The sequence below is a fragment of the Dictyobacter arantiisoli genome (genome assembly GCF_008326305.1).
Lineage (GTDB): Bacteria > Chloroflexota > Ktedonobacteria > Ktedonobacterales > Ktedonobacteraceae > Dictyobacter > Dictyobacter arantiisoli.
This window is the reverse complement of record NZ_BIXY01000007.1, coordinates 1-57671: the sequence shown is the minus strand read 5'-3', so window position 1 is coordinate 57671 and position 57671 is coordinate 1. Positions and strand designations below refer to the sequence as shown.

The window sequence follows — 57671 nt, the reverse complement described above, 5'->3', positions numbered from 1 at the left end:
CGCGACTCGAACATCCTAATATTTTGTCAGTATATGAGTATGGGCGCTATAATGGCATGGCTTATTTTGCAATGCCCTATCTCTCACATGGCTCGTTACGAAACTATTTGAAATCCCCACAGATGCTTCCTCCTCGCGATGCGCTATCCTTATTGTCTCCTATTTTACGGGCTCTCCAATATGCGCATGATCGTGGCCTGATCCATCGCGACATTAAGCCCGATAATATGTTATTTAAGGCGGATCATTCGCTGGCCCTCTCGGATTTTGGTCTGGTGAAGGTGCTGGCCGATGAGAATGGAGCACCGCCGCAGTCGAGTTATGTGACACATACGACCAGTATTCTGGGTACCCCACAATATATGTCACCAGAGCAGATCCAGGGGCGGGCCGTACCGGCCAGCGATATCTATAGCATGGGTGTGGTGCTCTACGAACTGCTGGCTGGCAGCCCTCCATTTGTCGCGGATACAGCGATACGCGTCCTGACCATGCATCTCTATGAGCGCCCCCCGGCGCTGAGCGAGCGGAATCCAGCGGTTTCTCTGGCCCTGGAGGATGTGGTGATGCGAGCTCTGGAGAAGGATGTCGAGCGGCGCTATCAGCGTCCACTCGATTTTTTGTATGCTTTAATGAACGTTGTTTGTGAACAGAATACAGAGCTTCCTGCGTTACCGTATCCTGTCAGCGCGGTGGCACTGGCCCAACCGGTCGCGCAGCGAGCCGCGCAGAGCTTGCTCTATAGTTCAGGGAGCAGTCTCGCTGCACTCAGAAAATCCCTGGGGGAAGATGTCCTTCTGGAAGAAGGACCATCGGCCCCGTTGCATAAACAGACGCAGTTGAGCACAGCCGTCCTGCCCGCCACCATGGCTCGCTATGCAACACAACAGCAACCATCCAGTAAGAAGACATCCTCGCGTTTCGCAGCGATCGTCTTTCTGGTGCTGCTGCTCGTATTAGTGCCACTGGTAATCTTCTGGAGCCTGCCCATCTGGTCCAGACATACTGTGCCACCAACGCCCACCCCCACTCCGATCAATGCCATAAATTATCCCCAGAGCGATGGGGAGATAATGCTCTCCCCATTGATTGTGTTGGACGGTCAGGCTTTAGTTTGAGCTTTGGAGCGTTGCTGCTGCCACATACGCCAGTAGAGTCCTTCTTTTTGGAGCAGCGCGGTATGGGTGCCTCGCTCGGCGATGTGCCCTGCCTGCAATACCAGGATTTCATCGGCGATGTCCATCTCGACCAGCCGATGAGTGACCAGGAAGGTGGTGCGGCTCTGGCGCAGGGCTTTGATGGCATCTAGTACCGCTCGTTCGGTGATGGCATCCAGGTTGACCGTTGGCTCATCCAGGATCAGGATGGGGGTGTCTTTGAGGAAGGCGCGGGCAATAGCGACGCGCTGTCGTTCACCACCGCTCAGGCGCAAGCCTTGCTCTCCAACCTGCGTGTCATAGCCAGCTGGCAATGTCTGTACAAAATCGTGGAGCTGAGCCTGTTTGGCTGCCGCGATCATCTCTTCCTCGGTCGCTCCCTTGCGTGCGATGAGCAGGTTTTCACGGATGGTTGTGTTGAAGAGATGGGTGTCCTGTTCTACAACACTGACCAGGGAATAGAGATCATCCTGCTGATAATCGTGTAAAGGATGTTCACCCAGGCTGATTTGTCCTTCTTGATAGTCCCAGAAACGCAGCAGCAGATGAGCCAGGGTGGATTTGCCGGAACCACTGGGTCCGACGATGGCGATACATTTGCCCTGCGGCAGGGTGAAGTTGATGTCTTGCAAGACATGGGATTCAGCGGGAGCGTAGCGGAAATTGAGATGCTGCGCCTCGATGGTATGGTTAGCAGGTGTTGGCGATGGGATGGAAGGATTCTGAACCGCTGGTTTGGCGTCCACAACCTCAAAGAGGCGGCGTGCTGCCTCCAGGCTTCCACCTAACTGCTGAAAGGCTCCAGCCAGCGGTAGCACGCTCTCAAAGCTAGCCAGAGCACCCAGTACCAGTACAGCCAGCAGGATACCATCGAGCTGTCCCCGCATGACATAAGGGATGGCAACGATCAACATCGTCCAGGCCGATAGATTCATTATCAGATTGGTGAGTGTGCCCTGCATGCCACTGACATATGAATTGGTGGTCTGTAAGCGCCGCATCTTTTTATTCAAGAGCTGGATCTGTTGTTCCTGGCGTTCTTCCTGCCCAAAGGCGACCAGATCCGCAATCCCCTGTACACTATCGACCAGCTGGGCTTCCAGTTCTGCCTGCGTACTTACTGTCTCGCGGTTGACGCGCTGTCCTAGCAGATGCGAGAGCCAGGGAATGACCACTGCAGAGATCAGATAGAAGGCAATAAAGATCAAGCCGAAGACCGCTCCAAAGAATCCAAAGAAGATCCACATTACGATCCCGATAATCACGGCAACCAGCGGAGGAGCCAGCACACGGATATAAAAGTTTTGCAATGTATCGATATCGGAGACGGCACGGCGTAAGATGTCACCACTGCGAAGCTCGCGCTGCTGCCCATCCTGCTGTTCCAGCAAGCGAGCGGGTATCAAGGGTTCCAGGGCTGAATAGAACCAGACACGCAGCCTGGACAGCAACCGAAAGGTCGCTCGATGGGATACCAGCCGTTCCAGATAGCGGAAAACACCCCGCGAGATGCCGAAGAAGCGCACACCTACAATCGCCACCTGCAAGACAGCCACCGAAGGATGCAAAGCCGCGCCTGAAATCAGATATGCAGAGGTCGTCAGCAAGCCGATGCCACTGAGAACCGTAAGACTTCCCAGCAAGGCCGCCAGCAGCATCCAGTTTCTGATCGGCAGAGCCAGACTGATCAGACGTCGTAAGGTCGTCGTTGTATTCATAGTATGCGTGCTATTCCCACTACTCATGCTATCGCCTCCTCTTCTTCGTATGCCTTGACCAGTTCTTGATAGAGTGGCGATGTCGCCAGTAGTTCATGATGCGTTCCGCTATCCACGATCCGTCCTTCATCCAGCACCAGAATGCGATGCGCGCTCTGAATAGTATGCAGGCGATGCGCGATAACCAGCACAAAATGATCTTGAGCAACCTGATCAATTGTCTGTAAGATGTGATGCTCACTTTCAGCATCCAGGGTTGAGGTCGCTTCGTCAAGCAGGAGCAATGGACTCTGCTTGATCAAGGCGCGTGCCAGACTTAAACGCTGGAGTTGCCCACCGCTCAAACGCGTGCCCCGCTCACCAATCCTGGTCTCATAGCCCTGGGGTAGCTCTTGAACGACCGTATCAAACTGAGCCAGTCGGGCGGCCGCAATAACCTCTTCCATGCTGGCCTCTGGTCGTCCCAGCCGGATATTATCAGCAACTGTCGTATTGAAGAGATAGGGCCGTTGCGGCTGCCAGGCAACCAGTTTGCGCCAGTCGCGTGCATCACAGGTTCTGATATCCTGTCCATCGGCCAGCAACGCGCCCTGAGCAGGATCAATAAAGCGTAGTAGCAGGCTGGCGATGGTACTCTTGCCCGCGCCGCTCTTGCCCACCAGCGCGACCTTCTGACCGTGGTGGATCTCAAATGAGATGCCCTTGAGTGCCTCCTGCTCTAGCGCTGCTTCGGCATTCGATGGATAGGTGTAATGGACATCTCGCAAGGTCAGTGTTTGTGTCAATGTCGGGATAGCGGTCGAGGTGCCTGTGGCGAGTGTGCTTGCCTCAACAGGCAAGCTCTGTTCGGTTGCTGGCGTCTCCAAAATATCAAAGATACGCTGTGCCCCTGCCGCGCTATTCATGCTGGCGTGGAACTGTGTGCCCAGATTGCGCAATGGCTGGTAAAACTCTGGCGTTAGTAAGAGGACAAAGAAGGCTTGTTCGAAAGGAATATTGCCATACAGCAGCCGCAGACCGATCTCTACGGCGATGATCGCGTTGCTAATGGTCGAGCCCATCTCCATGACAAAGGATGAGAGGAAAGCGACGCGTAAGACGCTCATAGTGGTATCGCCATAGCGATCACTCATACGGCGAATTGTCTCTTGCTGGAGCTTATTGCGTCCAAAGAGCTTAAGGGTCGTCATGCCTTGTAACACATCCAGAAAGTGCGCGCTCAGATGGCTCATCTGTTGCCAGCGTTTCTCGGTCATGGCATTTGCCTGTAAGCCAATCAGGATCATAAAGACAGGCAGGACAGGCCATGTGACCAGCAGCACCACGCCTGAGAGAGCGTCGGTCGAGAAGACCATGATCAGAATGACGACTGGAATGATCACAGTAGCGCAGACCTGGGGAAAGAAGAGATTGAAATAGGCATCCAGCGCCTCGACGGCCTCGGTGGTTGTATTGGCGATCTCACCGCTCCGTTCGCCTTTTACATACATGGGTCCCAATTTAAGGATATGGCGAAACAGGCGCAGGCGCAAATTGCCCTTTACTGTACCTGAAACCATATTTGTTGCAACATCATTGCTTCCGATCACGACGGCGCGGCCCACCAGTACGCAGAGTAATATGATCAGTGGAGTGAGCAGTTGCGCCACATTTTGTTTATTTAAAAATGCCTGATTGATGATGTGGGCGATATAGTGCGATTGTAGAACAATGAAAATGGCAGTGAGGAAGCTAAGTAGTGCCACGATGACCACATAGATGCGCATCGTTTTGACGTATTGTAGTAGACGTTTATTGATATTCATAAGCACCGCTCCTGATCGTATCGATATCCTCTGGCGGTTTGCATAGCAGTCTGGTGTCCTTGATCTCTTTCAGTAATCATGGGCGGAATGCTATTGGAATAAACTAAATGAGACAGAGCAGACAACAAAGCACCCGACAGACATTGCTGGTACTGTGCGGGCGCTCGTTGTTAGAAGGACCTGCTGTACCCCTGATACAATCAACGTTCGGTGGCGTATCAGAGATACAGAGGATCGTGGTCCTAGTAGTGTCCGGCATGATTTGGTTTGAGGCGCTGCCTGAACACATAGTAGTTCCAACCTTGATAAATCAGTACAATCGGAACGATGGTCAGACCAATCCAGGACATCACTGTGAGCGTATAGGGGCTCGAGGATGCATTCTGAACCGTCAGGTTCCAGGCTGGATTGAGCGTGGAGACCATGATGTTTGGAAAGCCTCCCAGGCCAATGATGATAGCTGACAACACAACCGTCAGCGATGTCATCGCAAATGCCCAACCATTATGTCCTCTCCTGAGCAGGAAAGGGATCGAGATCAGCACTGCCAGCAAGAGATAACCAAATGGCATCACTTTAACATCCGTGATCACATGATGGAAGACCGTTGTCTGGCTATAGCCAAGCGCGATGAGTGCCAGGAAGAGTATGACAACCGGCATCCAGAGGCGTTTCGCAGCCATCTCGGCACGTTTCAACAGATCACCACCTGCGAGGCGAATGCTCAAGAAGATAGCTCCATGCAAGGCAAAGAGCACCACTACCGCGAGACCGCACAGGATGGCGAATGGGGTGAACGGTGTCAGGATCGTGCCCGCATAGTTCATCTTCGCATCAATCGGCACACCGTGCAGCAGGTTTGCCACGATCACGCCCCAGAGGAAGCCCGGTAACAGGCTACCGACGAAGAACAGAGTATCCCAGAGCTTGCGCCAGTTCTTGCCATCCTGCAAGCTGCGGAACTCGATTGAGGCACCGCGCAGGATCAGGGCAAACAGGACTAAAAACATTTCCAGGTAAAAGCCACTAAACATCGTGGCATACCAGTCTGGGAAAGCGGCGAAGATCGCTCCGCCAGCCGCAATCAACCAGACTTCATTGCCATCCCAGAAAGGACCAATCGCATTCAGGATCAAGCGGCGCTCGCTATCACTCTTCCCCAGGAAAGGGGAGAGGATACCAACACCATAGTCAAAACCTTCCAGTACGAAGAAACCCGCGAAGAGGATGACAATCAGGGTAATCCAGAGTATTTGTAGGTTCATAATTTTCCTCTTCTTAGTATGCTGTAACCAGTTCTTCTTCTTTGCTCTCAACATGGGCTTCACTTGCGGCGGCACCCAGACGAGCGTACTTGAAGAGCAGGAAACCATCGGCGACAGCCAGGACGCCGTACAGCAGGATGAAGGTGATCAGTGAGAACAGGATTGTTCCAGCGCTAACCGATGTTGATACACCATCTGAAGTCTTCATCAATCCATTGACAATCCAGGGTTGACGGCCAATCTCTGCCAGGACCCAGCCAAAGGTATTACCGATATACGGAAAGAATAGGGAAGCTACCAGTACCCAGAGGAACCATTTCATATCTTCCAGGCGCTTCTTATACAGCAAGAAGAGTCCTGCCAGTGAGATCAGGGCCAGCACCATGCCTACACCTACCATGAAGCGGAAGCTCCAGTAGAGCACAAAGACTGGTGGGATATAATTGCCAGGGCCATATTCTTTCACTGCTTTTGCCTGCAGGTCATTAATACCTTCAACCTTGCTGGTGAAGCTATTGCTATCCATGAAGCTGAGCAGGTAAGGTACCTTAATTTCAAAAGAGTTCTTATAATCGTTTGGATTGCCAATCGCGAAAACTGAGAGGCCAGCCGAACTACCAGAGTTCCAGTTATTCTCAGCGGCGGCCATTTTCATCGGCTGTGTGGCAACCACATGTTGACCACCCAGGTGGCCTGAAAGCGTAACAGCGATACAACCAATCAGGGCGACAATCAATCCAATGCGCATGGAGCGCTGGAAGAAGTCGTGCTCTTTCGATTTCTTAATCAAGTGATAGGCACTGATGCCAACGACGAAGAAGGCGCCGGTAGCGATTGCCCCAAAGAAGACGTGTGGGAACTGCTCCCAGAGGGTAGGATTACCGAGCAGCGCAAAGAAATTGGTCATCTCGGCGCGGCCATTGCGGATCGTATAACCGACAGGATTTTGCATGAAAGCATTGGCGACAAGAATCCAGAAGGCCGACAGATTGGCGGCGATCACAACCAGCCAGATAGTTGCCAGGTGAACCTTCTTGGAGAGCTTGTCCCAACCGAATATCCAGATGCCTAAGAATGTGGATTCCAGGAAGAAGGCGAGCAGTGCTTCAACCGCGAGCGGAGCGCCAAAGACGTCTCCAATGAAGCGCGAGTAAGCTGACCAGTTCATGCCAAATTGAAATTCTTGCACAATGCCGGTCACAACGCCCAGCGAAAAGTTGATCAGGAACAGTTTGCCCCAGAATTGGGCCATACGCTTGTAGGTCTCGTTCCCGCTGCGTACGTATGCTGATTCCATAATGGCGATCATGAGGCCAAGTCCCATTGTCAGGGGAACAAAGAGGAAGTGGTAGATGATGGTGCTACCGAATTGTATGCGAGAAAGTGTTAATGCATCCACAGATGCGCTCCTTAATGTTTATTACGACAGTTCTTAGAGGGGTCTCTATCTTTAAAGAGCCGAAGTGCTTCATTGCTTTTCTCTTTTCTTACAATGATAGTATGCCATCACCGGGTTGCCTGGGACATCAGCAATTCACCCGATTCGCGACCTGATTATATGTTCCATCTGAGACTGGTATTTATCCCATGAGCGGTTTTAGTTCTTATTTGAGGTCAGCCTTTTGCTTACCCCTGGGCTTTTTGGGAGGGTGATATGAGAGGTGATTCAAGCATAGGCAGGTGTGAGGAGATTTTTATTGCCTGTCTGTGCCTGGTTTTATCCGTTTGCCAGGCTGATCGCTATCACCTTAGTGTTATAAATACAATAACCTGAGACCATTCTGTCGCTGAGGTTATTTTGTAAGGTGTACAGTAGGGGAACAACGCTAGCAGGCAGTGTTTATTCTATACTTAACTATAGAGGTGGGTTTTCTACCTGTTTATCTCCAAGCTCATCCCCTAAGGTGATAGACGGTGGGGTAACGCTCGCAAAGTGTGCCTCGGTCAGACGCACCAGATCATCCACCTTTAATTGCAAATCCACGCCACGTTGTCCCGCGCTAACCGCAATCTCAGCAAAATGTTGGGCGCTGTTATCAATATAGCTATCAAAGGGTCGATTGAGCAAGGTCAGGGCCGAAATCCCGCCGACCTTCAAGCCTGTCAGCTTCTCCGCCTGATCATGACTCGCCATATGGACCGCTTTTACACCGATCTCCTGTGCGAAGTAGCGCAGATCAAGCTCCTGAGTCGCCGGAACCATCACCAGTAGAGGATGGGCATTGAGCGCATCCGCCCGCAACACCACCAACGTCTTAAAAACCTGCGCGGGCGGCAAGCCAATCTGTTCCGCTACCTCGCCCGCGTTGTGGATCGTATCAGGGAACTGATGAACCGTATACGGAACCTTATGAGCATCTAATATCCGCATCGCCTGTGTACGTATTCTTTTTGCCATCCAGATACCACTTCCTATTTCAAACTCCTACAATCCAGCTACCTATCCACCAATACCATACATAGTATATCTCATGCATCAGGCTGCTAACTTTCAAGCAGGAGACCCTGGCGCTGGGCGAGCGCAATAGCTTCGGCGCGCGATTGAACTCCCAGCTTTCCGTACAGACTGGTGAGATGGGTTTCGATAGTTTTGACCGAGACCATCAGACGTTTGCTAATTTCGGTATTGCGTAGTCCCTGGATCACCAGTCGCAACACCTCGATTTCTCGGCTGGTCAGCGGTTCAGTGGGTGTGGAGCTATCGATGCCTTCGTCAGCCAGTAATTGATGTATTTCAGGTGCAAGGCTGCGTTTGCCTTGCGCGATATCATGGATCGCCTGTCGAATATCTCTTCCGCTGGCACTTTTGAGCCAGTAGCCTTTGACTCCAAATTTAAGCATCGTTTGGACATACGCAATCTGATCATAGGCGGTCAGGACGAGTATGGATGGTGGTTGGGAGGATTGAGTGAGGAGTGCCTGCGCCGCGCTAAAGCCATTCATCCTTTTCATTGAAATATCCAGAATGACGACATCGGGTCGGGTTTGCTGACAGAATGTGAGCACTTCCTCACCGTCCTGCGCCTCGCCGATAACTTTTAGCCTTGGATCTTCTTCGAGCAATTTGCGAGTGCCTTCACGCATCATGGCATGATCATCAGCCAACAATATTGTTACAATGGTCACAGGGTTGCTTGTTTTCAATGGGTAAGTTCCTCCTGTTGAGCGTGTTGATACTGCCTTGTCTGGCTACGCATTGGGATTGAGATGCCGGTGGATTGGTAGCTGGCGCGAATAACTGCTCCACGTCCGGGTGCTGTTCGCACAGAGATCGTGCCGCCAATACTGCTCATACGTTCATGCATGCCGATGATACCCAGGCTTTCATGATGAGGATCTCCCAGGCGGAAGCCCTGTCCATTATCGGCAATGATCAATGAAATGCCTGTTGTGGGTCCATAGCGCAGGCGCATAATCACCCGGCTGGCCTGAGCATGTTTAAGAACGTTTGCCAGCGCCTCCTGAGCCACCCGATAGAATGCCAGCTCTACGCCATCCACAGGCGTACCGTGGTGTGTTTCATCATAACCAATACAATAGGCAATTACCTGTAGCTTGCCATTCTCCATTTGCTCCGTCTGGCGGGCCAGCCAGCGCAATGCCTCGGCCAATCCCAGATCTTCCAGTAGAGAAGGGCGCAACGCCAGGCAAGTGCGGCGTAAATTGGTAACCACCGAGCGTGCCAGTGGTAGCGTATCCGCCACATCCACGATATTGTCTACATCCGAGAGCTGGCGTACGAGCAGCATAGCTTCTTGCAACACATCGTCATGCAGATCGAGTGCCAGATGGCGGCGCTCCTCCTCCTGGGCTGAAATAACGCGATGATTCAAAGCCGTTACCTTCTGAGCATCGGCCCGTGCCTGCGTTAAATAGCGATTATTGACTTCAAGAATCGATAGTTGCGCTACCAGGGAGGACAAAAAGCTTTTATCCTGGCGGCTATAGGGTTCATAGTTTTGCTTGGAACCCAGGCAAAGTAGTCCCGTGATCAGATCGCCATCGTAGAGGGAGAGCAAGAGCACATCGTCCAACAGTAATGGTTCAAACGAGCGCTGACAAAAATGCATCAGGGCCAGATCCGCAATCCTTCTGAGATGATCATCAGAATAGGCTGCTTGTTCCATGCTATAGCGGTACAGATGCCATTGCCTGGTATCCTGGCTCTGATTGCTCATATACTGCATTTCATCCTGTGAGGTGGCGCGGATAAACAGGGCCACCTCATTGGCATTCAGTAATTGTTCCAGGCGAGGCAGGATAAAGGCACTGATCTGATCCAGATTGCGCAATCCAGTCAGGGCGGTACTGAGTTGACGTAGCTCCTCATTATATTGATAGAAATCGTGGTAGAGTACATGATCTCCAACATCGCGTACTTTATTCCAGACAAAGGGAAAGAGCCAGAAGCTCAGAGCCATCAGAGCTGCATAGAGATAGTCGCGCCACTCCAAGCGGATAGTATTATCGTTGCCGGTGACGGCTCGCAACAGGATAATGGCGGGTAAGATAAAGAGGCAGGCCAGCAGGGTCCATAAAAATACCCGCATCACAGTACGGCTTAATAGACTGCTTTTGCCCAGGAGTTGATGGCGGAAGAGCATATAATCGCAAATAATCGGCAGAATGACCAGCGGTATCGGTACCAGATGCAGGATACTGCCATGGAAAAAGGGCATTGGCGGAATGATGCCCAGACTCAAGCTGGAGATGGTCAAAAGGAAGATTACTCCGATCATCACCATGCGTGCCAGTGGCTGTTCGTTGCGCCTGACATTGCGTAGTCCCCAGATTAACGTTCCAATAATAATCAAGACACATACTATGTTATAGAGGAACGTTGCGATAGGGAAGAATTGAGCGTGCTGAGTTACGTGTGTGAGCGCCAGAGAATTGAGCACAACCAGCCCGATGCCAACCAGCAATGGCAGATAGGCAGAGCGACGTGACCATGTTCCTGGCAGTGACTGCGTTGTATTGGGATAAGAAAACAGGCATACAAAGGTGGTAGAGAGTCCACTGATCATGATTTGCAGATTGAGTATCAGCAGATTGTTCCATTGAATATTGAAGCTCATGGTGCCAAACAGGCTGGACAGCATGGAGACGCAATAGAAGAGGGCATAGGTCACGCGCGCAGTCGGCCGCTGTTGCGCACGAAAGAAAATAGCAATGCCCGCAAGCTCAAAGATCAGCGCCAGCAGACCTGCCAGGAGAATATCTTGCGTACTGATAGGTGGTCCGCTGGCGTGTAGCTTGAAGGGCGTGCCATTGGGAGTCGTGGCAACATCGACATCGCGGTTCAATTGACAATCCGCCAGCGGTGGCTGCTGACCCGCATCTGGATGCGTTGGATAGATTACCGTGCCTGTGTGGATCGCATTGCGCCAGGCTTCGCTGAAAGGCGCGACGTTTGTTATACGACAGATATCGGGTTGCCCGGGAACCGGAACCAGGGTGACATCAGGATGGTTCGTATGGATAGACGTAATCATCAGTATGCCAATGATCACAACCTGCACCAGCAGTGCTACGACTACCACACACCAGCGTCTGAGCATCGTGCGATTCTTGTGCTTTTTTTGTAGAAAGAGTCTCTCTTTCATAAGCGTCTTCCTTTTGTTCTCTTCCTACTCTATGACAATTACTGTTCCTGAATATGTGCATATTGTAGTTCATCGTGAGCTGAAATCACATCAGGGGTTTCCCTGAAGACAATTATGACGCAGCACGGTACACTTTGGATAGTTTAACTGTTATTGTACACCTTATTACTCACATGAATCCGACCCTGGCACAAATTACTGGGCTTATGAGAAGAATCTTTCCTGCCTATATGTGTACATAGAATCGGAAGTGTAATCGAGGATATATTGAATGAAGACTGAAGATGTTCCGTTGTCCGTCATAGGTTCTGTCGGACCCGAACTGCTTGACGCGCATCCCATTTCAGGGGAGCAACCTACGCAGCGCTGGCATCGCATTGCGCTGGGCCTCATTGTAGCTTTTTCCGCCTTCCTGAATTTTTTCTTGATCCAGGAAAATGGCTATGGCAATGAATTTTATGCTGCCACGGTAAGAAGTATGCTGGAAAGCTGGCACAACTTTTTCTTTGCATCCTTTGATCCCAGTGGCTTTGTGACGGTAGATAAGCCCGCTTTGGGATTATGGATACAGACGCTGAGCGCGAAGATCGCTGAGTTGTTAGGATTTGGTTTTTCGAGTGTCAGCTTATTGGTACCACAGGCGATTGCGGGTACGTTGTCCGTATTCATAATCTATCGGCTGGTACGACACTCTTTCGGCCCCATTCCCGGCCTGATTGCGGCTCTTGCACTATCAATCACCCCGATCACGGTCACCATGAATCGAGATAATAATCTTGATCCTTTGCTGATTCTGACGCTCTTGCTGGCGGTCTGGTGTGTGTTACTGGCAGTGAGCACCGGGCGCTTACGCTGGCTGGTATTGTGTGCTGTGCTGGTAGGTCTCGGTTTCAATATCAAAACGCTGGAGGCGTATCTGGTATTGCCTGCGATTGGCCTGTATTATTTGCTGAGTGCTCCGCATAGCTGGAAGAAGCGTATCGGCTATCTGGCAGTGGCGCTGGTGGTACTGCTGGTTGTCTCTTTTTCCTGGCTGATAGCGGTAGATTTGACGCCAGCTTCCGAGCGACCGTATGTTGGTTCCAGCCAGACCAACTCCGAGATTGAACTGGCGTTTGGCTATAATGGCTTACAACGTTTAACGGGTATGAACGCTGGCGGAGGGGCACGTGGAGGCGGAGGCACTGTAACGGCTTCTACAATGCCTCCAGCAAATGCCGGTTCCGGCAATGCAGCAGCTCCAACTGGTTCTTTTGGCGGTGGTGGCGGCGGCAACATCTTCAATGAAGGTGGCGCGCCCAGTGTCTTCCGTCTTTTTAAGCCAGAACTGGGTGGTCAGGTCAGCTGGCTGTTGCCATTAGCCTTATTGGGTATGCTGGCGATGGCATGGCAATCGCGTTTGCGCTGGCCCCTGCAACGCTGGCATCAAAATCTGCTTCTCTGGGGAGTCTGGTTGTTCACCTGTGGTGGCTTTTTTAGCGTCGCCGGTTTCTACCATTCCTACTATCTGGTGACAATCGCCCCGCCTATCTGTGGATTGGCAGCGATAGGGCTCGTGACCCTCTGGCATGAGTACCGTACACGTGCCCGTTCAGATTGGCGTGCCTGGATCTTACCCCTGGCAATTGTCCTGACGCTTGCGGAGCAGATCTATCTCCTCACCGCCTATGGTACTCCCTGGTCCACGATACTCATTCCTATCCTCGCCATTCTTGGAGCATTGGGTGTGCTTGCATTGATCCTGACCAAAGTACGCTGGCAATTCAAGCTCAGCGCATTGAAGATACAGCTTCCCGCCGTCATGGTCGGCATGGCAGTATTATTAGTAACACCTCTGGTCTGGTCATTGATAAGTGTCTCAGCTCCTGGCAATTCCACCCTCCCAACAAGTGGTCCGGCCCTGGCGAGTAGTGATAGAGGAGGATTTGGTGCGGGTATCCGTACGGGTGATAGAGGAGGATTTGGCGCGGGTATCCGTACGGGCGATACAGGCACGAAAAGTGGCTTCCCAGGTGCTACAGGTGGTTTTACTCCTCCGACAGGTGCTGGGCGTGCGGGTGGTCTCCCTGATGGTGGATCAACCGCGAATGTCAAGTTAGAGCAATTTATCCAGACGCATCAAGGCAGTGCGCGCTATGCGTTGGCCGTGACAAACGCCAGCGCAGCCGAAAGGATCATTATTGATACCGGGGCGCAATTGATGACGATGGGGGGCTTCTCTGGCAGTGATCCCATTTTGACGCAGCAAAAGCTGACACAACTGGTCAAGAGCGGACAGGTGCGTTACTTCCTCCTCTCTTCACAAGGCAATATCTCAGAGATATTGGATCAGTTACCTGCCGCAGCGCGTGAGGAAATCGAGTCTGCTACCGGCGGTCGTGGTTTTGGTGGTTTCGGTGGTTTCGGTGGACAAAGCCAGCTCACTTCCTGGGTGCAAAACAATTGTAAGATTGTCCCTACCAGCGAATGGAGTTCGTCTACCACAAGCAGCACGGGTGACTTTGGTTTTGGTGGTGGGCAAAACCAGCATCTCTATGATTGCTCAGCTTTGAAATAAGTCCATTTGCCTACTTTATTCACCTCAGCACTAGGCATTTGTGTAGCATCTCTGGTAAACTTCTTTGTGATGAATATGCTGGTTTTTCGCGCATAAAAGCACCATAGATAAGAGCAATATCGTCAACGTTTTTGTGCATCGAGTAAAAACGTTGAATACTATAAAGATGAGTAATTAATGTAGGTGATGGCTGCAGAAAAACCTGCAAGGAGAATATACGATGTCTGTAGAACAAGCTAGAGAGTTGGATAATATAGTACCGCCGATCTACTCTATTGTAGCTCCAATCTTTAACGAAGAGGAGACACTTCCTCATTTCTATGCCCGGGTCACACAGGTGATGGAAAAGGTCGGAGAGCCTTTTGAACTCATCCTGGTGAACGATGGTAGCCGCGATTCATCCTACCAGGTCATGCAAGACTTGCATGCCTCTGATCCACGTGTGCGCATCATCGATTTTTCACGCAACTTCGGACACCAGATTGCTATTTCTGCAGGGCTTGATTATGCGCAGGGTAAGGCGGTCGTCGTGATGGATTCCGATTTGCAAGATCCTCCTGAAGTTATACCCGAATTGATTGCACGCTGGAAAGAAGGCGTGGAGGTGGTCTATGCACAACGTGAGTCGCGCGTGGGTGAAACAAAGTTCAAGCTCATCACCGCTGATTTATTTTATCGTTTGATCGATCGGATTACCTCTATTTCTATCCCGCGCAACGTGGGTGATTTCCGATTAGTAGATCGTCAAGTGGTAGATTCATTAATTCAGATGCGTGAACATCATCGTTTTATGCGTGGACTCTCAGCCTGGGTGGGTTTCCGTCAGGAAGCTGTCCTTTATAAGCGTGAGGAACGCTACGCAGGTGAAACAAAGTATCCGCTAAATAAGATGATAAAATTTTCATTAGATGCTATTACGAGCTTTAGCCATCTTCCGCTGCAACTGGCAACTACCTTTGGTTTTATATTGGCGGTCATTAGCCTCTTAGGGATTGTAGTGGCCGCATTTTTGCGTCTGGTGACCGGTGCTATTACAGGCCAGGCCTCAACGTTGATTCTTGTACTATTCCTGGGCGGTATTCAATTAATCTTCCTGGGCATTATTGGTGAATATCTTGGTCGTATCTATGATGAAGTGCGTGCTCGTCCTCTCTACATTGTGCATCATGCTGTCGGATTTCCACCCAGAGATAATAGCATGAGTAGTAGTAAGTAAGCGCCGCATTATTCCAGGCCAGGGTTGACCGTTAGAGGGCAGGCATGTTATTTTGAGTACTTTGGGTGTGAAAACTCACGCGTGAAGAGAGCGGAAAACATGAAATAGTATGAAGCAGGAAATACCAGGAAATACAAAGAGGGCCCTACCACAAATGTGATAGGGCCCTCTTTGTATTTCCTGGTGCGAGGATAGTTTAGTGAATGCTGGCTACCTGACGATCGTAGTCATGTAAGTGTGGGCCACCTGTGAAGGCTACCAGCAGCGGCACGAACTTCGAGACGATTGGTGAGCCCCAACCTGTGGTGGCATCAGGAGCCACAACATGCGACCACTCGACATCCAGTGCGATCTCGCCAGCCCAATTGGTCTGCAGCGGATCAGTGGGGTCCCAGGGGGTGAGTGAGCCTTCTCCGGCAATGATATTGAGTTTGGGATCATTCAGACCAAATCTTTTATCAAAGGCATGCAAGTCAGAAGCAATACTCGGGGCACTATAGGCATCTAAGATAACAATGGTCTGGTTTTTACCAGTGACGCCCCGGTTGAGTAATGGCTGGATGCTATAGGCCTGACGGATCTGCTGTGGTCCATAACAGCGAATAGCCGCTGTATTTGACTGGCAGGAAAAAGTGCCCGTGTCAGTAATGGTTCCAGCAAAGATATGATGGGGATGAATTGTGACACTATGCGGATTGACATGGCTCAATGTTTGGGCCGCAGCCTTTTGCGCATAGGTCCCTTCTAATACTAGAGTTAATAGAATTGCGCAAGCAAAAGCAACATAAGATATACGATTAGATATCGTGCGTTCTTGCATTCAAAACTCCCTCGTACATAGAAAAATAACGATTTTATAGGGTTCATAGCAAAGAACCTAAGAATAATTATAGAAGATTAACGATCATTTTACTAGCTATTTATGCCTTTTTGTTGTTTAAATAGTTTGAAATTAAATAAAAGTGAAACTACTTTAGTTAAGAAATGGAATAGAAGGCTCTCCGTCCTTGCGGGTGAAAGCGGGGTACAGGGGCGGCAGCCCATAGGTGCGAACGTAAGGCTTTACAAGCGGGATTGCAAAGGGCGGCCAGCCCTTTGCCGGGGTTTGGGGTGTCCCCAAATACCCCTTTTTCTTCTTTTCTTCGCCGCCGCGCGCGGCGGCGAGAGGGAGGTGAGAGATCGGGGCACAGCCCCGAACCCCAGGTTAAGGGTTGCACCCTTAACAATCCCGCTTACGTTCGCACCTATGGGGGCGGCAGCCCATGACGGAGCGCGATGGCAGGCATGCCGGGGGCATGACAGTCCTCGCAAACTCCTCCTCTCAATCCCCCGAAAGGATAGAGAGCCATTTTGTCAAGCAGTAATGCTGGTTTTTGAGCTTAAAATTCTTCTGTAGGGCGCTATAGAGTCAGTTCAGGATACTGAAGCTATTTTATGATGTAATCAAATGGCATAGCCCAATTGGCCCTGGTGCTTCAGGGTGCTTCAGGGTGCTGGAAATTTTCCTGGACTGAACTGTGAATGTGGAGTTCATTGATCTTTGCTCTGTACAGGATGAATTAATATGCGATAATATGAAACTCATTAGTACAGTTTGCTGTATGCTATCTGCTATGATCGCAGAATATATCCATATGCAACATACGCACTAAAAGTAGTATGGAGTCATTCTATAAATACAGTGTTGCCTGTGTATGGATATTCTGAGCGTTGAAGCGCTATCTGTCATATCACTGACTGGCTCAGCAGTTTTGCATTGTTGCAATTCCGGCCCGTTATTTCAAAGCTGGCCTTTACTTACGTCATTTTTTCCTGGATTGTGAGAAACATGCGAACATTTCAATCTACCAAAATTGCACTTACCTGTGCCTTGATTTTTATATTGAGCCTGATGGGCGTATTATTGCAACCTTTGCAGGGTGTACATGCGGCTGCTAAAGCTGGTACTCCGGCTCCCACCACGCCCGCGCAGGCACGCGTTATTGGGCAGGGACGCAGCGATTTGCCAAAGATTGCACTGACCTTCGATGATGGTCCAAATCCGACCTATACTCCACAGGTACTTTCGATTCTGGCACAGCATCATGTCCATGCCACCTTCTTTGCGATTGGTAACCAGGTCCAGAGTAATCCCAATCTGGTCAAACAGGCGATAGGAGATGGCAACGTGGTTGAAGACCATACCTGGGATCATCCAGATCTGACAAAACTAACACCAGCCGCGATTTCTAAGGAAGTCACCAGTGCTGCTGATGCAGTGCAAAAGGCCACCGGTCAGCGTCCTGGCTTGTTACGTCCACCTTATGGTTCGGTCAACGCCACGGTGCGTGCTCAGGTAGCCGCGCTGAACATGACGATGGTAATCTGGAATGTTGATACTGTGGACTGGAGCCGCCCTGGCGTAGCATCAATCGAAAATACCGCTTTGAACAATGCCCATAATGGTTCCATTATTCTCATGCATGATGGCGGTGGTGATCGCAGCCAGACCGTAGCGGCCCTGCCTCACATTATTACAACATTGCAGCAGCGTGGTTATCAATTAGTGACGGTACCAGACCTGCTTCATGATATGAATATCCCGGCCTAGACAGCACCGGTTTGAGTTGAAATATGTATTCCTCTTGCTATTCTCAACCGTACTAAAAGTGGAACATATGTTATGAATAGAGCATAGATTCCTCAAGGATAGGAGGATGTATTCAATGGATACTCAACAGACTTTGATTGGGAATATGTGTGCCGTTACCGTTTCACGCGAATATGGCAGTGGTGGTGGCGAGATTGCACGACGTCTGGCAGAGAAGTTGCAATGGAAGCTAGTTGATCATGATTTCGTGGTGCGAGTCGCGCGAGAATTAGGTATCAGCGAAGGTGATGCGGCATCTCAAGATGAATATTCGCAGAATGCAATTGGACGCTTTTTGTCAAGCTTGCGCACAATGGATCCCGCTCTCGTAGTTGGTCCGCCAGATGTGAATGTGCCCATCCTGGGGGAGGAAGATTATCATCAGAACAGTAGTGATGCACATCTCTACGATCTGGTCATAAATACAGATGCGCTCGACCTCGATACTGCAGTTGCTCTTATCAAACTAGCTCTGGAACGGAAGGCCGCGTTGCTAAATCTTCCTGAGCAAGAGATCGGGGCACATGTCGGCTTCGCGCACTATCCCGGTCAGGTACGTGATCTCAACCTACCGCTCAACCAGCGGTAAGATGCGAAGGTCGCTGTTCGGGTTATGTAGGCATCGCACGGCGCCAGCGAAGGTCATCGTACAACCGCATCTACAATTATTCGATGGCGATGGTTTCGGAAAGAGCTGGTGTGGCTTCTTCAGATGTGGGTATGTGTTGCAGCAAGTCTTCCAGATCTTCCTCGATTTCCTGGAAGAGCGTGTGGGTGCGACGACTGGCCAGATAGAGCCAGATAGCACCGATGAGCATGTAGGCGATAAAGATGTAAGGAAAGAGATTGATGGGATAGGCCGGGACAGGATAGAGGCTCCCAATTGTAGGTACAAGTAAACAAATGATAGCCAGGATAGCCAGGATACTATGGATTGTTCTGAGCTCCTTGATGCGCCGTAGATAGAGTGGGGCCGCAATTGAGATAAGGAAGTAGGCAAGGAGAAAGCCAAACGCAGCCAGGGTTCCGGCATCATTGAAGGAAGTCAATGTGTCGGTGAAGAGCGAGAAGGCGATGGGGACAAGCACCATGATGATTGCATAGACCGTGACGGCAATGTGCGGTGTCTGGTTGGTGGTATGTGTTTTCCCAATACTGGCTGGAAAGACTGCATGGCGCGCCATGGGCAAGAGGATGCGCGCTCCGGCATTGAGACAGGAGAGCGAGAGTGAGAAGAAACTGATCATGGCACCGATTGATAGTGGTATCTTAAAGAAATTTACATTATAGAAATCCGCCAGCACATTGAGTGGAGCCGAAATCTGATCCAGCGTTGTTTTATAGCCCCGGACGCCTGCGACCTCAATATAGCTCATCAAAACAAAGAAGAGACCAGTCAGGATCAGGCTCCAGATGACGGCACGTGGAATGGAGCGCAGTGGATTTTGCGCCTCACCGCCTAGAGCTGTGGCGCTCTCAAAGCCTACCAGACTAAAGATACAGGCCACCACCGCCAGACTCATACCCGGCAATGAGATCCCTTTGAGCGAAATCTGCGCGCTATCGACCGAGAAACCATGTCCAAAGAGTACAAAGATCGCCAGCGCAAGAATACAGAGCACCGAAAGTCCCTCTAATATCAGGGTCAGCATCGCCGAGATACGGATATCTTTATAGGCAAGATACCAGCAGAGCAGACCGCTCAAGCCAAAGAAGAAAATGGGCGGAACATTTCCCGTGAAACCTAGCGCGGCCAATAGCTGAGTGCTGAAAATTGCAAAGCCATTCATTCCAGCGATCCCGATAAACAGATAGGCCCATAACAATGCCCAGCCGGAGAGAACTCCTCCACGTGCGCCCAGGCCGCGTCCGATATAGGCATACATCGATCCTGGTGAAGATGAACGGCGCGCAAACTGATTGAGATTGAAGACTACAAAGAGCAGCATAAGCGTTGCGAACAAATAGGCCAGCCAGGCACTCGGGCCTGCTGATGCAAAGGTCAGAGGAATAATCAGGACCGCCGTCATTGTAGGAGAGATCAACGCTATCGATTGGGCCAGGACCGCCGGATAAGCAAGTGCGTTCGTACGTAATCCAGTGATTTTGCCTTTAGATGCCAGAGGTATCTGCATACTGGGCTCCTTCTGATAGTGTGTCGCAAGTCTTCATGCTACCAATACTATGAGCAGGATGACCACACGACAGCCTATTGTGTCTGTTTAGAGACATTCCATAGTACAAGAGGAGATGGCATAACCGAGCATATCTGAGCGGCAGTGAATCAGGAATTCTAGCGCGGCAGTGCGAAAATAAGCGGGACAGACTGTATCTATCTTATTTTATATAACATATTTGTATAAATCTTACAAGCAAATCATTTGTTTTCTTCACCACACGCTACAAAGGGTGCAGGCACTGATGTGCCTGCCTACACAAATGACCTACGGAGGAGGAGATAAAATTGCTTCACCTCTGCCCCTATGCTATACTTTTCCTGAAATCATACGGATACTACAGCAAACTTGTGAAGAAGGGAAACGTAGACTATGTCCGAAGATACAACAAATTTGCAGAATCCCTTTGTGATAGGGGAACGCCTCTATTTACGACCTCTGGAGCCCTCTCAGGATAATCATCTCTATTCCACATGGATGAATGATGCTGAAATTCGCCGTTATTTTTCTGTCTATCCTACCAGCGATGCTCGCGGTAAGGAGCGATTAGAAAATCTTTATAAAGATACCCGCCATATTTTATTTGGGGTGGTGCAAAAGGAAGATAATCGCTTGATTGGCCTGGTGGGGTTGAAGGATATCAATACCCTGAATCAGAGTGCCGAGTTTTATGTGATTATCGGGGCACGTAACCTGCATGGCAAAGGCTATGGGACTGAGGCGACCCGCTTGATGCTTCAATATGGCTTTTTAGAGTTGAACTTGAATCGTATTCAGACACAGGATATGGAAGATAACATTGGTGGCTGGCGCGCTGATGAAAAGGCGGGTTTCAAGTACGAGGGAACTCTGCGTGAGATGATTCCACGCTTCGATAAGTTCCACAATGTTAAAGTCTATAGCCTGCTGAGACGCGAGTATTTAGAAACGTTGTAGACGTAGATGAGTATCAAGATCCAGGAAATTCATGATCGGGAGCAGTGGAATGCGTTTCTGCTGCGCCAACCGCATGGGCACTTTTTACAGTCCTATGAATGGGGAGAACTGAACCGCGAGCAGGGGGATCAAATCTATCGCCTGGGTGTGGTGGATGATGAACGCCTGATCGGGGCGCTATCCCTGACAGTTGCTGCTGTGCCTTTGCCGTTGCCCAAATTACTTCCTACCTGGTTGTATAGCGCTCGTGGACCAGTGTTGGAGCATCTGGATGTCTCTGTATTGACACAGTTGCTTCAACAGGTTGAAGGGGTCGCTCAGCAGGAGCGCGCCGTTGTGTTACGCGTGGAACCCAATGTTGCCGATGATGATCCTAACCTGGATACCTGGCTCGCTGTCTATCATAAAGCTGGCTTTCAGAGTAATCCCAATTCGGTGCATGGGCGTCGTTCCTGGGTGTTGGATCTGCAACCAGATCGGGATGCACTCTTACACGCTTTTACACCCGCTTGCCGGCAACGGATTTATCAGGCTGAACGGCAGGGCGTGACGATTCGCGAGGCATGTGGCGAACAGGATTTCCATCGCTATTATGAACTGTTGAAATCTTCTGCAGAACTGAATGACGTGTTTGTGCATAGCAAGGATTATCATCGGAACCTCTTGCAAGCCTTTTCTCGTCAGCATGGTGCGACTATTCTGCTAGCGCTACAGGATGGGAAGGCGGTTGCAGCCAAGTTGTTGCTTCGCTTTGGTAATTGGTGCTGGGATATGTTTAATGGTCATGTGGGTGAGGATTGGTTACAGCCAGCTACCTATCTTTTGCAATACCATGCTTTGCAATGGGCACAGGAACAGGGTTGTCGCTTCTTTGATTTTCGCTCGATCCCCGATGTGCTGGTCCCCGGCGAGGATTTGTGGGATGTCTATGAATATAAAAAAAGCTTTGGTGGCTTCTCGCGTCTGACGATGCCCACACAAGATTATATTTATCAACCCTTGATCTATAAGCCATGGCGCAAGTTGGTAGAGATTGGAAAGCAGCAACGGCATAAAGAGCGCCAGTATGTGGATGGCGAGCGGCAAGTGTTAGCCAGTATACCCGAAGCGGTGTCTGATGCCGATTAAGCAGCATAGAAGCATTGAGAAATGGATAAATAGTCTGTAGATCGTTTCAGCATTGCTACTGGGAAGAGGTGCTATGGAAGCTCGCATTATTAAAGATCGTCAACAATGGAATGATTTTGTACAATCATCCGTTTGTTGTACCGTCACACAGACCTATGAATGGGCAGAGTTTGGCTCGTATCTGGGAGCTGAAGAGACGTTGCGTATTGGCGTGGTGAACGAGGCTGATCAGCTTTGCGCGGCGATATTATTGATTGTGTCGCGCGCTCCTGTGCTCAAGCAACTCTATTTCTATGCTCCTCGCGGTCCAGTGATCGATGATCCCACCTCTCCAGCCCTGACCGTATTGCTCAATTATGTCAAAGTCGAGGCGCGCAGGCGGCATGCCTTTATGTTGAAGATCGAGCCGAGTGTTTTAGCTGATAACCATCTCTGGTTATCAGAGCTCAAACGGCGCGGCTTCCAGATCAATCCTCATCATGTTCATATCCGCAACGAATGGGTACTGGACATTCGTCCTGACGAGAAAAGCTTGCTGGCAGGAATGAAGGAGAAATGGCGCTATAATATCCGTCTGGCAGGCCGCAAAGGCGTAACTGTCCGCCAGGGGAGCACCCAGGCCGATATTGATGCCTTTTATCGCCTCTATGAGACTACCAGCGAGCGTGATAGATTCTTCATCAATGATAGATCCTTGTACGCTGACATCCTGCGCATTCTGGGTGAGCAGGAGCGAGCGGCCCTCTTCCTGGCGGAATATGAGGGTCAGGCAATCTCTGGTATTATCATGCTCCGCGCTGGCCCCTGGGCCTATTATATGTATGGTGCCTCCTCAAATGAGCATCGTGAGAAGATGCCCAATCATTTATTGCAATGGAATGGCATACAATGGGCCAAAGCGCATGGCTGCCAGTATTATAACTTTCGGGGTATTCCTGAGATCCTCGCCGAGGGCCAGGAAATGTGGGGTGTCTATCTCTTCAAGCGCGGCTTCGGAGGATATCCCATGCTCTCGTTGGACACCCATGATCTCGCTTATCGCCCATTCGTTTATCAAGCATATCGCCTGTTACTCGAACTCAAGAGCAAGCGTGACGCGCGCCGAGAGCTCTATCAGCCCGCGCAACCACCTGTTCAGCAGTCACAAAGCACCAACAAAGAAAGACCCGCCTCTCAGTCGTCTCAGACCCCGCTAGAGCCTGCCAGCAAATAAACATTGTGGCGAGTAGGTATGTCAGCACCCAAAATCTCTTTATAAGGGAGTGCAAAGATTTGGTGCCATAGCACCCAAAATCTCTTTATAAGGGAGTGCAAAGATTTGGTGCCATAGCACCCAAAATCTCTTTATAAGGGAGTGCAAAGATTTGGTGCCATAGCACCCAAAATCTCTTTATAAGGGAGTGCAAAGATTTGGTGCCATAGCACCCAAAATCTCTTTATAAGGGAGTGCAAAGATTTGGTGCCATAGCACCCAAAATCTCTTTATAAGGGAGTGCAAAGATTTGGTGCCATAGCACCCAAAATCTCTTTATAAGGGAGTGCAAAGATTTGGTGCCATAGCACCCAAAATCTCTTTATAAGAGGGTGCAAAGATTTGGTGCCATAGCACCCAAAATCTCTTTATAAGAAGGTGCAGAATTTGGTGCTAGCACCAAATTCTGCACCTTCTTATAAAGAGATTTTGAGCGCCAGCGGCGCGAACAGTCATAGAAAGACCATGGCCCAAAGAAAAGAGATAGCTCATCTACTATTGGATGAGCTATCTCTTTTCTTTGGGCTTTTAACCAAACATATAAACTTAGCGAGTGCGGAGTTCCTGGAGAGCCGCCAGGCGTTCGCGGGCAACCGAGCTACCAGCATTCACTTTAGCCAGGTTGCGATAAACGCGGCTGGCCTGTTCATATTCGCCGACTGATTGGTAGGTTTGTCCCAGCATGTCATAGGCATCAAAGTTGTTGCGGTCAATGGTAATCAGCTGTTGCAGGGCTGCGACCGCTTCTTTGACCTGTTGGGTTTCAAAGTAGTTACGCGCGATCATGGTCTGATAGCGTGCGGCATCCTGCTTGCGCCCCAATTGGAGGCAGAAGCCGACCACCTCGCGTAACAAATCCATCGACTCAGGATTGAGTTCAGCGGCTCGATACAGGCTGGTCAAAGCCTCTTCGATATCGCCCATTTCCGCGTAGATATTACCGACTCGTCTGACCGCTTCACCGGCCTGATCCAGTTTGCCCTGCCGTAGATAGATATCAGCTAATAAGCGCAACTCTGCCATACCTTCTTCCAGCAGACCGCGGCTCACATAGATATCAGCCAGCTCATCGTGGGCTCGCGTATCCTGTGGTGCCAGACGTACCATCTCATTAAGCACGTTGATGGCGTTGTCAATCTGCCGGTTATTGCGATAGTGGCGTACCAGATCGATATATTCCTGCAATGTGCTATCTATATCGCCGGGACGGACCGCGATATCCGCGATACTGGATGTGACCTCGTCCTGGTCCGGTTTGCCGCGCTTGATCTGCCGCAGAATCGCCTGCATCTGTTCCTGCTGGCCGGTACGCCCATAGGCTTTTGCCAGTTGCATGGAGATTTCAACCTCAGGTGCGCGATGTTCTTCACCTTCCTCGCGTGGGCGAGCCGCCCAGGTTGCGGGATCAATAGACAGTGGGGCGAGACGAACCATCTGTAGCGCCTGCTCCAATTGCTGGATTGCCGCTTCTGGTTTGCCCTGGAGCAATAATGCCTGAGCGGCACTGGCGCGGGCAAAAACCTCGACATGGCTATCGCGGGTTGATTGAGAATATTCTTCGACCGCGCGATCATAGTAACCGCACTGCTGATAGATCTGTCCCAGCGCATAATGCACATCCGCGTTATTGGGATAAATCTCCGCGCTCTGCGTATATTCGCGCACAACGGCACGGGCATGTTTCTGGCCTTCACCGCGCAGTTGCCAGCGAATGCGAGAGAGTGTCTCCAACGAGGTCGCACGCGCCGTTCCCATGGATGTGATCATTGAGATATGCCAGCGTACTAAGGCTGTGATATTGCGGGGATCAATTTGCAATACACGCTGATATTCCGCGACAGCCTGTTGTGAGCGCCCCAGCTTCTGCAAGGCCAGTGCATAGTTCAGGCGCGTTGGGACACTGGTTGGACTCTCCTGAAGCGCCTGCTCCAATTCGGTCATGGCGCGATCCATATAGCCCAGGCGCAGATAAGACTCGGCAGCCAGCGTGCGTTCGCGCAATAGATCTTCTTTATTGCCCTGCGTTGAGAGCAAGGTGATTAAGCGTGTGCGATAGGTAATATTATTTGGATCTAATTGCAGAATGCGTCGATAGGTAGCAATCGCATCATCGATACGGCCATTCACAATATAGGTATCCACAAGAATACCGTATTTGGTGATTGCTTGCTCAATCTTACCCTGGCGAACATAGATCTCGCAGAGGACCTGATGCACATCCAGATATTGAGGTGCGATATCGATCACGCGCAGGCATTCTTCCGTGGCCGGGGTCAGCAGGCCATGGTTGATATATTTCTGAATATCCTGCATCGAGCGCATCACCTGCATACGAATATTATCCGGCAGATACGCTGTACTTGCCAGGACCGCATCGGCAACCTGTCCCATTGCTCCATTTTGCGTACCCGCCATTTGATTGAGGAGATCCTCAAAGGCAGGTCTCTGCTCCTGGTTAGAGGGACGACTGGGCGTGCTGGGCACCATCAATTGTGGCTCATCAAACGCGGATGCACCCCAGGGTGATGGAGCTGTCTGTTGCTGGGGCGCAGGAGTATAAGATGCCTGTACAGGCGTAGGCGGGACAACTGGCGGTAATGGCTGCGATGGCGCCTGCTGTAATGGTCCTGACTGCGGCGTTGGAGCCACCAATGGTTGCGATTGTCTCATCTCTACCTGTGGTTGTGGGGTAGGAGATTGTACCTGCGGCGTCGGCTGCTGCTGTACTTGTTGTGGTGGCGCGACAGGTGATTGCTGTACCGGTGGCTGTGGCGCGACCGGAGGTGTCTGTTGAGGCGCTGGCGTCAACGATTCTAATTCCTGGGATAGGACACGCGTCGAGTTTGGCCTGGCTTCATCGGTTAGCCAGGATGGAATTTCAGGCTGCGCAGCCTGTTGTTGTGGTGCCGTAGCTGGCTGATAGTCATTTCTCGGCTGATCGGTATTTGGTGCTGCCTGGGCCGCTGGCTGTGGTGGCGCCGCTTTTTGTGCGCTCTGCGGCTTGTCTGAGTCATTCAGGATACCTGTTAGCCACTCTGGCAATTCACCGGCCGAGCTTGCCTGTGCGGCTGGCGCGACGGTGGGGGGATTCTGGCCCGCGTTCGCAATACTATTGGCGTTAATTTCCATCGTCGGCGCGTCCAGCATCGGCGATGAAGGCATGCTGGATTGTGGTTGCGGAGGAGCTTGTGTAGCCCCTGCCGGTGGTGGAGTCGAGGTACGCACAGGGGCAGGGGCACCTTGCGCCTGCTGTAACATATATTCAACCTGCGCTACTTTGTCATTCCAGCCACGGCTACGTAAAAAGCCTAGCAGGGCGTTATAGACGGTCATAGCCTGCTCTTGCTCACCTAATAAACGGTGGGCCTCGGCTGCTTCCTGACAGAGTTGAACCAACTGGTCAGACTCTTCGGCCGTCAATGCATCGAGATTGACGCGGTCAACTGCTTCATCAAAATGGACCGTTGCTGTGCGCAGATCGCCGCGTGCCCGGTAGCATTGACCTAATGCATAGTAGCAAGAAAGTGCGTAATCGGGATCATTGAGAAGATGCTGAAATTGCTGAATCGCCTCATCCCAACGCTGCTGTTCCTGGTAAAGCCAGCCCAAAAAATATCGCGCATCCGGACGATCAAAACCACTTTCCAGGATCTGCTCACAGAGGTCAATAGCATCATTGAAACGGCCCTGGTTTTGAAATGTTTGCGCCTGCTGCAATGCCCCTGTGACCTGGTTCGCAGTGATTCTATTGCGTGGGGCAGAATTCATCCCGTTCCCATTGGACATTGCCATTGGTGAACCGGGATTATTAACTCCACCAAAGTTGCCCGCGCTACCCATGTTACCCATGATGCCAGTATTCCCTCCGCTTGTATTTCCCGTTGTTTCTGATCCAGTAAAAGATTGTTCTGTGATGGACCCTTGATTCATTGCAGCGTCGCCATGCACAGGAGCGCTTTCACCAGTTTCCGAACGAATTGTTGAGTTGGTTGTTCCCGCCCCCTCCGCGGAGACATTCCCCCGCGTGAGGATGGACGAGAGCAATTGTTGTGCTTGAATGTTTGATCCATCGGCACGCAAAACCTCTTCACAATGCACGCGTGCCGGACCGAGTTCGTTGCGAAGAAGATACCCCTGGGCAGCTGCTAACCGCTCCTGCAACATCTGGGAGATGTCCTTCTTCTCAAAATAATAGCTTGCTAGCCGCTCATGGGGCTCTGGATTGCCCGGAGATAACTGGATCGCTTTTTGCCAGGCAGCTTCTGCTCGTGCTCCCTGACCTGCCTGTGAGTAAAGGTCGGCCAGATGGGAATAGGCCTGGTATGCATCTTCACGTCTGTTTAAGATGCCATAGAGTTCAGCGATCTTGCTCAGTGCAATCACATTGCTGGGATCACGCTGCAAAATATGCCCATATTCGTGCAACGCCTGTTGCCATTGCTTCATTTGCATATGGCAAAACCCTAGACCACTACGTGCCGTAGCATCTTCTGGGAACTCGTCGAGTGCTATTTGATATTCTTGCATGGCATCCGACCAGCGGCTATCCCATCGATGGCGGTCTGCTGCGTTGATCGCTGCACTATAGGTTGCTCTGTTCCCAGGCATGAACGGTCCACTTTCTTGAATGAGCACGCAATAAGCAACGATCTTGTGTTACTGCTCAAGGAATCGTGCCTATTGGTCTGATCAAAACTAGGGTACAACAATTCAGAGGCATGGGCACTTGTTTTGGTACTAAAGTACTTGCACGATGCTGTTGCTTGATGCATCATGGTGTCGCTTCTGTGCCCATGCCAGAGGACTAACTGCGATAGTTGATGAAATCCAACGGGATCGGATAGTCCTTTTGTTTCAGGACAGCAATAATGTCCTGTAACTCATCGCGACTCTTTGCCATCACACGCACGGCGTCACCCTGAATCTGAGTGCGCACTTTCGGATGGGCGTCGCGAATAATCTTACTGATTTCCTTCGCCTGTTCCTGGGTAATACCTTGTTGCAACTGTATCACCTGACGAATACGACTGCCAGCGGCATCCTCTTCTTTCCCTGGCTTAAAGATTTTCAGAGAAAGTTTACGGCGTATCGCCTTTGACTCAAGAATATCGCGGATATTCTTCAATGAAAGCGTGCTATCAGTCGTAATGGTAATAGAGTCCTTTGCCAAAGCAATCTCAGTTTTAGTATCTTTCAGATCGTAGCGAGTTTGTACATCACGTCTCGTTTGATCAATTGTATTGACGAGTTCTTGTTCGTCAAATTGCGATACTATATCGAATGAACAGTCACCTGCCATGAAAATCCTCTCTTTACCTCATAAAATGGTACAAAGTGGCTAGCAGAGGAATGCGCTACGTGTTTAGCTATCTGGCTTTGTCTATACCTTCTCTGCATTGTAGCGCATTTCGCCTCGTGTTTCCACTTTATCCCCCAAGTGGCACAGAATTGCAGCCAGCTGAGGGAATATAAATCTTGTATTAACTAAGTATAGTACACTGAAATGGGGCACAACAACAACTGTCAGGAAACTTTTTCTGTTTTCTTTATCCCGCCTTCGGCGGCGGAGGTGAGAGGGAGGGAAGGAGTGAGGACACCTCACGCTCCGGCAGGGGGACTGCCGTCGCCCCTGCATCCCCGGCAAAGAGAGGGAGGGAAGGAGTGAGGAACCCGATCGCGAGGGATCGGGTTTTTGGGATCGAATGTGTTGGACCTGGTGGGTAAGGTTAGTGGCGTCCTTCGCTTTCTTTGGTGCGGCGTTCGTCGCTGTCCTTAGAACGTGGGCGGAATTGTAAACGAACGGCGGTGCCATGGAAGCTGAAGGCTTCACGCAAGCGATTCTCCAGATAGCGTTCATAGGAGAAGTGTACGGCTTCAGTGTCGTTGACAAAGAAGATGAAGGTTGGTGGATTGACGCGCGCCTGGGTGGCATAGTAGATCTTCAATGGCTTGTGGCGAATGACTGTCGGACTATGGCGACGCGTGGCGTCCTGTACTATTTCGTTGAGTCTGGCCGTGGGGACACGCAAGTAGCGCATCTGGGCGATTTTAATGGCGGTTTCAAGGATGCTTTTGACGTGATAGCCGGTTTTGGCTGAGACAAATAAAATCGGCGCGTACGGAATGAATTTTAATCCTTCCGCCAGGATTTCACGATATTCTTCCGCGCTCTGGATCTCATCATCAGGATGGGCGAAGACGCCTTCTCGTTCGGCTTTACGCTGTTCCTGAGCCATGTCCCATTTGTTCACAACGACGATCACTCCTTTGGCGTTTTCATGGATCGCGCCAGCGATATGGGTATCCTGTGCGGCCAGACCTTCGGTCGCATCTAGCATGAGAATAGAGACATCACTGCGCTCTAGCGCACGCTCAGAACGCAGGACGCTATACTTTTCGACTCCGACACCAACACGACCACGACGGCGAATACCAGCGGTATCTACCAGGCGAATTTTATGGCCTTGAAATTCGATATTGGTATCGATCACGTCACGGGTGGTGCCCGGTACATTACTGACAATAGAGCGATTAGTGCCCGTGATGGCGTTCAGTAACGAGGATTTACCGACATTTGGACGTCCCACAATTGAGACACGAATCAGATTTTCATCTTCCTCTTCTTCCAGTTCGCTGGCCGGTGGTAGCTCTTCGACGATGCGATCCAGCAGATCGCCAGTTCCAACGCCCTGGATTGAGGAGATCACAATCGGCTCACCGAGACCCAGGTTATAAAATTCAACGGCATCCATGCGGCGATCTTTATTATCCGCTTTATTGGCGGCCACAATCACGGGTTTTTTGGCAAGGCGCAATTCTCGCGCAACATCCTCATCGGCTGTGGTGATACCGGAGCGGGCATCGACCATAAATACAATCACATCGGCCTCTTCGATAGCCAGATGGGCCTGGGCCATCACATGGTCCATCAAATCGCCCGGCTGCCCATGCAATCCAACCTGACCCACAGGCACACCTGAACCTAATTCCAGGCCACCAGTATCGATCAGCGTAAAATCGCGACCATTCCAGTCAGTATCTCCATACAGGCGGTCGCGGGTGGTGCCCGGCATATCCTCAACAATGGCGATGCGTTCGCCGATCATACGATTAAAAAATGTGGATTTGCCGACGTTTGGCCGGCCCACGATAGCAACTAGCGGCTTCATAAAATGCCCCTCCACCCTTTCCTGGTGCTGAAAATGCTCAGTTGTACACACAATTGGTGGCTATTATAACATATACACTTACACTACAAAGCAGGAGATTTTCTCAACGCTGCTCTCAAGGTTCTCCTGCTAGACCTTGATGTTTCGGCTCGCGGGCACACAGCATGACCCGGCGATACAATGCATACAACCTGATGAAGTGGAGCCGCAGAGTTATGGAAACCGGTCGTTTTTGCTTGGTATCCGAAGAGACGATGCGTAATGCAGCCGTCAGACAACGTCCAGGACGTTCTTAGAACACTACCAGAATAACTCGGATACTGAACGACCATCGTGGATACGACTGATGGTCCCTGCGATCATTTCCGCAACAGAGAGTACAGTCAAATTGGGCAAGCGCTCTGGCTCAGGAGATGGGATAGAATCGGTTACCACAATCTCTTTAATCGGAGCTTTATTGAGGCGTTCAATGGCTGTGCCTGAGAAAATACCATGGGTGGCACAACAATAGATATCCAACGCGCCTTGCTCTTGCACTACGCGTACGGCCTGGGTTAAGGAACCAGCTGTATCAATCTCATCATCAACAATCAGTACATTGCGTCCTGCGACATTGCCAATAATGCCCATTGCCTCGGTGACGCCATTATTTCCCAGACGTCTCTTCTCCACGATGGCGAGAGGTGCATCCAGACGATCCGCCAGTTTGCGAGCTTTTTTCGCAAAGCCCTCGTCAGCCGATACGACGGTAAAGTTCTCCATATTTTTATCTGCGAAGTAACGAGCCTGGGTAATCTGAGCAGTCAACTCGTCCACTGGAATGTTAAAAAAGCCCTGGATCTGTCCTGCGTGCATATCCATGGTCAGAACGCGATCTGCCCCAGCGACTGTGATGCAATCCGCGATCAGGCGTGCCGTAATCGGCACACGCGGTTGATCCTTTTTATCCGTACGCCCATACGCATAATAGGGAATGACAGCGGTAATACGTGCCGCTGATGCTCGTTTCAAAGCATCCAGCATAATCAACAATTCCATGATCGAACGGTTGACAGGTGAACTGAATGGTTGAATGACAAAAACATCTCGACCGCGAACATTCTCATTGATTTTTACGAAAATATTCTCGTTACTAAACTGAAAAACATCTGCATCACCAAGTGGAATGCGCAGATGTCGACAGATGGCTGCTGCCAGCGGGCGGTTTGCATTCCCACTGAAGATACTCAAGTCGTCCAAAATGCACCTCCTGGTAGCAAAAAGTATATCACATCGCCAACAGGTGTGGTAGATTGCTTCTCACATTCTTGGATTGATTTCTGTTGAGTTTATCTAAAGTGATCCATGCGCGCTCGCTAAAATGCCACATCTGCTTCTGAGATCCAGCCCTGGCGATGGTTAAAATTGATCTCGTACCAATCGCCTGTTTCGGGATCATGCCATGTCATGCCGGAGACAAAGAGCGCGCCCGGTGGCGCATCTCCAATCTGGTAGTCACTGTCCAGCGTTGGTTTACTGTAAATTTTTGCCGCATCGCCCATCGAAAGCGCAATACCTATGCCGTGTGAGACATTCTGCGGCTTGAGTGCCAGCCACACCAGACGCGCACTTGCCAGATGTCCTGGTTTATCGCCATGAAGGTGGCTCTCCGTTCCATACCAGATTTGATACATCATCTGTCCGCTTCCGGCGGCATCCCATGCGAAATTAGTATAGGCATAACTGATGCCCGGTTCTACATTGCCCGTCTCATTTAAAATACTATCCCCGGGGGCCTGCGGTATCTGTCCTGATGCGGTACTGGGACCATTGTAGAGCTTAATGAAATTATAATTGAGCGCTGCTTCCTGGCCTTGCGTGCCCAATGGTAAGAGATCAGTCATGGGATGGGCAGTGATGATGGTAGGATTAAAGGCTTCCTGTGTATAGGGAATACCCGATTGATTAATCAGTTTGAAATAATAATCCCATAGCCAGTAAGGACCGGGATCGGTATGGTTGGGTGTGAGCGAAAGTGATGGAGCTGGAATATCTCCATGTCCGATGACATGGGTTCGATCCAATGGGAGATGAAATTTGTTGAGCAAATACGCCGTCAATCTTGCCGAGGCCAGATATTGGGTTGCGTTAAACCATTGATAACCGTTCTCCGCATAGCCCGCATGTTCAATGCCAATGGCATGCTGATTATACCAGTAATTGCCAGCATGATAGGCGATATCTGAATCGTGAACCAATTGATAGATGGTGCCATCAGTATCAACGACGTAATGTGAGCTTACTCCGTTATGCACATCATGGAACGTATTTATTGCCTCCCATGCCGTCCCTTCGACATCGTGGATCACCACAAAATCCACAGGATACGCGACTGGACGCAATGCGCTTTCATAGGTGCAGGGAGCATTGTCCTTTACGCGATTACAATCAAAGATCTTTGGCTTGACTATACAATCGATGGCACCTGGATAGTCGGTCTGTCCATCGTTCACACATCCTTTTGGCAGATTGGCTATGGCTGGTAAGGCTGATGACATCTGTCCTAATGCGCCAACGATATTGTTCCGCATGTGGGACGTGGTCCATGGAGAAGCCAGCGCGGGTAGGGATACTGCTTGTGGTGGCAGTATCACCCGTTCGCCCGTCTCTGCCATGGCTATAAAGCCAGTGTGCAGGATATGATAGATCTCATGAACGTACATAGCTGCTATATTGGCATCACCTGCACCACTATACACAACCAGTACAGCGGACCAGACATGCGGCGAGAGTGTCGTTCCTGGCACTCCAGCAGGCGAGAGACGTTGTTGATATGCATGGAGAACCGCAGCGCCACCACGAATATTCAATGTTAGACTTGTCTTCAATGCATCGGGAGCTCTGTTTAAGGCTCGTGCTGCCGGGATAAGTGTTGCATGATGTTGATTGGCCAGAAGATGCATACAGCCATATCCCTGATCGACACTCGGCGTCCCACCATGATTGCTCAAACGACCTTCCAGATAACAGATCGCCTTCAGTAGAGGAGCTGGTACCTTAAAATCCAGGGCCGCCTGTGCAAACGTCTGCTCTAGAGATCCTGCTGCCAGCGCCTGTGAGGTAGGATTGTGTAGCGCGTTTCCCATTCCATCAACGAGCATCCCAATCAGTAACAAGAGCAGTAAATTGGGGAAGCATCGACGTTTAAAAAAAGTCCAGATATGCATACAAAAAGATCTTTCTCCACAACTTCCACTGACATCGCATCAACACTACCATTATGCACTGCCACAACAAAATTAATGCTTCTTATACATCTTTATGCTCACGTATAGGCAGGCGCTTGAGCGCCTGCGCCTTTTTTGATAATTTGTACAAAAAGATCAAAGAGTGTGTCAGCCTCCCATGCTCTCCACGATCTCTATGTATGAGCTTTTGCACTTGTGGTGCTCAAACATCTTTTTAGTGTGTAGTGGAGAAAAGGTTCGAAGAACCTTTTCTCCACTACACACTAAAAAGGGCGCAGGCGCGTAAGCGCCTGCCAGCAAGATCCCGATGATACAGGGAGACTGGCACATTCAAAGAGTGTACCAGTCTCCCATGCTCTCCACGATCTCTATGCATGAGCTTTCACACCTGCGGTGCTCAAAACAGTTTTTAGTGTGTGGTGCTGGAAAGGTGCGTAGCACCTTTCCAGCACCACACACTAAAAAGGGCGCAGGCGCGCATGCGCCTGCCCGCAGGTCAAACAGTAAGAACCTGATGGGGATGGGAGTCCGACACATTGAAAGATCTTTTTGTGCAAAAAAATCTTTCAATGTGTGAAGGTCAAGAATGGTATGAGTGTTTTCTATTATTTAACTGGCGACTTCATCTGGACTGGATATAAGGATGCGAAGGAAACGTCGTATGGCCCAGAAGATTAACCAGTAGATGAGCATCGCGATCAAGGTGGACCATTCGAATTCTTGACCGGAGCGTAACTTGAGCGAGTTCACAATGTTGGAAAATGGGAAGAGTACAATATCAGTGAGCGCGTAGAGAAAACCTACGAATAGGTTTATCTGTAGTGCTCCGATTAATTTCAGGAAAAAACGAATGATTAAGGCGACTTCTAATACGATCAAAAACCACTGAAGAAAATCGTTCAGCTTGCCGATAGCATAACGTACCGTCCGGGCCTCTTCCTGGCGTGTCTCTGCGCTCTCGACCGCCGACACCGATTCTACTGGTGCAGGCATTGGTTGTGGCGCGGGCTTAGGAGGTAAATCCTCCATGCGTCTACGCTGTGGTAGCACATCAGTTGGTGGTAGGGCACGGTTCGGTTCATCTGGATATGATGGGTCCTTGCGCATCCTGCAATCCTCTCATCTATTTGTAGTCAAGCTCGCTTAAACACGTATGAACAGCAGAAGCTGATCTTGTCAAAATTATAACATTCTTTTTTACCGCTGCGCTATGGTTTCGCCCTTACTAAAAGTATAACTCCATCGGCCTGTGCAAGCGGACGAAATTCTCCTGTGTGCTGGATCTGGTTCAGAATATCCAGGAAGTTATCTGAGAAGGTAAGATCCTCAGGAGAAACCTGATTCAGGTCCACGATCACATACTGGACCGGTATTGCCTGTCCCGGCGTCATGGTAGAAACGGTCAGTTCAGGGAACACTGTGACATAACGCCGCTCGGTTAGATGAGGATTGAGCGTTCCGCTGGCTGATACAACGGCATCTTTAGGGATCATATCTAACAATTGTTGGATATGCTGCTGACGTGCGACTGGCATAGCGTTGGGTAAAAAACTATAGAGTTGGGGCCAGATCACGACCAGATTGAGCGCGATCATACAGACGAACCAGATTGCCAGCACGCCCTGTAACCAGCTGGCAGGCAACCAGTGTGCCAGATCCTGCATGCGACTGCGCAGTATCAGCCGGCGCTTATGGCCCGCATTCAAGCCGTGTGTGAGATGCAAACGTGTGACCAGCATGCGCCAGCCTTTGGCGATACCATGCCAGAGACGGATAGCGGCATTACAAATAGTGGTAATTGCTACGGCTGTGCCAGGGATCGGCTTGCCTGGCGCGTAGGTTGTACGTTCCAAAACTACATCTTCGCGGTACAGTTCTTGTTCAGTCTCCTCATCGCGCAAGCCATACCAGTAGAGATAGAGGCGTCGTGTACCCTGAATGGCTGCAATCACCACAAAAGGAATGATGGCTGCATGATAGTGAAAGATGCCATTATGTTGAAATGATTCAGAGGTGAGCAGGTTGATTGCCAGTGAAGGCAAGGTAGGAATTAACCACTCGGGCGCAAGCAACGCAATGAAGCCGGTGCTACGGAGGAGGCTGGCAAGATACCAGACGCGATCCAGGGTGATCAGGACGCCAAAGATGATCCAGGGGTGGGTGAGCACATTGAAGATAGCGGCCACTGGCGAAGGTCCCAGTGCCTGATAGCGATACCAGAAGTTATTTTGTTGTGCGCCGACATTGAAGTGCGGCATAATAATCCCAAACGCAATCGCTGACCAGAGTATGCCGCAGATGCAGACAATCGCGCCCAGACGTGGAATACGATATTTCCAGATGGCTAGCAAGGCCAGCAGCGCGACCACCAATCCCATATCTTCCTTGCAGGCGGCTGTCAGGATACAGAAAATGACAAACCAGACAGAACGGCGATAAGTGAGGGCCAATACGGCATACAATAAGAATGATGACACCAGGGTAAGGGCATGAAAATCAAAGATATTTTCACCGATCAGAGCAGGAGCCAGGAGATATCCTAACGCCATCAATGGAGCCAGCAATGGGAGCGTCGGTAACGATTTCCGGGCCAGCAGAAACACCGGGATCGCACCTGCCGCCAGCACCACGGTCTGAATGATCAACAGGGTGCGTGGATCAGCGAAAAACACATAAAATAGGGAGAGCAAAAAAAAGATTGGCTCTACATGTTGCGCCAGACGAATCGGAGCCCCATACCAGTTAGAAGAATGATTGGTAAACTCGAACAGGTGGCCGTGCAACGTATTCCAGGCTGCCTGATCCATATTGCCCAGGTCGAAGGCCGTTGCTTTGAACGTGGTATAGCGCAGAATAGATACAGCGCACATTGCAACCATATAGGCCACTACCAGGGCAATCAGTAGCAGCCAGGCAAGGCGTTTTTGTGCTGATAACGAAAAATATGCGCCAGAGCGAAAACGTTTTATCATCTTACTCACTAAAGCCGCCAGAAAACCGCCGTTTCCGACCGTTCCATGACCAGTAATAGAGTTAAATCACTATAATAGAGTTGTAGATACCGGCTGCAACCAGAAACATAATAATCCAGACAATCACGAACTCCGGCCAACTCCCGGTACGAAAGCGCCAGTGAGAATTGGGCGGAAAACCAAAGCGTTGCTTGTACGGCCAGAGCAAGGGCACACCACCGAGTGTCAGGGCATCCGCTGCGATATGGAAGATGCAGCCGAACAACACACCGAAGAAAAAAACATGGGAACTGGAAACAAAATTTGCCGGAAAGGCATAGCCACGCAGATCTAATAAATAGCTCACCACGCGCTCAATGCCAATCGCCAGTGTTGAGCCAAAGGCCAGTCCTAACAGGCTATGGAAAAACGTCCGATGGCCCGCCAGCCTTTGAATCCCCTTGCTGATCACACCCAACTTTTGCCCTAACGTACTGCGTGCATTATCGATATCCGGCAAAAGTGCTCCCAGGGCGACTGCAGCATAGTACACCCCTTTATCCACCAACAAATTGAGCGAGACATAATGGGCCCCAGTCAAAGCGGGTCCACTGATATGAAAGAGGCTATCTATCACCACACCGGCGGCAAGTCCAACCAGAAGATGTGAGCGACCTTGCATCTGGAATCCTTTCAATGCATGAGAATCATTAATCAGAGAAATTGTATGGTGACAGAACACAACTGTCAACTGCAAGGGTTGCAAAGGGACGGTTAGTCCCATTACCGGGGTTTGGGGTGTCTCCGAGAATTACAATTCTTGTTGGACTTCCTTCTGCCTATCAGGCGGGAGGAAGTCCAACAAGAATTGTCTCCCCTTCCACTTTGACGGTATAGGTATAGAGATCTTGACGCGCAGGACCACGTAGAACTTTACCGGTGCGCACATCAAAACGCGCACCATGCCAGGGACAGGTGATGCTACATCCATCAAATTCCCCCTGGTTCAGGGGGCCACTGATATGGGTGCAATTGTCGGTGAAGGCAACAATCTCCTGATCCAATTTGATCAGACAGATCAATTCGCCATCAACTTCCCTGGAATGGACCTTGCCATCTTGCAGTTCGCTGATTTCTGCGGCTTTATAATACTCTAATGCTTCTTCGGACATCATCTTCTACTATTCGTCCTCGTCGTCCTCATCGTTGGGCTTCTCCAGACCGGCAATAGCCAGTCCGCGATGGAGCACACGGAGCGAGAGAAAGGCGCATTTTGAGCGGGCCGGGCTGATCGGTATTCCCAATGCTTCCAGGATATCGTCTTTGCCAAGCGCAATAACCTCCGCGATGGTCTTACCTTCGATCATCTCTGAGAGCATAGAGGCAGAAGCCTGACTGATCGCACAGCCACGTCCCTGAAAACGTACCTCCGTCACATGACCATCTTCAATCTGCAGGTCCATGTTCAATTGATCGCCGCACAGCGGATTGGAATCTTCACTGTGAATATCCGGTGATTCTAATGTTCCGTAATTGCGTGGATCTTTGTAATGGTCCAGGATATATTCGCGATAATAATCCATTGACATACGCATCCACCCCCTTTTGTTTCTATTTTTACATGAATATGATTGGCAACTGGATCTTAGAAGTGAAAGATTTGCTGCGCTTTTTGTAATCCTTGTACCAGTATATCAACTTCTTCTTTGACTGTGTAGATGTAAAAACTTGCTCGTGCCGTTGCCGCCAGATCATAGCGATCCATCAACGGTTGAGCACAATGGTGGCCAGCGCGTACCGCGACGCCGACTTCTTGATCCAGAATTGTGGCGAGATCGTGTGGATGCACATCCTGAACATTAAAGGAGATCACGCCGCCACGCAGGCTGGCCTCGGGACCATAGATCGTCACACCAGGAACCGCTTGCAGCGCTTCTAACGCATAGGTGGTAATCTCTTGCTCATGCTGCCGCACGGTATCCATACCCAGGGCGTTCAGATAATCCACGGCTGCGCCAAAGCCGATAGCCTCCGCAATGGCGGGCGTGCCTGCCTCAAACTTCCAGGGTAGATCATTCCAGGTGGACTCGTGCAACTTGACGGTACGGATCATATCGCCGCCACCCATGAAGGGGGGCATAGCTTCCAGTAACGCCTTTTTGCCATAGAGGATACCGATGCCAGTGGGACCCAGCATTTTATGCGCGCTGAAGCAAACAAAATCCGCATCCAATTCTTGCACATCCAGGGGCAGATGGGGGGCGCTCTGGGCGGCATCCAGCAGGACTACCGCGCCAGCGGCGTGGGCTTGAGCGATCATCGCCTTTGCGGGATTAATCGTGCCCAGCACATTCGACATCTGTGTAAAGGCAACCAGTTTCGGCTGCTGTTCCAGCAATTGGGTATAGATATCGAGACGCAACTGACCATCATCGGTAACGGGTACGAATTCAAGCCGTGCACCTGTGCGCTGTGCCAGCAACTGCCACGGCACCAGATTACTATGATGCTCCATCTCGGTGAGAATAATCAGATCACCGGCCTGAATATTGGCGCTACCCCAGCTATAGGCGACAAGATTAATGCCCTCAGTGGTGTTGCGGGTAAAGATAACCTGTTTGCTCTGCCGGGCATGGATAAAGCGGGCAATCTTCACACGTGCCTTTTCCAGGGCCGCGGTGGCCTCTTCGCTGACCTCATAAACGCCGCGATGGACATTGGCATGGGAGTAGCGATAATAGTGGTCCATGGCCTCCAGGACAGGAATTGGCTTTTGGGAACTGGCGGCACTATCCAAAAATATAAAAGGCTTGTTGCCGTGAACTGTGCGCTCAAGGATAGGAAAGTCTTTGCGGATCTCGGCAATGGTGCGGCCCGCGAGGGAATTTGATGTAGATGTAACCATAGATGTGCGACCCTTCTTGACTGCTGGCGAAGAGGGCGCGCAAAAGCAAAGATGTGGAGATATCAGCAACCATAAGGGGCGGGCGACCAGAGGCTGATCGCCCTTGAACAGGTTCTGCCCGGCGTGATTGCTAACAGCGCCAGCGTATGGTCGCCCTCAAACAAGCATACATTCAATGCTAACGTATGAATTAGTATTCCGCGAGTTTGATCTCATCGTCGTTGGGGTTACCATTCAGGCTGACAGCGTGCTCATCAACACCTTCGATCTCCCAGCGCTCCTGAGCATCGACCCAGGTATCGGCCTCGCTCTCCTGAGCCCCACTCATGCGGCTAATTATGCTACGGCGTAAGCGGATACGCAGGTTTTCGACGGGAATGCGTTGCAGCACTGGCTCAAAGAAACCCTGCACGATGATCCGTTCTGCCTCTGCCCGTGCGATACCACGGACCATCAGATAGAACAGTTGCTCCTCATCGATCTGGCCGCTGGTTGCGCCGTGACTGGCGCTCACCTCATTCGCAGCGATCTCCAGACCCGGGATAAACTCACCACGGCACTGTTTGCTGAGAAGCAAACCATGAGCGGATAAGAAAGAGGCCGTCTGTTGCGCCTTCGGACGAATACGAATCATGCCATCAAACTCAACGCGGGATTGATCGGTCAGTACGCCCTTGACCAGTGTCTCAGCATTGGTAGAGAGGCCCACATGATCGGACAACGTCTTGATCATGAAGCGCTGATCGTGGTCTGCAAAGAAGACGCCAACCAGTTCACCGGCCACGCCATTACCCTGCAAGCCCGCGCCAACTGTTTCCAGGGTCAGCTTACTACCCAGATCCGCCAGGACAAATGTCACGCTGGCATCATTGTCAAAAACAGCGTTCTTATCAGTAATGTTCCAGATGTTCTGTCCCAGATCCTGCAGATTGCTGAACTCAACGCGTGCCTCACGTCTGGCAAAAATCTCAACCACATCGCTCAGCAAGGATGGCTCCTCACCGGCTACGGTCGAGTTATATTCCTGTACGAAGCGTACGCTACTCTGCTCTTCCGCGATCACCAGGGCGTGCGAGAAGGCTGCTGCCTGAGGCTCATTTACCCAGACCTGTGCCAGCAACGGTTTTTCAATCTCTACACCCTTTGGAATGTAAAGGAAGAAACCACCGCTCCAGAAGGCGGCATGTAACGCCGTGTACTTGCTGGATGCCACCGGGATACAGCGGGTCATAAAGTATTCTTTGACCAGGTCGGCATGCTCGCGCACCGCCGTATCCAGATCGGTCAGGATAACTCCCTGCTGCTTCAGCTCATCGCTTAACTCCGTGTGTACCACGGTCGAGTTGAGCTGTACGATCAAGCCAGAGCGCTCATTGACCAGCGAAGCCTGCAATGACTGCTGTACAGCCTCTGGCAGATCCGCATCCTTCTCAGCAGGAGCAAATGCATTCAACGTCTGAAAATCAAAGCTTGCCAGTGTTCTCTGTGTACCAAGATCACCACGGCGGCCAAGAGGTGCCGCGGTATTTTCATAGGTTTCCCAGGCCTGTAGACGCAACTGTAGCATCCACTCAGGCTCCCCCTTGTAGCGCGACAACGTTTCAATCGCCGCACGGGAAAACCCTGGAGCCAAAGTATTAAGCATCAACAGTCACCTCATTCACTTCGTCATCAGTTGGGCGCAGCCATTCATAGCCCTTCTCTTCAAGTTCGAGGGCCAGTTCTCGACCACCGGATTTCACGATTCGGCCATTAAACATCACATGGACATAATCAGGTTTGATATAGTTCAACATGCGCTGGTAGTGGGTGATCAGCAAGATACCCAGGTCGGGGCCGGTCAAGGCATTGACGCTCTCGGATACGATACGCAGGGCATCGATATCCAGACCGGAGTCGGTCTCGTCCATCAGGGCAATTTCTGGCTCAAGCAGCGCCATCTGTAAGATCTCGGCGCGCTTCTTCTCACCACCAGAGAAACCATCATTAATTGAGCGGTTGATAAAGCTATTATCGACACGCAGCAACTTCATTTTAGCCTGCAGCAGTTTGCGGAACTCACCGGGGGGAACCGTTTTGCGTTTGCCCATTTTGCCGGTAGGATTCTCGCCCTCTTCGACTGGCTTGTTGCCCTCACGGACCGCTTCCAGGGAGCGGCGTAAGAAATTCGCTACACTCACACCCGGAATCGACATTGGATACTGGAAGGCCAGGAAGAGGCGCATGCGTGCACGGCGGTCTGGCGAATATTCCAGGATGTTCTCACCTTTAAACCAGACTTCCCCCTCTGTCACTTCGTATTTGGGATTACCCATAATTACATTTGACAATGTGCTCTTACCGGAGCCATTGGGACCCATCAATGCGTGTATCTCACCCTGACGTACGGTAAGGTTAACGCCACGCAAAATCGGCTTGCCTTCTATATTGGCATGTAAATTTTTAATTACAAGTTCAGATGCCATTTATTCTAAAACACCTTCCTTATTTATAAGGGACGAACTTTCGTTTCGCCATCCTTAGCAGGCAGACAGAGTTCTTGCGAACCTGCACCCACATGTATATCAGAGAGAGCGATAAATTGTGCTGCGGCGCTACTTTCTTGCTGTGACACGGTCGCTAATTCAGCCAATGTCATAGAATCGAGCGTCTGAGCGACTGCGTCCCGCACCTTCGTCCACAGATATCGCGTCTTACAAGCGTCCAGAAAGTTGCAAACCTGCGTCATCTCGCCTTCAGTCGCACAAATCATGGGAGCGATTGGGCCCTCTAGAACACGCACCACTTCCCCCATTGTAATCTCCGCAGGATCACGGCTCAGCTTATAGCCGCCATGCGCGCCGCGTGTGCTCATTACAAGGGGGGGATTGGCTTCTCGTAATAATTTCACCAGTTGTTCGAGATAGGCCAATGGGAGTGTCTCAGTCTGAGAAATATCTGTCAAAGAACGAGGGCGACTGCCATAGTGACGGGCAAGGTCCACCATGATTCGTACGCCATACTCGCCTTTTGTAGATACACGCAACATCATGGTTTCTCCATTCTCAGCACTTCGCCTGATAGAACAACAAATTAATCCGACCAATTCACTAGGTTTTATTTTAGCACTTGAAGAGGGAGAGCGTCAACTGCCCGATGTTTTCTCTCTCAAAGCTTGAGAGAGAAAACATCGGGCAGTTGACGCTGAGATGTATATGGTGAGAGGGCGTCAGGCAGGTTTGCTGCCGATGACGATCTGGCGTGTGCCTTTTCCGAAGGGGTTCCAGTGATAGTCGCCATAGAGAGCATCCACGCGAAAGCCGGTGGCAATGAAGAGCATCTGGAGTTCACGTGGGAAAAAGAGATGCATATCGAGCCTGGAAAGATAGCGTTCATTTTCTCCGTTCTCAAAGAACTTTTCATGCGTCCAGGTGATATGTTGCGTCTGCTCAAATGCGTCATATTTACGCGTTGTATAGAGCAGCATCGTAAATTCTCCATCAGGCGCTTCGATTTCATCTTCCAGATAGACGGTGGAGGGGCGATTGAGGGCATCGCTGAGATAATCAATGTCGGGTACGAAGGTGTCAACGACAAAGCGTCCCCCGGGAGCAAGATGCTCATAGACGGCACGGAAGGTTTCTAGCTGTTGCTCGATCTCGTAGAGGTGGCAGATCGAGTTGAAGGGCAGAATGATGAGGTCGAATTTGCCCTTATTCGCCAGTTCAAACTGACTCATATCGCCCTGATGCAGGAGTACGCGCTGTTGTACAGCCTCAGGCTCGCTTTCCAGCTTACGTCGATACGCCTTGAGCATACCTTCTTCGATGTCCAATCCTTCAAGTATGAATGAGCCGGGACTGTGGAGCAGTTCCAGTCCTATTCTCCCACTTCCGCACGCCAATTCTAATACATGCTCTGGCATATAGCGAACTACCAATTCGCGCCAGAAAGGCAGATCTTGTTCAGACTGACTCTGATATTCCAGATCGTAGTCATCAACCTGCTTGTAATATTCACCCATTTCATAGGGCATAATTGTTTATCCTTGCTGCTAATAGAATGGAATTATGGTCACCTGAGGTTTCCGTGCTAGAGATTAGCACAGGAATCTCAACAAAGCAAGGCGTGCGTTATACAATGCCTGCTTGCCTGAAACGAACAATAGCACTGCTTGTTTCTCAAGGAAAATTCTAACCCAGAACCGTGTCACACCGTAGAAGAAAATACAGGATGCACCTGATGTCAACTGGTTTCGATTTGCTATAGTATGTATAAATAACAGTAAAGCAAGGCAATAGTCATTTATCTACGGTAGAGGAGAATCGTCAATGCAAGACCTAGCGCCAGATGTGGTGTCTATCGCGGATGCATGCCTTGGTGGATTACAAGGTCGGTCAGCATTATTAATTGGGCCTGAAGAGCTACGCCTTCCCTATTTGAAGCTACTTCGGCAGGCACGTATGAAATATGTGTATCAAGAAGAGACTTCAGCCAGGGTACACTATCTTCTCCCGCATGTGCAATTACTCATCTATATGCCTGCCATCGCTATGCTTGAAGGTGGCAATACGCACGTTCCTCAACTTACTGCAGCCAGCATTGCGAAAGGATGTGAAGGGAGACGCACCCCTTTGCTGATCTTTGATCTTGCCCCCTCTACTTCTGTGGAAGAACTGGCCGGTCTGCTGCCCGCTGTCTGCCTCTATACTCCCAATGATCTGCATCGCATACTTTATAAAGCAGAATTAAAGGCCTGTTAGCCTTTCTTTTTCATCCACTACCCACTTTTTGGTAGTCGCGACATCAGTAGACACCAGTGTATAATAAAGAGATTGAAATGGTCCTCATCGAGATGGATGAGGGCTGTTCTAAAGTGAAACCCATCATTCCTTTGGGAAGAAAATAGAAGAAAATAATGGAAGTAATCAAAATTTCACCCCGTGGATATTGTTATGGTGTTGTTGATGCGTTGACTATTGCGCGTAAAGCCGCCAAAGATACCAGCCTGCCACGTCCTATCTATATTATCGGGCAAATTATTCATAATCGCCATGCTATTGATGAGTTGACCACCATGGGCGTAGAGACGCTCGATGGTCCTAATCGTGCGGAGATTCTGGAGCAGGTACAGACGGGAACAGTTATTTTTACCGCCCATGGTGTCTCGCCCGAAGTCAAACAACGCGCCATTGATCGCGGTCTGACGTGTATTGATGCCACCTGTCCCGACGTGACCAAGACGCACGATCTGGTTAAAGATTTGGTCGGCAAAGGCTATTATATTCTCTATGTGGGCAAAAAAGGACATCCTGAGCCGGAAGGCGTGATGGGCGAGATTCCCGGCCATGTCAGTCTGGTTGAGGTTGAGGCCGATGTTGATGCTCTGGCTCTAACACCTGCACAGCAGGAAAAGATCGCCGTCTCGACCCAGACCACCCTCTCACAATGGGATACCCGACGCGTCATCCGGTATATCAAGGATCGCTATCCTCAGGCTGAGGTGCATGTGGATATCTGTGCCGCCACTCAGACGCGTCAGGAGGCTGTCGCGGCCCAGGCACAGGGGGCGGATCTGACTGTGGTAGTGGGCGATCCACGCAGTAACAATACCAACCGTCTGGTCCAGGTGTCAGAAGAATTAGCAGGCGTACCTGCCGTGCGGATTGAGGATCTCTCACAGCTTGATCCAACCTGGCTCAAAGGCAAGAAGCGTGTCGCTGTGACGGCTGGTGCCTCGACACCCAGCCAACTAACCCGTGAAGTGATCCGCTTTCTGGAGCAATATCCTGCCGAGGTATAGCATTGTACCGTGAAATGTAGAAGGACTTTCGTATGCTTAAAGAGAATAACACGACGCCAGAAACATACCTGCCAGCTACGCGTTCTCTGTTGTATGATATTGTTACTGTTATCAATACAGTGTATCAATCGACGCTGGAGCCAACTGTAGAGGGAAAAATACCCAAACGCATCAGTAAAAAATTATTGCCATTACTGAAAGGCAACGTCCTGCGTACTGAAAAGGAAATGGATGCCTATCTGGCATTGATTTTGGATGTTCTTAACAATAGCGGTATCCTTACCTATATAGACCCCGACCCAACGGATGAGAAAAAGAAGCTCTATCTTGCTCCTGGAGTTGGCATGGAAACGTGGCAACGCATGAATTCTATCAAGCAGGCGCAGTTCCTGTTGAGCGCCTGGGCGCGGTATAGCAATTGGAAGGATACGGCTATCCTTCCCGTTGAGTCTGGCCGAGCAACCTTTTTTTTCTATGATATGTCTGGCTCTGAGCTCCGCCCGCTTGTCCTGGAACAGTTACGTCAATGCCATGAAAACACCTGGTATCGTTTGGAAGATTTTATTCGACGGATCGGGATTGTCTACCATACAGCCGAGCGGACAAATTCTCCGGCGGATTTTGTCGAGTTGGAGACAGAGGTTACCCGGCCAATTAGTTTGGGGCGAAGAAATTATGAGACATGGGTAGAACACAATACTCCAGTTATCGCGAACATGTTTTTCACTACCCTGTATGAAACAGGGCTGGTAGAGCCTGGCTATCATGGGAAACGCCTGGATCGGCAACATATAGACGTGCTTGCCTGCGTTTTCCGTCTCACTGAAGATGGCAAGGCAATCCTGGCTATTGATAAAGCTATCGAGCCGGAAGATGTCAAACCTGTCGTGATTGTCCAGCCCAACTACGAAATGCTGCTATTGGAACTGCACCTGCCAACGCTCTATCGTGTGCTTCCGTTTGCCCAGCTTAAACAGATCGATCAGGTTAGTACATTTGTGCTTACGCAGGACTCGTTGGCAAACGCACTCAAAAAAGGGCTGCGTTTCGAGAAGGATGTCCTGTCCGTCCTCCAAAAGGTCAGCCAGAAAGAGCTCCCACAAAACGTGCTCTATAGTCTGCAAGATTGGGCCAAACATTGTAAGGTGGCTTATCTATCGCCAGTCCTGCTCATTGAAGTGGATAACGATGCTCTCGGACAGCAATTAGCCGCCGACGAGACATTGCGCAGTTTAAATGTGCGCTCTCTTGCGCCGAACCTTTTTACAATCCAATTCTCTGATCCCGAACAGATGAATCTCCCGACTTTTCGGGATGCGTTAGAAAAGTTAGGGGTTTCCCTCAGTGTAAAAGCGATGCTCATGCGCGATGTTGAGGACTATGATGACGACGACGATGACGACGACGATGATGACTATCACTTTTTTGGATGACCCGGGATTTTGATACTGCTGCTATAGCTGATACTGTAAATGGCTGAGGATATTATGCTCGAAGTAACTGAAGTTGTTCCACAAGTTGTGATGCATACCGCAACGCCGCTGCTCTATGACCTGGCGGTCATGGTGAATGCGGTCTATCAGATGAAGATTGAACCAACCCAGCAAGGGTTGATTCCCAAGCGCATCGTGAAAAAGCTGCGTCCTCTACTCAAAGGAAAGGAACGCTCTAGTCTCTACGATCAGTCAGATAGCTATGCCGATATGCTCTATGAATTGTTGGCACAAATGGATATCCTGTATGTGGGTCTCATGCAAACTGGAGATGACAAGCCAACCTTTCTCCCAGGCCCAGCGTTAAAGCAATGGCAGCAGGCAAGTTTGGTTGAGCAGAGCACCCTGTTGCTGAAAGAATGGACCAACAAGAATTGGGGCGACACGGTTATCTTTATCGTTGAGCATCGCTACAATAGCCTCAGCTACCTTTATGAGAAGTATAAGATCAATTTTCGTCAGTTGCTGATCAATAGCCTCGAAAAATGCACTATTGGAGCATGGTACAGCATCTCTGCATTGTTGCGCGGCATGTGGGAGGAATATCCCGCCCTCAATACCATAACGCAGCATATCCAGGAGCAACCGTATTATCCCTATGCCTACTATAGTTATGGGCAACAGGGGAAATCCAGTGCCCGTTCCAAATCTAATAAAAAGGAGCGCGAGCAGACACCTGACGAGCAATTTCAGGAGTGGCTCGCCATCAATAGCTCCTATGTGCTGAATATGTTCTTCTCGTCCCTGCACGAAATGGGTTTCGTCGAACTGGGATATCCCCGGACTAGCGATGACACAAATCCAAGCCTTGATGCCTGTCTCTTTCGTTTGACTGAACTGGCTGATCAGGTCTTTCATTTCGATGGTGTGACCAAAACTGAGTCCGAGCAAAAATTGCTGATCATCCAGCCCAACTATGAGATCCTGCTCCTGCAACCTGATATGCCCACGCTCTATCATATCCTCCCATTTACCCAGATAAAACAGATTGATCAGGCCAGTACATTGCTCATCACCCAGGCATCCGTTTTTCAGGCTATACAGCAGGGATTGAAGTTTGAAGAGGACGTCCTGGGCGTATTACAAAAATATTGCATGAAAGAGATTCCACAGAATGTCCTCTATACGCTCCAGGAGTGGCAGAAGCTGTATCAAGAGGTGACTGTTTCCTATGTAAGTTTTCTTGAGGTCAGCAACGAAGAAACGGCGCAACGGCTCTATCAGAATGCAACTCTGCGTACGATGGGTATTCGCCATATCGCCCCCTGCCTCCTGATTATTCCGGTTCCAAAGGATGGCAGCAGTGACCTTGCGGCCCTGCGAAAAATCCTGGCAAAAGAGAACATTGTGGCGCGCTTCCTGGGCCTTCCAGATAACTTCCATTCTGACCGTAGCAGCTATGCCCGCTACATGTAATGTAGGTTATCGGCAGAGCTAAGGAGGATTGGGGCTTGTGGTCAGGTCCAGGAAGTATTGTTCGAGGCTGGTTTCGTGGCGACGAATCTCGGTGGCGTATAACCCTTTCATCCCAAAGAATGCATTTAGTTCGGCGGCATGCTCCATGGTTGCCTCGACAAGTAACATTTGTCCGCCAGGAGGTACCCAGCTTTGCTCGTGTTCGGCAGTTATGATTCTTGAATCATTCAGCCAGGGCCATGTTCCAGGATGCAGAGTATGCAATAACAATTCTGCCTGTTGGAGCATATGAGGATCAGGAAAGCTAAAAATAATGGCTGGCTGCTCGGAGAGGAGATCCTGTACTTTTCCCTGGACCAGTAAATGGCCGCGCTTGATGATCGCAACGCGTGAGCAGACCTGTTGAATTTCATGTAGTTGATGGCTGGATAGAATAACTGTAATCCCTTGCCGCGCAAGCTGCCCAATCAATTCGCGAATATCTACCACTCCGGCGGGATCTAATCCATTGGTTGGCTCATCCAAAATAATTAACTGGGGATAATGGAGTAAGGTAGCGGCCAGGGCCAGGCGCTGGCGCATGCCAAGCGAGTATTTACTATAGAGATCCCTGGCACGGGTAGCAAGGTCTACCAGTTCCAACATCTCTTCAATGCGTTCCTCTAGCGCTTCAGACTGCGGCTGGCTGCCAAAGGCTGCGATGCCATACAGGTTCTCACGTCCCGTCAGAAAAGGATAGAATACAGGCTGCTCTATGATCGCACCTACATGGCTCAGGGCCTGATAGCGCTGCTTAGAATCATCCATAGGATGTCCCAGGAGCGTGACCTTGCCCGCTGTGGGATGGATCAGTCCGAGCAGCATCCGTAGCGTAGTCGTTTTGCCTGATCCATTTGGCCCCAACAGCCCATAGACGTCTCCATGATACACTTCAAGTGCCAGTTGATCGACTGCCGTAAAGGTATCAAAGCGTTTTGTTAAGCCTTCGGTTCGCACAATCACTTCGGCCCGTTTGGATGCTTGTCTCTGGGGAAAATTATGTGGTCCTGGAGCCGTTTCCATCAAGCTTCCATCCTTCCTTTCTCATCCTTAGCGCGATTGTAGTGAGGCTCGGAGCTTGGTACAGGCACGATAATAATATGTTTTTGCCGTCGTCATTGGCATCTCCAGCACCTGACCAATCTCAGAGAAACTGCATTGATAGAGATAGCGGAGCAGCACGACCGAACGGAATTTTGTGGGTAGCGCCTGAATAGCCTGCTGTAAAGTATGCTGAAGATCGTGATACTCCGCTATCTCTTCTGGCAACGGTTTCGTATCCGGAATCGTTGCCAGTGGCGGCATCTCCTCTTCCTCGGCCTGCCATTCCATCGCTGAAAACAGCGTTACACGGCGACGGCGGCGTTTGCGTAGCTCATCGCGACAACAATTCTGTGCGACGCGAAATAGCCACGGCTTTAATTGCTCGCCGGTCGGTAGATTCGGGAGTGCGATATACAGCTTCAAAAATACCTGTTGCAATACATCACAAGCCTGATCATACTCGCCCAGGTGATGATAAATAAAGCGATACAGCATGGTATGATAGCGCTCAACGAGGGCTTCAAAGGCGACTTGATTGCCAGCCAGTACCTCACGAACCAGGATACCATCTGAAGACTCCAACCACCGCGTAGGGACATGTTCTCGCTTTTGCATAAGGAGATCCTTTCTGTCATAGGCTGTGTTATTTCCAATCAACGCATCCTCTTTAGCTGAGGACCGTACGAACGTACAGCAGCGTCGTACATGACTATCAATTCTGCATCCCCCTCTGCTGACATCTATTTGTCTGCTTGCTGAGAAGTGTAGCGGATTGTTGAGGAAATTGTCATCCTCCAAAAGGACGATTCATCCACAACAGTCCCTTCTCATCTTGCGACAGGGCGCTGAAGCGCCCGAACTCTTTTCTTTCTTATGTTGTGTAGAAAATATTCCAAGGCACATTTTCTACACAACATAAGAAAGAAAAGAGTGCCAAAGGCTGGAAGATTCATGCGAAGCTGTTTGCTGAAGAAAAATAATCTGTTGAAGCTAATACCACTCTGTCCTGGTGAAAGAGATCCCCAACTTGGATTATAGTCTTTATACAGTAGGTGTCGTGAAATGATAGACCACACGATTTTTAGTGTAGAAAACCATAGCGAACCATATTAAAGGCTATAAATTTCACATTTAAGTGTCGCATAGCCTGAATCTTTTTTTTGAGGTACACCCCCTTCAGTAGTATGCACATAAAAAAAGTCATATCAATGTAAAAATTCTTTCAAAATCCTTTTTTATACCACTTTACAAGTCTTCATCAATATTATACAATATTGATACAATGTTCTTGTATGAAGAATCTCATACATCTTTTTCCACGTTCTGGCGTGGCGACAATCAAATACAAGGTAGGAGGAGCCATGAGTAACAATCTATTAACAGTATCCGAGGTAGCTCGCATTCTCCGGGTTGATGACGCAACGGTGCGTCGCTGGGTCAAACAAGGGGTGTTGGAAGCAGTGGTCTTGCCGCATGTCCATTCACGGCAGGTTTATCGTATCAAGCGCGAAACATTGGATCGAGTCCTTGGTGAGAGCGATATTCAGTAATGTAGTTATGTCTATGCAGAAAAAACTTTTCTAACAAAAGATATGGCGCGCCAGCTGTTATGGCGCCATAAATTGCCATATGCGCAAGTATGATCCTGTTTTTTAAGGTGGGTCAGTTTTATTATCTGGCGAGATCAGATTGACCTGATTAGCGGATGATATGCCGTGCTTCGCTTTGGGGGGAAAAAGCGAGGCTGTTGAGCAGCGACCACCTCTTATTTTGGTCGCCCTAATGTTCTCCTATGGTAGCATCCTGCCTCTTCCCATGTTTCCCCTATCCATCTTATATCTATCTAACTATTGCCCAGGGCTATTTAATTTTCGGAAAAAAGCGGGAGTTGTTAGGGGCGGCAGACCCTGATCGGAGCGCGATGGCAGGCATGTCGGGGCATGACAGTCCTCGCTTCTCTCTTCCGTTTCCCGCCGCAGGCGGGAAAAGGGAAAATTAAATAGCCCTGACTATTGCCAGGCGCGCTTGATTCTCTCATTTCAGGAGGTTATAATGATTGAAATGCTATCCTGTGCAATTGTGTTGGGAGATTTTTGCTTTGAGCAATAACTATACATCGAGATCTGATTCTGGGGCTATGGGCAACGGCTCTTCGGCTAACAACCGCCGCGAGATGCGTGCGGAGCATAGTACTGGTGCACTGCCATCCCTGGGTACGCTGGGTATTGAGCGCACTACGTCTTCTGGAGCATTCGACTTTGAGCATATGGTGCAGTCCCTGCGTGACCTCTTTGAGCAGGATCGGCAAATCGCCAGCCAGACGGATGCCAGCCGTTGTGGTATCTGCTACCATTACTTCCGTGTCAGTGAACTCCATTATCGTGAGGAAGGTTTTTATGTCTGTCCTTCTTGCGAGCAGAATCTTGGTCATCAACACATATTCATGTTACGTAAACAACAAAAATTGTAGCCTTGCAATTTAGTCCATAAAAAAGGCCCTTCCCAATAAGCGCGGGAGGGGCCTTTTTTCAAATTAAGAGTTAGTCAGCCAGGACGGATTCTTGCTCGTCGTAGTCTTCTTCTCTCAGCTCAAGCAGATCCTGGGGATTGTCCAGGCGATCAATGAATAAAATCCCATCCAGATGATCAATCTCATGCTGGAGAATGCGTGCGAACCAACCTTCGGCATTGACACGGATGGCTTTTCCGCGTACATCCTGCCCCTTGACTACCACTTTGGTAGCGCGTCGAATATTTTCGCCTACGTATCCTGGTATGCTCAAGCAGCCTTCTTGTCCCAGTTCTTCACCTTCGGCTTTGACAATCTCAGGATTAAATACGGCAACTTTTCGATCATCATATTCTGCCACGAAAACACGAATTGATTGCGCGATTTGTGGGGCTGCCAATCCTACTCCATTTGCTTCCCGCATCGTCTCAAACATATCATCTACCAGTTTTTGTAACGATGGATCGAAGCGATGTATCTTCTTTGCTTTCTGCCGTAGAATTGGATTTTCTGTTGTTATAATTTTCCGAATAGCCATATTAGTCTCTATACCCCTGCACAACACGCTAGCGAACTACCAACGACATGAATGTTATAATTGATCTAATCGTATCATATCAAAGGGGTGAAGCGCAAATATGTTGGAGATCATCGCTGCAACTATTGATGAGTATTCATTGTTACCGACTGAGGGCACTGTGGTGGTGGCCGTCTCTGGTGGAGCGGATTCGCTTTGCCTGTTACATGTGCTTAAGCAACTCTGTGGCCCCGGTAAACGCTATCCACAGGTGCAGCTCCACATTGCTCATCTCAACCATCAACTACGTGGCCTTGCCAGTGAGCAGGATGCCCATGCCGTAGCGCAACTGGCGCAAGCCTGGGATATTCCTATCACGCTTGCGATGCTGGACGTTGCGGCTCTGGCACAGCGTGAGCACCGCTCGTTGGAGGATGCGGCACGTCAGGCCCGCTATCATTTCTTGCGTGAGGTTGCGCAAGGACAGCCGATTGCGGTCGCCCATCATCGCGATGATCAGGCCGAGACACTCGTGCTGCACTGGCTACGAGGGGGCGGTATCGCCAGCATGGTTGGACTTCAGCCGAAGCAGCACGATATTATTCGCCCCTTGCTCAGCATCGGGCGCGCCGACACTCTGGCCTATTGTCTCCAACATGCCTTGCATCCCCAGGAGGATGCCAGCAATAGCGATACGCGCTATCTGCGCAATCGTATCCGCCATGAGATCCTGCCGACCCTGGAAAGCATCAATCCTGGCTTTCGCGAGACCCTCCTGCGCAACGCTGAAACCATGCAGATTGATCTGGCCTGGATTCAGACCCAGATAGACAGCGCCTGGCCTACGGTCATCCTGGCAGAGCAAGCGGATAATATACAGGTTAATATTCCCGTGCTGCGCACGCTCTCCCAGAGCATTCAACGCCATCTGCTCCGCCGTGTTACCTCACAATTATGTGATGGACAATCCCCCCTGGAAGTGCGCCACTATAGCCTGTTAGAGCAACTGCAGCAGCGTCCAGCTACGCGTGAGCCCTTGACATTACACTTACCACAACAACTCCATGTACTACGCCAGGGTGATATACTGGTCTTCAAACATATTTCAAAGCAAGTGGAGAGCGCTGAGATTACGACTTCTCCTGCAGAGGTTGTGCTCTCGATTCCTGGTCAGGTTGTGGTCCCGGGTACGCCCTGGTTGGCGACAGCTGAATGGTTGCCAGAAGCCAGCCTGCAACAGGTACGTCCGGCTTTGCAGCGTCAGGATTGGTCCGAAGTATGGCGTATCTTGCCCGTGACGCCATATGTCATCTATATAGATGCCGCCATGCTTATCTCCGGCACCTTGCTGGTGCGCACTCGCCGTGCCGGGGATAGGATACAGCCGCTGGGCATGCGTCAGGTTAAGAAAATCAAAGAGATTTTCATTGACCGGCATGTTCCACGTGAAACGCGGGAGCAGCTTCCACTATTCTTTTCGGAAACACAGTGTATTTGGTTGGGAGGAGTCTATCCAGCTCATCATGTGCGCCTGACCAGTGAAACACAGCAGATTGTGCGTCTGTCTATGCAGTCCCAATTATAGTAGCAGAGGAAAACATGCATCAGGATATAGAAGAAATTCTTCTTTCAGAAGAGCAACTCCAGGAGAAGATTGCCGATCTGGGAAAACAAATTACCCGCGATTATGCCGGAGATCATCTTCTCCTCCTTGGTACCCTGAAAGGGGCCGTCCCCTTTATTGCCGACCTGGCTCGTGCTATCGAGTTGCCGCTGGAACTCGATTATATGGCGGTTGCCAGTTATGGGAACAGTACACAATCCAGCGGTATTGTACGTATCATCAAAGATCTGGAAGGGCCGATTGACCAGAAACATGTCCTGATCATCGAAGACATCATCGATAGTGGTCTCACCCTTCACTACTTGATCGACTTGCTCAAGCGGCGCAATCCCCTTAGCCTGAAGGTCTGCTCACTACTTAACAAAGAGCGCCTGCGTATTAAAGATGTGCCGATCGATTACTATGGCTTCACCATTCCTGACAAATTCGTCGTTGGCTATGGTCTCGACTATGCTCAACTCTATCGCAATCTGCCCTATATTGGCATCCTAAAACCCTCCGTCTACTCAGAGGAAGCTACCCCCGAAAAAACACACAAAAGCATGGCTGAGCAGAAATAGCAAAGAAGCAGATAGGATGTAACATGTTGCATCCTATCTGCTTCTTTTCTCGTTAAAGTAAAGCCAGCCAAACCTGAAAGTTGCCGCTGGTGAGGGCACGCTGCGCAGCGGACAAACGTTGGAACTTGCTCTTCCCTGATCCGATGTGTGAGCTATAATTCCCAATGGGCGCGTGTCAAGCGATCTCATCGCACCGCGTCCATCTCATGCTCATCTATGTTACAATGACGATGTTCTGACCAGCATCAGCCAGGCTGTTAAGTAGCTTTGTATTAGATAGAGGGAGAGTATGTGATGGTATCAGTTGGGGTGATTGGTAGTGGTGCCTGGGGTACAACCCTTGCATTATTGCTTGCCAGAAAGGGCATTCCCACTACATTATGGGATCACCAGCCAGCACGAGCACAACAGATGCAACAGCAACGTGAGAATAGCTTGTTCTTGCCACATTTTCCATTCCCAGACGCCATACAGGTCACCGCGAACATCGCCGAGGCGGTCCAGCAGAAAGATTTAGTCTTGTTGGTGACTCCTTCGCAGAAATTGCGCGACAATCTCCGCCTGCTGGCTCCTTATATTTCACCTCAAACGATCCTTGTCAGCGCCAGTAAAGGCATTGAATTGAATACTCTGCAGCGCATGACGGAGATTGTTGCTGCGGAACTTCCCCGGTCCCGGGGGCGGATCGCGGCCCTCAGTGGCCCTAATCTGTCACGTGAAGTTGCCGAGGGCAAACCAACGGCGGCCGTGGTCGCCTCTGAACAGCTAGATATTGCCGATCAGGCCCGTATGATTTTGACGGGGAACACTTTCCGTGTCTATACATCGCATGACGTGATTGGGGTAGAATTAGGCGGAGCACTTAAAAATATTATCGCTATTGGGGCGGGTGTGAATGATGGTCTTGGTTATGGAGAGAATGCCAAGGCTGCTATCATTACACGAGGATTGGTAGAGATCTCGCGCCTGGGTGTGGCGGCTGGCGCGCATGCTCTCACCTTTTCTGGTCTGGCCGGGATGGGTGATCTGGTGGCGAGTTGCGCCAGTTCACTCAGTCGTAACCAGCAGTTGGGACAACGTCTGGCTGGTGGTGAAAGCCTCTCAACGATCCTACAAAGTACGCGCAGTGTTGCTGAAGGCGTGACAACAACACAGGCCGCTTTGCAATTGGCCGCACGGTATCAGGTCGAAATGCCGATTGCAAAACAGCTCAGCCTGGTCCTCTTTGAGGATCTTAATCCACACCAGGCCGTCACAGAACTTATGATGCGTGATCCGAAAGGAGAGCTCGAAGGATTTATCTGAGCGAGCAAATAGAAGAGAAAAGCTATGGCACAAGCACAAATACAAACATATGCTACCTGTACGCAGGTAACCTTTCCAGACATTTTATACCGCTATCGCGAGGCTCTGATTCAACTTGGCTGTACTAATCAGCAGGTCCTGGAATGGATTACTGAGATTACATGGCCGACCTCCGATGATGACAGCTTTGGGGATATCTATGCCGCTCCGGTCAGGCTTACCCCTCCCGATACCGCTGGCTTGGAATGTGTGGGTATTGAGATCTCACTGTATGGGGAGGCAGCCGTTCCCAGCCTCAAAGACCTCCCTACCTGGGTTGGCTTTAATCTCTTGATTGATACCGAGCAACTCCCACCAGGCTCTACGGAAGTTCTCTTTTCGGCCCAGGTAGGACGCACGATCTGGCAAATCTTGCAGGTGCTCGCACGCAATTTTACTGAGATTGGTGCCTATCTCACGGATGAGTGGCAGGATAACCAGACCTGGCGTATCATTGCCGAATCCGCAGGTGATCCCTGGGTATTTTGTCTTGGCGTCTTCCCACGCCAGCTGGCAAGCTATTTCATAGAAGTTCCTGCAGGCTTCAAAGGAACTGTGGTGGATGCCGGTTTTGGTTTTGCTGAAGTTAATCGCTGGCAAAAGTTGCCCTGGGAAACAACGCAACGGGTAAAGTGAACTGGCTCTATGTGGCTAGAGGCGCGATACATGTGCACCTTCATCTGCTCATACTCGTGCCCCGCTAATCTCTTGACGTGATAAGTCAGTCTTTCGCTCCGCAGGTCAGGATGAAGCGCGCTACAAATTATCGCTTTTGCTTGTCGCCATCTATCAGCGGTGAGCACAAATTCGCTGCAAGTACCACAGAAGGGCCATGGCTTCTAATCTCATGCCTATAAATGATATACTTAGGCAAGGTTCAAACGGATGTGACAGTTGTGAACGATGGAATCACCCCAAAATAAATCCTGAAGCCGCTCAGGAGGCCATCTCAGGATTTATTTTTCACAATGTGGATTGTTCAAAGTTGTCACATTGATCTGAGCTCATTTTGAACCATGCCTTAAAGTATCAAATGGTTCAGTAAATCTATGAATACGGTTCAGCAGCGCATAACTTATTTATCACTTGTGGAGCGGGACCACTCTCTAAGAGTGTGTCAGCCTCCCACTACCAGCGGGATCTTGCTGCTCCCTGGCTGGCAGGCGCTTGCGCGCCTGCGCCCTTATTAGTATGTGTTGCAGAAAAAGTTCAAAGAACTTTTTCTGCAACACATACTAATAATTGGTTTGAGCACCATTGGTGCGAAAACGCATGCGCGAAGATCATGGAGACGATGGGAGGCTGACACACTCTAACAAAGTATTTGATTCCCATCACCATCGGGATCTTGCTGCTGACTCACTGGCAGGCGCTTGCGCGCCTGCGCCCTTATTAGTATGTGTTGCAGAAAAAGTTCAAAGAACTTTTTCTGCAACACATACTAATAATTGGTTTGAGCACCATTGGTGCGAAAACGCATGCGCGAAGATCATGGAGACGATGGGAGGCTGACACACTCTAAGATAGTGTTTGATTCCCATCAGAATGCCGATAAAGAAAGGAGAAAGATCAAAGCAGAAGGAGCAAAAGAGATGAGAAGAAGTCAGCATCGCGTCGCCATGACAGGCAAGCGGCCCGCCTATCC

At 50.2% G+C, this 57671-nt stretch carries 45 protein-coding genes (1 of these 45 running past the window's edge); 18 read left to right on the top strand and 27 right to left on the bottom strand.

Annotated elements, in window-relative coordinates; genetic code table 11:
- Positions 1-1118: the 3' portion of a serine/threonine protein kinase gene (locus F1593_RS03870; RefSeq protein ID WP_149400237.1), read on the top strand. 199 nt of this gene lie to the left of the window's left edge; only the last 1118 of its 1317 coding nucleotides appear in the window; the start codon falls outside the window, past its left edge; its stop codon occupies positions 1116-1118.
- Here F1593_RS03870 and cydC read toward each other — a convergent pair.
- The 7 genes from cydC to F1593_RS03835 all read right to left on the bottom strand — a co-directional run bounded on the left by cydC (position 1103) and on the right by F1593_RS03835 (position 11551).
- A complete protein-coding gene (cydC, locus tag F1593_RS03865) occupies positions 1103-2902 on the bottom strand; it encodes a thiol reductant ABC exporter subunit CydC (RefSeq protein WP_235932480.1) in 1800 nt (599 codons plus the stop codon). The two genes, F1593_RS03870 and cydC, sit on opposite strands and share 16 nt — an antisense overlap.
- Positions 2899-4680 (bottom strand): thiol reductant ABC exporter subunit CydD, encoded by a 1782-nt coding sequence (cydD, locus tag F1593_RS03860; protein WP_149400236.1) that lies wholly within the window; start codon positions 4678-4680, stop codon positions 2899-2901. The genes cydC and cydD overlap by 4 nt, the downstream gene beginning before the upstream one ends.
- Positions 4681-4922: 242 nt before the next feature.
- Positions 4923-5945, bottom strand: a complete 1023-nt coding sequence (gene cydB, locus F1593_RS03855; RefSeq protein ID WP_149400235.1) for a cytochrome d ubiquinol oxidase subunit II — start codon at positions 5943-5945, stop codon at positions 4923-4925.
- A 13-nt stretch (positions 5946-5958) separates the two neighbouring features.
- Positions 5959-7344: a cytochrome ubiquinol oxidase subunit I gene (locus F1593_RS03850; protein ID WP_149400234.1), complete on the bottom strand. Its 1386-nt coding sequence runs from the start codon at positions 7342-7344 to the stop codon at positions 5959-5961.
- Between the two features lie 456 nt (positions 7345-7800).
- Positions 7801-8343 (bottom strand): aminoacyl-tRNA deacylase, encoded by a 543-nt coding sequence (locus F1593_RS03845; RefSeq protein WP_149400233.1) that lies wholly within the window; start codon positions 8341-8343, stop codon positions 7801-7803.
- Positions 8344-8429: 86 nt separating this feature from the next.
- On the bottom strand, positions 8430-9089 hold the full coding sequence (locus F1593_RS03840; RefSeq protein WP_149400232.1) for a response regulator: 660 nt from the start codon (positions 9087-9089) through the stop codon (positions 8430-8432).
- Positions 9086-11551 (bottom strand): sensor histidine kinase, encoded by a 2466-nt coding sequence (locus F1593_RS03835; RefSeq protein ID WP_149400231.1) that lies wholly within the window; start codon positions 11549-11551, stop codon positions 9086-9088. Before F1593_RS03835 ends, F1593_RS03840 begins: the two co-directional genes overlap by 4 nt.
- Before the next feature lie 271 nt (positions 11552-11822).
- Here F1593_RS03835 and F1593_RS03830 point away from each other — a divergent pair, with 271 nt between their 5' ends.
- Positions 11823-14108: a glycosyltransferase family 39 protein gene (locus tag F1593_RS03830; protein ID WP_149400230.1), complete on the top strand. Its 2286-nt coding sequence runs from the start codon at positions 11823-11825 to the stop codon at positions 14106-14108.
- A 220-nt stretch (positions 14109-14328) separates the two neighbouring features.
- Positions 14329-15324 carry a glycosyltransferase family 2 protein gene (locus F1593_RS03825; protein ID WP_149400229.1) on the top strand — a complete coding sequence of 332 codons (996 nt, stop codon included), beginning with the start codon at positions 14329-14331 and terminating at the stop codon, positions 15322-15324.
- Between the two features lie 196 nt (positions 15325-15520).
- On the opposite strand, the gene F1593_RS03820 is transcribed toward F1593_RS03825, so the two are convergent.
- On the bottom strand, positions 15521-16144 hold the full coding sequence (locus F1593_RS03820; protein ID WP_149400228.1) for a hypothetical protein: 624 nt from the start codon (positions 16142-16144) through the stop codon (positions 15521-15523).
- A 1008-nt stretch (positions 16145-17152) separates the two neighbouring features.
- Here F1593_RS03820 and F1593_RS03815 point away from each other — a divergent pair.
- Together F1593_RS03815 and F1593_RS03810 are read left to right on the top strand one after the other, a co-directional pair.
- On the top strand, positions 17153-17914 hold the full coding sequence (locus F1593_RS03815; RefSeq protein WP_149400227.1) for a polysaccharide deacetylase family protein: 762 nt from the start codon (positions 17153-17155) through the stop codon (positions 17912-17914).
- Positions 17915-18029: 115 nt separating this feature from the next.
- Positions 18030-18542 carry a cytidylate kinase-like family protein gene (locus F1593_RS03810; RefSeq protein ID WP_172631840.1) on the top strand — a complete coding sequence of 171 codons (513 nt, stop codon included), beginning with the start codon at positions 18030-18032 and terminating at the stop codon, positions 18540-18542.
- A gap of 76 nt (positions 18543-18618) precedes the next feature.
- On the opposite strand, the gene F1593_RS03805 is transcribed toward F1593_RS03810, so the two are convergent.
- Complete coding sequence (locus F1593_RS03805) at positions 18619-20088, bottom strand: APC family permease (protein WP_149400225.1); 1470 nt, start codon at positions 20086-20088, stop codon at positions 18619-18621.
- A gap of 414 nt (positions 20089-20502) precedes the next feature.
- On the opposite strand from F1593_RS03805, the gene F1593_RS03800 reads away from it, so the two are divergent.
- The 3 genes from F1593_RS03800 to F1593_RS03790 all read left to right on the top strand — a co-directional run bounded on the left by F1593_RS03800 (position 20503) and on the right by F1593_RS03790 (position 23407).
- A complete protein-coding gene (locus tag F1593_RS03800; RefSeq protein WP_149400224.1) occupies positions 20503-21066 on the top strand; it encodes a GNAT family N-acetyltransferase in 564 nt (187 codons plus the stop codon).
- Positions 21067-21072: 6 nt separating this feature from the next.
- Positions 21073-22194 (top strand): lipid II:glycine glycyltransferase FemX, encoded by a 1122-nt coding sequence (locus F1593_RS03795; protein ID WP_149400223.1) that lies wholly within the window; start codon positions 21073-21075, stop codon positions 22192-22194.
- A gap of 73 nt (positions 22195-22267) precedes the next feature.
- The gene (locus F1593_RS03790) at positions 22268-23407 is read left to right on the top strand and encodes a lipid II:glycine glycyltransferase FemX (protein WP_149400222.1); all 1140 of its coding nucleotides are present in this window, start codon (positions 22268-22270) and stop codon (positions 23405-23407) included.
- A gap of 585 nt (positions 23408-23992) precedes the next feature.
- On the opposite strand, the gene F1593_RS03785 is transcribed toward F1593_RS03790, so the two are convergent.
- The 15 genes from F1593_RS03785 to F1593_RS03715 all read right to left on the bottom strand — a co-directional run bounded on the left by F1593_RS03785 (position 23993) and on the right by F1593_RS03715 (position 43713).
- Entirely contained in the window at positions 23993-28054 is a 4062-nt protein-coding gene (locus tag F1593_RS03785; protein ID WP_149400221.1) for a tetratricopeptide repeat protein, read from the bottom strand.
- A gap of 196 nt (positions 28055-28250) precedes the next feature.
- On the bottom strand, positions 28251-28745 hold the full coding sequence (locus F1593_RS03780; protein ID WP_149400220.1) for a YajQ family cyclic di-GMP-binding protein: 495 nt from the start codon (positions 28743-28745) through the stop codon (positions 28251-28253).
- Between the two features lie 427 nt (positions 28746-29172).
- Complete coding sequence (gene der / locus F1593_RS03775; RefSeq protein WP_149400219.1) at positions 29173-30615, bottom strand: ribosome biogenesis GTPase Der; 1443 nt, start codon at positions 30613-30615, stop codon at positions 29173-29175.
- A 300-nt stretch (positions 30616-30915) separates the two neighbouring features.
- Positions 30916-31854 (bottom strand): ribose-phosphate diphosphokinase, encoded by a 939-nt coding sequence (locus F1593_RS03770; protein WP_149400218.1) that lies wholly within the window; start codon positions 31852-31854, stop codon positions 30916-30918.
- A 116-nt stretch (positions 31855-31970) separates the two neighbouring features.
- Positions 31971-33821 (bottom strand): N-acetylmuramoyl-L-alanine amidase, encoded by a 1851-nt coding sequence (locus tag F1593_RS29215; protein WP_149400217.1) that lies wholly within the window; start codon positions 33819-33821, stop codon positions 31971-31973.
- Positions 33822-34451: 630 nt separating this feature from the next.
- Positions 34452-34949, bottom strand: a complete 498-nt coding sequence (locus F1593_RS03760; protein ID WP_149400216.1) for a YggT family protein — start codon at positions 34947-34949, stop codon at positions 34452-34454.
- A gap of 101 nt (positions 34950-35050) precedes the next feature.
- On the bottom strand, positions 35051-36814 hold the full coding sequence (locus F1593_RS03755) for a DUF2079 domain-containing protein (RefSeq protein WP_149400215.1): 1764 nt from the start codon (positions 36812-36814) through the stop codon (positions 35051-35053).
- 61 nt (positions 36815-36875) lie between these two features.
- Positions 36876-37475 carry a metal-dependent hydrolase gene (locus F1593_RS03750; protein ID WP_172631839.1) on the bottom strand — a complete coding sequence of 200 codons (600 nt, stop codon included), beginning with the start codon at positions 37473-37475 and terminating at the stop codon, positions 36876-36878.
- 160 nt (positions 37476-37635) lie between these two features.
- Positions 37636-37968 carry a Rieske (2Fe-2S) protein gene (locus F1593_RS03745; RefSeq protein WP_149400213.1) on the bottom strand — a complete coding sequence of 111 codons (333 nt, stop codon included), beginning with the start codon at positions 37966-37968 and terminating at the stop codon, positions 37636-37638.
- A gap of 6 nt (positions 37969-37974) precedes the next feature.
- Positions 37975-38382, bottom strand: coding sequence for a Fe-S cluster assembly sulfur transfer protein SufU (gene sufU, locus F1593_RS03740; RefSeq protein ID WP_149400212.1), 408 nt, complete (start codon positions 38380-38382; stop codon positions 37975-37977).
- Between the two features lie 56 nt (positions 38383-38438).
- Positions 38439-39698 carry a cysteine desulfurase gene (locus F1593_RS03735; protein ID WP_149400211.1) on the bottom strand — a complete coding sequence of 420 codons (1260 nt, stop codon included), beginning with the start codon at positions 39696-39698 and terminating at the stop codon, positions 38439-38441.
- A gap of 190 nt (positions 39699-39888) precedes the next feature.
- A complete protein-coding gene (gene sufD / locus F1593_RS03730; RefSeq protein WP_149400210.1) occupies positions 39889-41343 on the bottom strand; it encodes a Fe-S cluster assembly protein SufD in 1455 nt (484 codons plus the stop codon).
- Positions 41336-42163 carry a Fe-S cluster assembly ATPase SufC gene (gene sufC, locus F1593_RS03725; protein ID WP_149400209.1) on the bottom strand — a complete coding sequence of 276 codons (828 nt, stop codon included), beginning with the start codon at positions 42161-42163 and terminating at the stop codon, positions 41336-41338. Before sufC ends, sufD begins: the two co-directional genes overlap by 8 nt.
- Before the next feature lie 23 nt (positions 42164-42186).
- A complete protein-coding gene (locus F1593_RS03720) occupies positions 42187-42729 on the bottom strand; it encodes an RrF2 family transcriptional regulator (protein ID WP_371873788.1) in 543 nt (180 codons plus the stop codon).
- Positions 42730-42906: 177 nt separating this feature from the next.
- Positions 42907-43713, bottom strand: coding sequence for a class I SAM-dependent methyltransferase (locus F1593_RS03715; protein ID WP_149400208.1), 807 nt, complete (start codon positions 43711-43713; stop codon positions 42907-42909).
- 295 nt (positions 43714-44008) lie between these two features.
- Between F1593_RS03715 and F1593_RS03710 the strand changes: the two genes are divergently transcribed.
- The 4 genes from F1593_RS03710 (at position 44009) to F1593_RS03695 (ending at position 48389) form a co-directional block, all read left to right on the top strand.
- A complete protein-coding gene (locus F1593_RS03710) occupies positions 44009-44440 on the top strand; it encodes a hypothetical protein (RefSeq protein ID WP_149400207.1) in 432 nt (143 codons plus the stop codon).
- A 155-nt stretch (positions 44441-44595) separates the two neighbouring features.
- A complete protein-coding gene (locus F1593_RS03705; protein WP_149400206.1) occupies positions 44596-45480 on the top strand; it encodes a 4-hydroxy-3-methylbut-2-enyl diphosphate reductase in 885 nt (294 codons plus the stop codon).
- A gap of 32 nt (positions 45481-45512) precedes the next feature.
- Positions 45513-46913: a helicase-associated domain-containing protein gene (locus F1593_RS03700; RefSeq protein ID WP_149400205.1), complete on the top strand. Its 1401-nt coding sequence runs from the start codon at positions 45513-45515 to the stop codon at positions 46911-46913.
- A 39-nt stretch (positions 46914-46952) separates the two neighbouring features.
- On the top strand, positions 46953-48389 hold the full coding sequence (locus F1593_RS03695; protein WP_149400204.1) for a helicase-associated domain-containing protein: 1437 nt from the start codon (positions 46953-46955) through the stop codon (positions 48387-48389).
- 18 nt (positions 48390-48407) lie between these two features.
- Here the strand turns inward: F1593_RS03695 and F1593_RS03690 are convergent, their stop codons facing one another.
- The gene (locus F1593_RS03690; protein ID WP_149400203.1) at positions 48408-49451 is read right to left on the bottom strand and encodes an ABC transporter ATP-binding protein; all 1044 of its coding nucleotides are present in this window, start codon (positions 49449-49451) and stop codon (positions 48408-48410) included.
- 27 nt (positions 49452-49478) lie between these two features.
- Positions 49479-50087, bottom strand: a complete 609-nt coding sequence (locus F1593_RS03685; protein WP_149400202.1) for an RNA polymerase sigma factor — start codon at positions 50085-50087, stop codon at positions 49479-49481.
- Positions 50088-50833: 746 nt separating this feature from the next.
- On the opposite strand from F1593_RS03685, the gene F1593_RS03680 reads away from it, so the two are divergent.
- Both F1593_RS03680 and F1593_RS03675 read left to right on the top strand, forming a co-directional pair.
- Positions 50834-51022: a helix-turn-helix domain-containing protein gene (locus tag F1593_RS03680; protein WP_149400201.1), complete on the top strand. Its 189-nt coding sequence runs from the start codon at positions 50834-50836 to the stop codon at positions 51020-51022.
- 548 nt (positions 51023-51570) lie between these two features.
- Positions 51571-51942, top strand: coding sequence for a hypothetical protein (locus F1593_RS03675; RefSeq protein WP_149400200.1), 372 nt, complete (start codon positions 51571-51573; stop codon positions 51940-51942).
- A 70-nt stretch (positions 51943-52012) separates the two neighbouring features.
- Here the strand turns inward: F1593_RS03675 and def are convergent, their stop codons facing one another.
- Positions 52013-52519, bottom strand: coding sequence for a peptide deformylase (gene def / locus F1593_RS03670; protein WP_149400199.1), 507 nt, complete (start codon positions 52517-52519; stop codon positions 52013-52015).
- Positions 52520-52619: 100 nt separating this feature from the next.
- Between def and tilS the strand changes: the two genes are divergently transcribed.
- The 4 genes from tilS (at position 52620) to F1593_RS03650 (ending at position 56662) form a co-directional block, all read left to right on the top strand.
- Positions 52620-54083, top strand: coding sequence for a tRNA lysidine(34) synthetase TilS (gene tilS / locus F1593_RS03665; RefSeq protein WP_149400198.1), 1464 nt, complete (start codon positions 52620-52622; stop codon positions 54081-54083).
- Positions 54084-54097: 14 nt separating this feature from the next.
- Positions 54098-54682: a hypoxanthine phosphoribosyltransferase gene (gene hpt / locus F1593_RS03660; protein WP_149400197.1), complete on the top strand. Its 585-nt coding sequence runs from the start codon at positions 54098-54100 to the stop codon at positions 54680-54682.
- 294 nt (positions 54683-54976) lie between these two features.
- Positions 54977-55987: an NAD(P)H-dependent glycerol-3-phosphate dehydrogenase gene (locus tag F1593_RS03655; RefSeq protein WP_149400196.1), complete on the top strand. Its 1011-nt coding sequence runs from the start codon at positions 54977-54979 to the stop codon at positions 55985-55987.
- 24 nt (positions 55988-56011) lie between these two features.
- A complete protein-coding gene (locus F1593_RS03650) occupies positions 56012-56662 on the top strand; it encodes a hypothetical protein (RefSeq protein ID WP_149400195.1) in 651 nt (216 codons plus the stop codon).
- Positions 56663-57671: the final 1009 nt, after the last annotated feature.

Excerpts from the sequence above, each read along its gene's own strand:
- F1593_RS03750 (WP_172631839.1), bottom strand. The coding sequence starts at position 37,475 with ATGCAAGGTCGCTCACATCTTCTGGTTGGACTTGCCGCCGGTGTGGTG.
- F1593_RS03755 (WP_149400215.1), bottom strand. The coding sequence starts at position 36,814 with ATGATAAAACGTTTTCGCTCTGGCGCATATTTTTCGTTATCAGCACAA.
- cydC (WP_235932480.1), bottom strand. The coding sequence starts at position 2,902 with ATGAGTAGTGGGAATAGCACGCATACTATGAATACAACGACGACCTTA.
- F1593_RS03820 (WP_149400228.1), bottom strand. The coding sequence starts at position 16,144 with ATGCAAGAACGCACGATATCTAATCGTATATCTTATGTTGCTTTTGCT.
- F1593_RS03685 (WP_149400202.1), bottom strand. The coding sequence starts at position 50,087 with ATGCAAAAGCGAGAACATGTCCCTACGCGGTGGTTGGAGTCTTCAGAT.
- F1593_RS03830 (WP_149400230.1), top strand. The coding sequence starts at position 11,823 with ATGAAGACTGAAGATGTTCCGTTGTCCGTCATAGGTTCTGTCGGACCC.
- F1593_RS03800 (WP_149400224.1), top strand. The coding sequence starts at position 20,503 with ATGTCCGAAGATACAACAAATTTGCAGAATCCCTTTGTGATAGGGGAA.
- F1593_RS03700 (WP_149400205.1), top strand. The coding sequence starts at position 45,513 with ATGCTTAAAGAGAATAACACGACGCCAGAAACATACCTGCCAGCTACG.
- F1593_RS03705 (WP_149400206.1), top strand. The coding sequence starts at position 44,596 with ATGGAAGTAATCAAAATTTCACCCCGTGGATATTGTTATGGTGTTGTT.
- F1593_RS03835 (WP_149400231.1), bottom strand. The coding sequence starts at position 11,551 with ATGAAAGAGAGACTCTTTCTACAAAAAAAGCACAAGAATCGCACGATG.
- F1593_RS03760 (WP_149400216.1), bottom strand. The coding sequence starts at position 34,949 with ATGCGCAAGGACCCATCATATCCAGATGAACCGAACCGTGCCCTACCA.
- F1593_RS03825 (WP_149400229.1), top strand. The coding sequence starts at position 14,329 with ATGTCTGTAGAACAAGCTAGAGAGTTGGATAATATAGTACCGCCGATC.
- F1593_RS03735 (WP_149400211.1), bottom strand. The coding sequence starts at position 39,698 with ATGGTTACATCTACATCAAATTCCCTCGCGGGCCGCACCATTGCCGAG.
- F1593_RS03795 (WP_149400223.1), top strand. The coding sequence starts at position 21,073 with ATGAGTATCAAGATCCAGGAAATTCATGATCGGGAGCAGTGGAATGCG.
- F1593_RS03815 (WP_149400227.1), top strand. The coding sequence starts at position 17,153 with ATGCGAACATTTCAATCTACCAAAATTGCACTTACCTGTGCCTTGATT.
- F1593_RS03690 (WP_149400203.1), bottom strand. The coding sequence starts at position 49,451 with ATGGAAACGGCTCCAGGACCACATAATTTTCCCCAGAGACAAGCATCC.
- cydD (WP_149400236.1), bottom strand. The coding sequence starts at position 4,680 with ATGAATATCAATAAACGTCTACTACAATACGTCAAAACGATGCGCATC.
- F1593_RS03745 (WP_149400213.1), bottom strand. The coding sequence starts at position 37,968 with ATGATGTCCGAAGAAGCATTAGAGTATTATAAAGCCGCAGAAATCAGC.
- hpt (WP_149400197.1), top strand. The coding sequence starts at position 54,098 with ATGCATCAGGATATAGAAGAAATTCTTCTTTCAGAAGAGCAACTCCAG.
- sufD (WP_149400210.1), bottom strand. The coding sequence starts at position 41,343 with ATGCTTAATACTTTGGCTCCAGGGTTTTCCCGTGCGGCGATTGAAACG.
- F1593_RS03810 (WP_172631840.1), top strand. The coding sequence starts at position 18,030 with ATGGATACTCAACAGACTTTGATTGGGAATATGTGTGCCGTTACCGTT.
- F1593_RS03805 (WP_149400225.1), bottom strand. The coding sequence starts at position 20,088 with ATGCAGATACCTCTGGCATCTAAAGGCAAAATCACTGGATTACGTACG.
- F1593_RS03715 (WP_149400208.1), bottom strand. The coding sequence starts at position 43,713 with ATGCCCTATGAAATGGGTGAATATTACAAGCAGGTTGATGACTACGAT.
- sufC (WP_149400209.1), bottom strand. The coding sequence starts at position 42,163 with ATGGCATCTGAACTTGTAATTAAAAATTTACATGCCAATATAGAAGGC.
- F1593_RS03655 (WP_149400196.1), top strand. The coding sequence starts at position 54,977 with ATGGTATCAGTTGGGGTGATTGGTAGTGGTGCCTGGGGTACAACCCTT.
- F1593_RS03650 (WP_149400195.1), top strand. The coding sequence starts at position 56,012 with ATGGCACAAGCACAAATACAAACATATGCTACCTGTACGCAGGTAACC.
- cydB (WP_149400235.1), bottom strand. The coding sequence starts at position 5,945 with ATGAACCTACAAATACTCTGGATTACCCTGATTGTCATCCTCTTCGCG.
- tilS (WP_149400198.1), top strand. The coding sequence starts at position 52,620 with ATGTTGGAGATCATCGCTGCAACTATTGATGAGTATTCATTGTTACCG.
- F1593_RS03680 (WP_149400201.1), top strand. The coding sequence starts at position 50,834 with ATGAGTAACAATCTATTAACAGTATCCGAGGTAGCTCGCATTCTCCGG.
- F1593_RS03710 (WP_149400207.1), top strand. The coding sequence starts at position 44,009 with ATGCAAGACCTAGCGCCAGATGTGGTGTCTATCGCGGATGCATGCCTT.
- F1593_RS03720 (WP_371873788.1), bottom strand. The coding sequence starts at position 42,729 with ATGATGTTGCGTGTATCTACAAAAGGCGAGTATGGCGTACGAATCATG.
- F1593_RS03790 (WP_149400222.1), top strand. The coding sequence starts at position 22,268 with ATGGAAGCTCGCATTATTAAAGATCGTCAACAATGGAATGATTTTGTA.
- F1593_RS29215 (WP_149400217.1), bottom strand. The coding sequence starts at position 33,821 with ATGCATATCTGGACTTTTTTTAAACGTCGATGCTTCCCCAATTTACTG.
- F1593_RS03695 (WP_149400204.1), top strand. The coding sequence starts at position 46,953 with ATGGCTGAGGATATTATGCTCGAAGTAACTGAAGTTGTTCCACAAGTT.
- der (WP_149400219.1), bottom strand. The coding sequence starts at position 30,615 with ATGAAGCCGCTAGTTGCTATCGTGGGCCGGCCAAACGTCGGCAAATCC.
- F1593_RS03785 (WP_149400221.1), bottom strand. The coding sequence starts at position 28,054 with ATGCCTGGGAACAGAGCAACCTATAGTGCAGCGATCAACGCAGCAGAC.
- sufU (WP_149400212.1), bottom strand. The coding sequence starts at position 38,382 with ATGTCAATGGATTATTATCGCGAATATATCCTGGACCATTACAAAGAT.
- F1593_RS03780 (WP_149400220.1), bottom strand. The coding sequence starts at position 28,745 with ATGGCAGGTGACTGTTCATTCGATATAGTATCGCAATTTGACGAACAA.
- F1593_RS03845 (WP_149400233.1), bottom strand. The coding sequence starts at position 8,343 with ATGGCAAAAAGAATACGTACACAGGCGATGCGGATATTAGATGCTCAT.
- def (WP_149400199.1), bottom strand. The coding sequence starts at position 52,519 with ATGGCTATTCGGAAAATTATAACAACAGAAAATCCAATTCTACGGCAG.